Genomic DNA, 57,671 nt, shown 5'->3' with positions numbered 1-57,671 from the left:
CCGCCCGGCTCGCGGCCGAGCGCACCGAACCGGACGATCTCCAGCATCTGCGGCGCACCCTGGAGGAGTTCGCGGCGGCCGGGGACGCGGCGGCGCGCAGTCGCGTCTACGGCCGGTTCCACGTGGAGCTGGCCGCCGCCGCGCAGTCGGCCCGGCTCACCCGGGAGCAGATCGCGCTCCAGACGGAGGTCGGGGCACTGCTGTGTCTCGTCCTCGGGGACGACGCCTATCGCGAGGAGGTGGCCGCCCGCCACCGCTCCCTCGTCCACGCCGTGCAGGACGGGTCCCGGGATGCGGCCAGGGAACTGGCCGAGCGGTGCGTCCAGGAATCGACGGCACGGCTCATCGCACTGCGGGTGACGCTGTAGGGCCTGCCGCCGTGCTGGGCCCTGTCGCCGTGCTGGGCCCTGCCGCCGTGCTGGGCCCTGCCGCCGTGCTGGGCCCTGCCGCCGTGCTGGGCGCTGTCGCGTGCGAACGCTGGGGCTGACGCACGGCAGGAACGAGCCCCGGCGCCGTCGGTGACCTGAACACCGACGGAGCCGGGGCCTCCGCGGCAGCCTTACGCCGGCAGCTCGGGCACCACGCTGAGGTGGTTCGCCGTGCGCCGGGCGCGGCGCGGGCGGTGGGCGGGCGGTGTGGGACGGCGGGCCTCGCGCAGCACCAGGGTCAGCCGGGAGTACCCCATGTCCTGCAGGGTCTTGGGGGTCTCCCCCACCACCCGGCAGTCGGGGCCCCAGCGCGGGTCGGGGTGGAGCAACGGCCGTACCGCCCCGTCGTGCTCCACGGCGTGCGGTCCGGCCGCGCGGATCCAGTGCGGCAGGCCGTCCCGGTAGGCGGCCTCCATGATCGGGTCCTGGGCGATGTCCCGGCGGATGGACTGGAGCCCGTGGTCCTGCCCGTGCCGCTCCACGGCCGCGGCGAAGTGCGCGAGCATCGGCAGGCACCAGCTCGACTCGTGCTCGCCGAGGACCGTGCCCGCGTCCGGATGGAACAGCACGAACCGCAGGAAGTTGTCGCAGGGCATGGCCGTCGGATGGGACGCCACCCCGCTGAACAGTGTCCTGAAAGCGCTGTTGGCGAGCACCACGTCCCAGCGGTGGTCGAAGACGACGGACGGGAAGGGGACGGCCTCGAGGAGCGTGGCATAGTCCTGCAGATACGCCCGTGCTTCCGGACTCTCGGGGAGGGACCGCGGCTGCGACCGCTGCCCTCCTGCCTGAAACGCCATCGGGAGGTCACCCCTCTTGCCATTGCGGCCTTCACGTGGCGCCTTGATCCTGCTGCCCCGCATCCGGCGTGTCAACTATCGTGGCATTTGGCGTCTGTTGACGGCTGAATCTCGCCACAGTTGTGGCGAGACCTGGATGTCTGTTCGAGGGAACGGCTAGTCTCCGGTTGGTTCCGGGCAAGCGAGAACAACGACCTGAGCGAGACGTAGGAGACCTGTCGGTGACGGATGGCTTCGAGGTGCCGGGAGCTGCGGCGCCGGGTCTGCTGCCGGCCGTCGTGGCCCGTGTCACCGCCCTCGCCGACCGGCTGGGCGTGCCGCACGAGCGGATCTTCGACGTCGCGCGGCTGTCGGTCGAGTCCGGCGTCCCGGAGCCGGTGGTGAAGGCCCTGCTGAGCGGAGTGCCCGCCGGGGAGCCGGACCTGCAGGCGCGTTTCCTGCAGCGACTGGACCTGCTGCGCCGCACGCGGCTCAAACCCAACGGGCGCAAGTACACCCAGCAGGAGATCGCCGACGGCGCGGGCATGTCGCGGCAGCAGGCGGGTGCCCTCATCAATGGCGACCGGCGCCCCACCATGGAGCACTGCGACGCCATTCAGCGCTTCTTCGGCGTGCATGCCGGGTTCCTCACGGCCGAGGACCCGGAGGCGCTCGCGAACGCCCTCCAGCGCTCCGAGCAGGAGCTCCTCCAGCAGCTCGCGGACCGCGAGCGCGCGGTGGCCGAGGCCGCCGACGACCCGCTGGAGCGGCTGTTGCAGGACCACGGCGTCCGCGGCATCGCCTGGCGGGCGGCCCAGCTGCCCACCGACCAGCACCGGGACAAGGTCGCCGAGTGGCTGGACATGCTCCTGGAGAGCGTCAAGCGGCCCGAGTCGTGATCCGGGAGAGAACCGTGGGCATCGGAAGGGAAATGCGCCGCCTGTGCGGCGAGTTGGTCGCGGAGCTCTCGCTCCCGGCACCGGCGGAACCCGCCGACCTGTACGCCGCGCTGTGCGACGGCATGAGCAGACGCCGCGGCCGTCCCGTCCAGTTCCGCACCGCTCCCTTCCCGCCGGGCACGGCCAGCGGCCTCTGGCTCGACATGGCCGAACAGGACCTCGTCGTCATCGAGGAACGCACCGCCCCCGACCACCAGTTGGTGATCCTCGGCCACGAGCTGTGGCACATGAACGCCGGGCACCACGGCCACCACGTGGAGGGGGCCGCGGTCGCGGCGCGGCTGCTGAGCGACACGGCGGATCTGCGGGCCACCGTCCACAAGGTCGCCGCGCGTACGCACTTCGACCTCGCCGACGAGAAGGACGCCGAGAGCTTCGGGCTGCTGCTGGCGAGCAAGTGCCGTACCTGGCTCGTCGGTTCGTCCCTGCGCGGGCCCGTCAAACGGGACGACCTGGCGGGGCGGATCGAGGCGTCGCTCGGTTATCGCGGACCGCGGGGCTGAGGGGCGCGGACGCCGATTCCATGGACGGTTCCAGCTATTACATTCCGGCCGCGGCGATGGGGCTGGCGCTCACCTTCAAGGCGCCCGCACTGGCCCGTTCGTGGCGCGATCCGCTGCTCAGGTCGGTGTGCGCGCTGATGGCGCTGGCCGGCCTGGTGTTCTTCTTCGCCGCACCCCCGACCATCGCGAAGGTCAACGACCTCACCGGCGTCACCAATGTCTCGGCGCCCCTGGTGTACTGCCTGCTGAGCGCGTTCAGCGCGTCCTGCCTGGTCCTCGTCGTCAACTGGCGCGGCGGCCCGCCCGAGCGGACCCGGCGCACCACCCGGAGGATCATCACCGGGTACGGGGTGGTCATCGTCGCCCTGGTGGCGCTTTTCGCGCTCGGCGACGCCCCGGTGGAACGGCTGGTCGACTTCGACACGTACTACGCCCGCACCCCGTACATGCGCGAGATGATCGTGCTGTACCTGCTGGCGCTCACCGTGGCGGGCGTCGCGATGAACTTCATGTGCGGACGCTGGGCCCTGCAGGTGCGCGGCTGGCTGCGCGTCGGACTGCTGATCATCGTGACCGGCTATCTGTTCAACCTGGCCTATCTGTCGACCAAGTTCACCGCCGTCGTCGCCCGCTGGTACGGCCACGACCTGGACTACCTCAGCAGTGACGCGGCGCCGGTGCTGGCGTCCGCCGGGGCGCAGATCAGCGCGGTCGGCTTCTGTCTTCCGCTGGCCTGCCAGCGCGTCGGGGACAGCTGGAGCACCTGGGCGACCTATCGCCGGCTCGGGCCGCTGTGGCGCGAGCTGCGACCGGTGTCCGCCCACGCGGACCACGGGGTGCGCATCTCCTGGTGGTCGCCGGTCGAACTCCAGGTCACCCAGCGGGAGTCCGACATCCACGACGGCATGCTCGGCCTGTACCCCTACTTCGACTCCGAGGTGCGCTCCCGCGCCTACGACGCCGCCCTGGCGGCCGGCTCCGACCCCGTCCACGCGCAGGCTGAGGCCGACGCGGCGATGGTGGCCGCGGCCGTGCGGGCGAGGGCCGCCGATCCGGAGGGCAGGGTGATCAGCTCGGCGGGGACGGACAGCGCTCCCGCAGCGTCCCTGGAGGTCCCCCGCGACCTCGTGCGGATGTCGGTCGCCCTGCGTCAGTCACCCGTCGTCGCGGCCGCCCGGGGGCCGGCCGGGACCAGGCCAGGAAGCGACTTCCATGAGCGAACCCGCTAGCACCTCCCCGGACGCGAGACCGCGTCGCGCCGTCGTGATCGGCGGCGGCATGGCCGGCATGCTGGCCGCCGCGGCCCTGCGCCCCCACGCCGACGTCACCGTCGTCGAGCGGGATGTGCTGCCCGAGGGCCCCGAACCGCGCAAGGGGCTCCCACAGGCCCGGCACGTGCACGTGATCTGGTCCGGGGGCGCCCGCGCCATGGAACAGCTGCTGCCGGGGGTGACCGAGGCGTGGCTCGCGGCGGGCGCCCGGCGCGTCCCGCTGCCCACGGGGCTCGTGTCGCTGCAGATGCGGGGCTGGTTCCGGCGCTGGCCCGAGATGCAGTTCATGATCGCGTGCAGCCGTGATCTGCTCGACTGGGCGGTGCGTGAGCGCGTCACCGGGAGCGAGCGCGTGACGGTGTTGCAGCGGACCGAACTGCTGTCCCTGGAGGGCGACGCGTCGCGGGTGACGGGCGTGCGGGTGCGGACGGCCGACGGCGAGGAGCGGGTGCTGGCGGCCGACCTCGTCGTGGACGCCGCGGGGCGCGGTTCGCGCGCGGCGGCCTGGCTGAAGGAACTGGGCGTGCCCGCGGCGCCGCTGGAGGAGGTGGACTCGGGGCTCGTCTACTCCAGCCGGATCTTCCGGGCGCCTGTGGGCACGGAGGAGTTCCCGCTGGTCAACGTGCAGTCGGACGCGACGGTGCCGGTTCCGGGGCGGACCACGACCATCGAGCCGATCGAGGGCGGACGGTGGCTGGTGACGCTGTCGGGCACGCGCGGCGGCGAACCGCCCTCCACCCCCGAGGAGTTCGAGACGTTCGCCCGCGAGAGCGTGCGGCATCCGGTGGTGGGCGAGCTGATCGCGCACGCGGAGCCGCTGACGGACCCGGTCGTCACCCGCAGCACGGTCAACCGCCGGCGGTTCTACGAGAAGGTCGACGGCTGGCCCGAGGGGTTCGTGGCGATCGGCGACTCGGTGGCCACCTACAACCCGGTCTACGGGCACGGGCTCTCGGTCGCCGCTCAGGGTGCCGTGGCGCTGGGCGAGCTGGTGGCCCGGCACGGGACTGCCGCGCCGGGGCTCGCGCGCCGGGTGCAGCGGGCGGTGGCCCGTCCGGTGGCGACGGCCTGGGAGTTCGCTACCAGCACGGACATCCTCTACCCGGGCGCGATCGGCAAGGCACCGAGCCTTGCCAACCGCGTCCTCGGCGCGTACGTCAACCGGCTGATGCTGGCCGCGACCGGCCGTCCGCTCGTCGCCAAGGCGTTCTTCGACGTGGTCACCCTGTCGAAGCCGATGAGCGAACTGGTCCGACCGGCTGTCGTGATCGCCGTCCTGCGCGGCCCTCGCCGTCCGCTCCTGACTGCGCCGCCGCTGACCACGGACGAGTGGAAGGCGGTCACGGGATCGGCGGAAGGCTCACAGGACGGCGAGGGCCGGGAGAGCGCGGCCTAGTGGGGCTTGTCTCTCAGCGGGGCTGCAACGGATCAGCGGCCGGCGATGAGGTGCGGGGCGGACTGTGCGGGGAGGCGCTGACCGGGCCGCCCCCGCAGGTGAGCCGACCGGGTACTCATGCCTGCTCGAGGAGATCCACCAGCAGATCCCCGGCCTGGACACCGTGGTGGTCGCGGTCGGCGGCGGCCTGTTCGCCGGCGTCGCGACCGCCGCCCGGCACCACGGCATCCGCACCGTCGCCGTCGAGCCGGACAACTGCCGTGCGCTGAACGCCGCCCTGGAGGCCGGCCGCCCCGTCGACGTCACCGTCGGCTCCGTCGCCGCCGACTCCTCGGCGCCCGCCGCGCCTCCGCCATGGCCCTGCACGCCGCCCAGCAGGACGGCGTGCACTCCGTACTGGTGCCGGACGCCGAGATCGTCCGCGCCCGCAAGGCACTGTGGGACCACCGCAAGGTGGCCGTCGAACACGGCGCCGCGACCGCCCTCGCCGCACTCACCTCACCCGACGAGCGTCTGTTCCGAGGAGCGTCCGCCCGACGGCGACCTGCCGGTCCGGCCCGACACCCCCCATCGCGGCTACCGGCCCGGAAGGGGAGAGAAGGTCTGCGTCGTGCTGTGCGGCGCCAACACCGACCCCACCGATCTGACCGAACCGCCCACCGGGCAGTGACCAGCGCGACCGAAGTGGTCCCCGGGGCCGAGGCGCCTACTTGAGTTCGATCACCAGGCCGAAGTCGTCGCCCCGGTGCCAGCCCGTGCTGATCTTCGGGCTGTGGTGGGTGTCGTCGGCCCAGCTGTAGAAGTGCGACCAGGTGACGTCGTCGCCGTACCAGTGGTCGTAGTCGGTCTCCGCGTACGCCTGGACGGCCTTGCCGTCACGCTTGGTGTCCCACAGGTAGAAGGCGCCGGAGGCGTACGACTTGCCGTTGACCTTCTTCGTGCACTCCATGTACTTCGCGGCGCCCCCGGTGATGTGGATCTCCTTCCAGCCGGAGCACTTGTTGGCCGCGGCCTCCACGTTCGCGGCGGACTGAGCAGACCGGGCGGACGGTGCGCCGGTCGCTGCCGGGGCGGCGGCGAGGCCGCCCACCAGGGCCAGTCCGGCGGCTGCGAGGGCGATGCTCTTGCGTGACATCACAGTGGATCCCCTTCCGTCGGCCGACGGACGGTCCCCCGGTGGGTCCCTCGTGGTCCGTCGGCACGACACCACCGTGCCCGGCCTCCCCGTCCCGCCCCAGCGATCCCCGGCCACATGACGCCCTTACGGGACCCCACCCCCTGTGACCTGCCGGGACGTCGCCATGGATGGGGGAACGGTGGGACGGTTCCGCGGGATGTTCCTGCGGAACGGCAGCAGCGGGTGGCGGTAGCGGGCGGACGCCAGGCGGACGGTCGTGCGGAATTCCCTGCGCCGCACGGGACCCGCCGCCTACGATGCGGTGCCATGACCTGGCGACATTGATCCCGCAGCCATGCCTCCCGAGGGCCGCCCCGGACGCCCTGCTCCCGGCGTCCGAACTGTCCCTGCGGGAAGGCCTCATGACACTCTCACCTGCACGTGTGCCCGCCACCGGGGTCCGGCGGCTGACCGCGAAGCTGTACTGCTACGCGTTCCTCGACGACTTCGTCCTGCTCTACCCGGTGTACGCGCTGCTGTTCAGCGACACCGGTCTGTCGCTGTGGCAGATCTCCTCTCTCTTCGCCCTCTGGTCGGCCACCGGCGTACTCCTGGAAATTCCTTCGGGGGCTTGGGCCGACGCCCTCTCCCGTCGGCTGCTGCTGTGGCTCGGCCCACTCCTCACCGCCGTCGCCTTCGTCCTGTGGGTGCTCGTCCCGTCGTACGGGGCCTTCGCCCTCGGCTTCGTCCTCTGGGGCGCCGGCGGAGCTCTCCGCTCCGGGGCGCTGGAGGCACTCGTGTACGACGAGTTGGGCCGCCTCGGCGCCGCCGAGCGGTACACCCGCGTCATGGGCCGGGTCCGCGCGGCCGGGCTGGTGGCCGTGATGGCGGCGATGGCGCTGGCCGGCCCGGTATTCGCCCTGGGCGGCTATCCCGCCGTCGGCGCGGCGAGCGCGCTTGCCTGCCTCCTCGCCGCGGCGACGGCGGCCCGGCTGCCGGAACACCGGGCGCCGGCCGCACGGAACGGCGACTGGGTCGTGACGCTGCGGGCGGGGCTCGCCGAGGCCCGAGCCGACCGGTCCGTACGCGGAGCCCTGCTGCTCGTCCCGGCCGTGGGCGCCGTGTGGGGCGCGCTCGACGAGTACACGCCGCTCCTCGTGAAGGGCACCGGCGTGCCCGATGAAGCCGTCCCCTACCTGCTCCTCCTCGTCTGGGCCGGGGCCACGACCGGCGGCCTGTCGGCCGGGGCGTGCGCACGCCTGGGCCGGGCCGGACTCTCCGGACTCCTCGCGGGCGCCGCGCTCGCCCTGGCCGTCGGCGCAGCGCTGCGGACACCGGCCGGCCTCGTCCTCGTGGCCCTCGCCTTCGGTGGCTTCCAACTGGCCACGGTGCTGGCCGACGCCCGGCTCCAGGCACGCATCGACGACGGGCACCGGGCCACGCTGACGTCGGTGGCAGGCCTCGGCACCGACGTGGCCACGATGGCGGTGTACGGCGCGTACGCGGCGGTCAGCTCGGCCACCACGCACAGCACCGCCTTCGTATGGGCCGCGCTGCCGTACCTCGTGACGGCCCTACTGGTGGCGGCCGGCGGCCGCGCTTCAACCAGATGATCGTCACGTGGCGCTGCGCTCGCTCGCCTCCCGTACGTCCCTGTCCGGTGCCCGGTTCCCGGAGTGGCCGGGACGGCCGGCCCGCAGCAGCGCCCGCCAGTGGTCGCGGCTCCACTCCGCCGCGGGTGTGGCACCGGTGAACTCCTCGACCAGAGCCAGGAAGCGCGCGGGGTCGGTGTGGAACGGGAAGTGGCCCGCGCCCTCGAAGATCTCCAGACGGCTGCCGGGCATCGCCTCGTGCGCCCGGTGGGCGTGCCGCACGGGCACCACACCGTCGCGGTCGCCCCAGATCAGCAGGGTGGGCATGCCCTCGGTCAGGTAGCAGCGGTCGAGCATGGTGACCGCCTGGCCCCGCCAGTCGACCACGGCCCGCAGCGTGCGGATGAAGGCGCTGCGGGACGTCGCGTCCGGCAGCGCGTCCACCAGGGTCAGCAACTCGGCCGCGTCCTGGCCCAGATCGGTGTCCAGCAGTCGCATCAGGCGGGCGAACAGGCCGAGGTTGAGCCGCATACCGGGCAGGCGGAGCGCGGCGAGCATCAGGTGCGCACCGGGCAGGGAGGCGGCCCGCAGCACCGGGTTGACCTCCCGGCCCACTCCCCCGGCGCTGACCAGAATCAACCGCTCGGTGCGCTCGGGGAACTGGTACGCGAACTGCATGGCCACGCCGCCGCCCAGCGAATGCCCCACCAGGGTGGCCGACTCGATGCCGAGAGTGGTGAGCAGATCGCGTACCCCGTTCGCGTACGCGGCCACGGAGTAGTCGGCGCGCGGTTTGTCGGATGCTCCGTGGCCGAGCAGGTCCGGCGCGAGCACGGTGTGGGTGCGGGCCAGGTCGGGGATCAGGTCGGCCCAGGTCGCCGAGGAGTCGCCGATGCCGTGGACGAGGACGAGCGCCGGGCCCTGGCCGGCCAGGCGATAGGCGCGCCGGTAACCGTGCACGATCCGGTGGCGCGGGCGCAGTTCGCCCTCGCCCACGGGGCGCCGCCCGGGGGCGCGCCGCGCATGCCCACCCGTGACCTCCTCCACCGCCCGCCTCCCTTCCGCCGGCCCCCGCGAAGGCGTGTGAAAGCCCTTGCCCCCCAGCGTAGGGGGCGTGTTCCCCGCTGGATTTCGGCCAGGTTTCGCCTCGGCTAAGCGGGCGAACCCGCAGGGAGGCGAACGGGATTGTCAGTGGCGGACGGCAAGCTTGGGAGGTGCGTCCGAGGTGCGCGCGGCGGCCGTCCGCGTACCGCCGGCGCGTGCCGTGCACGAACCGCCGTGCGACGCCCCCGTCGCACGGCCGAAACCGGGGAGAGCCGACCGATGCCGACCGCCGTCCTGACCGACCGCCAGCGCGCCGCCGTGCAGGCCTATCTGCGTCTCCTGCACACCGTACGAGCCGCCTTCGACGGCCCGCCGGACACGCACCGACCTCCCGTGGTCCCGACCGCCGCGCTGGCCGAGGCGGACCGGGCCCTGGCGGAGGCGGGGCTCACGGGCACCGAGGAGGAGTTCTTCCGCCTGCTCGGCGACTGGTGCCCCCGATGACCGGGCGGACGACTCGGAGGGCGACTCAGAAGTGGTGCACGGCGACGGCCGTCGCGAGCAGGCCCCCGCGTACGGTCCAGCGACCGTCGAAAGCATCGACGCGGCGGCCGTCGACCAGCGGGCCCGGCACCAGGAGCCGTGCCCGGAAGCCGCCGGAGGCGTCCGAGGCGTCCCGGGAGTCCGACGGCTCCGAAGCGGCCCGGGAGTCCGGCGAATCCGGGGAGTCCGGGGCCTGGAGGGCGGTACCCGGGTCGATCTCCACGTCGGCCTCGAGGAAGTCGAGCCACTTGCCGGTCAGGGGGAACCACGCCTTGTAGACCGACTCCTTGGCGCTGAACAGCAGCCGGTCCCAGTGGACGGATGGACGGCTGCGGGCGAGGCCTCGCAGCCGGGTCCGCTCGGTGGGCAGGGCCACCGCGTCCAGTACGCCGTCCGGCAGCCGGTCGTGGGGTTCGGCGTCGATGCCGAGCGAGGCGAGTTCGCCCGCCCGGGCCAGCGCGGCGGCACAGTAGCCGACACAGTGCGTCATGCTGCCGATCAGCCCGTCCGGCCAGCGCGGTGCGCCGTGCTCGCCGGGCAGGACCGGCTGCGGCAGGACTCCGAGCTTCTCCATGGCGTGGCGTGCGCAGGCCCGTACGGCGGTGAACTCCCGGCGCCGCTTGTCCACCGCCCGCGCTATGACAGCTTCTTCCTCGGGGTGGAGGCTGACGCCGTCGCCGAGCGCGTCACGGCCGTGCGCCTCCACGACCGCGACCGGCCCCGGAAGCAGCTCCTCGATCACCTGCTTGGTCCTCCATCGGCAGAATGCGCCGCAGTTCCCCTGGCGGCTGCGGGCGCGGGCCCCACTCACGGGGGTAGCCCAGGGACACCTCTTCGAAGCGGACGCCCTCGTGGTGGGTGGTCCGCGGAACGTGCAGATGGCCGTAGACCATGCACGCCACCGGAAAGCGGCGGTGCCAGTCGGCGGTGAGGCGGGTACCGCACCACATGGCGAACTCGGGGTAGCGCAGGATGTCCGTCGGATGCCGGTCCAGCGGGTAGTGGTTCACCAGCACCACGGGGAGATCGCCGGGGATCTCCGTCAGCCTGCGCTCGGTCTCGGCCACCCGGGCCCAGCACCACGCCTCGCGGCTGGGATAGGGGTCGGGGTGCAGCAGGTGCTCGTCGGTGCACACGATCCCGGTGCCCTGCGCGTAGTCGAGCCCCTGCTCCTTGGTCGTGCATCCCTTCGGCAGGAACGAGTAGTCGTAGAGGAGGAACAGCGGGGCGACGACCGCCGGACCGCCCGGGCCCTCCCAGACCGGGTAGGGGTCCTCGGGTGTCGTCACGCCCAGCTCCCGGCACACGGCCACCAGGTGCTCGTACCGCTCGACGCCGCGCAGGGTGACGGTGTCCTTCCGGTGGGTCCACAGCTCGTGGTTGCCCGGAGCCCAGACCACCTTGCCGAAGCGGCCGGCGAGCAGTTCCAGGGCCCAGCGGATGTCGGCGACGGTCTCGGCCACGTCACCGGCGACCAGCAGCCAGTCCTCGTCCGACGTGGGCCGCATGCACTCGACGAGGGCGCGGTTCTCGGCGTATCCGACGTGCAGGTCGCTGATGGCGAGCAGGCGTCCACGGCCGTCCGTCGACTCCACTCTCGCCCCTTTCGAGATCCGAATTGGCTCCACAAGACCACATCGGGATGCGGAGGGACAAGAGCGACCCGCGGCAGGTTCCCGGCCGTGGCCGAAACAGCGGGCACCGGGTGCTCGGCCGTCCTGGGCCAGGCCCCTCGCCGCCTGATCGGGAGCCGCGGAAAATCCGTAACCCGCGCGTAGCAGTGGTGGCGCCCGGAAGGCCCTATGATCGCCCCAGCACATCCGTCGCGGACGCCGCAGAAGCGTACGGCGGTTCGGTGCACCTCCCTCTCCCCTGGCCGGGCACGGCCTGCTTCGCCCTGCCCGCACAACCGTGAAAGGCGGCCTGCATGGTCTCTCGCGTACGCGTCTGGCTCAACCGCACGTACGCGGAGAACGTGTTCTTCATGGATCAGCTGCGGAGAAATCCCAGCGACCGGGCCGTCGAGATCCACGCCACGCACGGTGACCCCGACTCGCCCGTCCTGGCCGCCGCGGACACCGCCGATCTGGAGCCGGAGGGCCTGTCCCCGGCCGCGTACGTGGAGTACGCCCTCGACCAGTGCGAACGGCGTGGCATCGATGTCTTCGTGCCCCGCCTGCACCAGTCGGCGATCGTGGCGCACCGAGCCGAGTTCGAGGCGGCGGGTACGGCGCTGCTGGCGCCGCCGCCGGAGGCCGTGGCCGTCTTCGAGGACAAGGTGATCGCGTACGAGGCCGTGCAGGCGATCGGTGTGCCCGTGCCGCCGTGGTTCCGGGTGCGGTCGGCGGACCAACTCGTCGCCGCGGTGGAGGAGTTGGAGGCCGGTGGGTTCAAGGCGTGCCTCAAGCCGGCGTCCGGTGCGGGCGGGGTGGGCTTCCGGGTCGTCACGCGCACCCCGTTCTCGCTCGCGCACCTCACCGGGTTCCCCAGCCCCTATGTGCCGCTGGACCTGGTCGTGGATGCGCTGGAGCAGGCCGAAGAGCCGGTCGACTGGCTGGTGATGCCGCGCCTGGAGCAGCCGGAGGTGTCGGTGGACTGCCTCACCGGGCCGGACAACCGGGTGCGGCTGGCCATCGGCCGCACCAAGGACGGCCGTCGGCGCGGCTTCACGCAGCACGAGCAGTGGCTGGAGCCGGCGCGGCGGATCGCGGAGGGGTTCGGGCTGCACTACCTGTCCAACATCCAGTTCCGGATGTTCGGCGAGCAGCCCGTGCTCATGGATGTCAACACGCGCCCGGCCGGCGGCTTGCACCAGCTCTCCCTGTGCGGGGTCAACGCGCCTTGGGCTGCGGTGCAGTTGGCGCTCGGGGAGGATCCCGGGGAGATCACGCCGCCGTTCCTGGGCCAGGACTACACGGTGGTGTCGGGGCCGCGGCCCCTGCGACCGGTGTCGCTGCCTCAGCAGCGGGTCGAGCAGGCGGAGCCGTTGCTGCCGGCGGTTCCTGCCCCCGTCGAGGCAGTCGAAGCAGCGGCGGAGGCACTGCCGCTCTAGGTCTCTTGCGAAAGTGGCGCCGTCGCCCGAAGGGCGGCGCCCGGGCGTCCGGTGCGTGCTCTGGGGTGCCCCACGCTCGAAGAGCTTGGGGAGTGCCGCCCGGAAGCCCTCGTACTGGGTGTACTCGGGCTCTCGGGCGGTGCGGCGAGCGGGGTCCCCGCTCGAAGAGAGCTTGGGGGAGCGTGCCCGGCGTCGCGCGGCAGGCGTCGCTCTCGCAACAGGCCCTGGGGTCGTCGGCCGGGTGCGGGGCTTTCGCCCCCGGTCACGCCGTCACGTGTACGCGAGCGGTGCCGCGGATGCCTGCGGTGCCGCCGGCGGGAGCGGCGAGTGCGTCCGGGAGCCCCGGAAAGTCTGAATCACCGGCGCGGCGAAGCGCCGGGACGCCGCCGCCCGCGCTGCCGGCGATGTGGCCTGGACGCCCGCGTCGGCCGTGACCATGAGGACCAGGTGGTCCAGGACGAAGTCGGGGCTCGGACGTCCGGCGGCCTTGGCGCGATGGGCGAGCCGGCGGGCTGCGCCACGACCCGCGTCTCTCCGCTCACCGGTATGGACCAATTCCGTCATTCTCCTTGACACGCGGATTGGTCCATACCAACTTGGTTGCGCATCGTTTCGCATGTCCCTGCCACTCCCGAACACCCCACATCCTCCAGGGAGATCGCGTGCGCAACCCACTCAGGCGTTCCAGACGCCGACTCCTTGCTCTGCTCGGTTCCGCCGCCCTTGCGGTCGGTGGAGCCATCGCCCTTCCGGGCACGGCCCAGGCGGCCAACATTCTGACCAACCCCGGCTTCGAATCAGGCTCCCTCTCCCCCTGGTCCTGCACCGGAAACCTCGGCTCGGTCGTCTCCTCGCCCGTGCACGGGGGGTCCAAGGCCCTTCAGGGAGCGGTGAGTTCGAGTGACAACGCCCAGTGCAGCCAGACCGTGGCGGTGAAGCCGAACACGACGTACACGCTTCAAGGCTGGGTGCGGGGCAGCTACGTCTACCTCGGCGTCGACGGCGGCGCCTCCACGTGGACGTCGTCCCCGTCGGCCTACAGCCAGCTGTCCGTGTCCTTCACCACGGGTGCCTCGCAGACCAGTGCCACCATCTACGTCCACGGCTGGTACGCCCAGGGCTCCTACTACGCCGACGACATCAGCCTCGACGGCCCCGGCGGAGGCGGCGGCTCGGACACGCAGGCGCCGACCGCGCCCAGCGGACTGACCTCCACGGGCAAGTCGTCGTCGAGCGTGTCGCTGAAGTGGAACGCCTCGACGGACAACGTCGGTGTGACGGCGTACGACATCTACAGCGGCTCCAGTCAGGTGCTCAGTGTCTCCGGTACGACCGCCACGGTCAGCGGGCTGTCGCCCAGCACCTCCTACGCCTTCACCGTGAAGGCGCGGGACGCGGCCGGGAACACCTCCGCGGCCTCCAACTCCGTGACCGTCACCACGGACGCGGGCACCGGCGGCGGCACCGGCTTCAAGCAGGCCGCGCCCTACCTGTACGAGGGCTGGGGTGACCCACCGAGCCCGACGACGGTGATGAGCGCGACGGGCATCAAGTGGTTCACGATGGCGTTCATGCTGGACTCCGGCGGCTGCAACCCCGCCTGGGACGGCAGCAGGCCGCTGACCGGCGGTGTCGACCAGAGCGCCATCAACGCCGTCCGCTCCGCCGGCGGTGACATCGTCCCGTCGTTCGGCGGCTGGCAGGGCAGCAAGCTCGGCGCCAACTGCTCCTCGGCGAGCGCGCTCGCCGGGGCCCTGCAGAAGGTGATCGACGCCTACTCGCTCAAGGCGATCGACATGGACATCGAGAACACCGACGAGTTCGAGAACGAGGCCGTCCAGGCGAAGATCCTCACCGCCCTGAAGACGGTCAAGGCCAACAACCCCGGCCTGAAGACCATCGTCACCTTCGGGACGTCCACCACCGGCCCGACGTACTACGGCAACCGCCTCATAGAGCAGGCGCAGTCGCTCGGCGCCAACATAGACGTCTTCACCATCATGCCTTTCGACTTCGGCGGCGGCTCCGACATGTACGGCAACACCGTGAACGCGGCCGAGGGCCTGAAGGCCAAGCTGAAGTCGGCCTTTGGCTGGGACGACGCCACCGCGTACTCCCACATCGGCATATCCGGCATGAACGGCCTGTCCGACCAGCAGGAGAACACGACCCCGGCGATCTGGACCCAGATCAAGGACTGGGCCAACTCGCACCACATCGCCCGCCTCGCCTTCTGGTCGGTCAACCGGGACCGACCGTGCCCGGGCGGGGGCGTGGTGAGCAACTGCTCCGGCATCAGTCAGAACAACTGGCAGTTCACCTCGATCACGGCCGGCTTCACCGGCTGAGCGAGGAAGCCGGCAACGGGAAAGGGGGGTGCCCGGCACGTCGGGCACCCCCCCTGACGCCTCAGAAGCGGCCCGAGCCCCGGTACAGCTCCAGCTCGCCGTCCAACTCGACCGCGAGGACGGTGGCGTACGGGTCCAGGTCGGCCTCGGACGGCGGGTCGATCCACAGCACGCCGACCGCCTCGTGCAGTCCGCCGACGACCCGGTGGCCGAGTTCCGTGCCGGTGCCGAGCACGGTGACCTTGCGGACCGGCGTGGCCAGGCCCCGGACGCCGATCTCGGCGCGCGGGACGTCGAACAGGGTCAGGTAAAGGGTGCGGCGGTCGGCGGAGAGGGTGCTGGGGCCGTAGTGGTGACCGGCCGGGAGGCCGCGCACCGTTCCGTACACCGCCTCCGCATGCCTGCGGATCCACTCCCCCAGGCCCTCCAGACGCTCCACCTGGGCCTGCGGGATGGTGCCGTCCTCCATCGGGCCGACGTCCAGGAGCAGGTTGCCGCCTGAGCCAATGGTCTCGGTGAAGTAGCGGATCAGCTGGGACAACGACTTGTGGTTGTGGTCGTGGTGCTGGTAGCCCCACGAGTCGTTGATCGTCAGGCACAGCTCCCAGGGGCCCTCCGGCGGAACGATGGGAGCGCCCTGCTCCGGGGTGGCGTAGTCTCCCTCGCTGAGCATGCGGGCGTTGAAGACGACGTGGGGCACGTAACTGCGGATGAGCGCGGCGAGTTCGGGGATGCGCCACTGCTCCTCGCTGCGGTCCCACTCGCCGTCGAACCACATCAGGTCGGGACGGTAGCGGGAGGCCAACTCCTTGATCTGGCCGTCCCGGTAGGCGATGAACCGCTCCCAGGCCTCAAGGTCCTCGTCCTCGGCCGCCACCTCGGAGTAGCGGTTGTCCTCCAGCTCCGGCGGGCGGCCCGGCTTGCGCGTGGAGGCGTAGTCGGGGTGGTTCCAGTCGGAGTGGGAGTAGTAGAGGCCGACCTTGAGGCCCTTCTCGCGCAGGGCCTCGGCGTACGGGCCGATGTAGTCCTTGCCGAGGTTGAGGTCGCCGTACCGCGTGTCCCACAGGGCCACTCCGTCATGGTGACGGCTCGTCAGCACCGCGTACTTGGCGCCGGCGCGGGCGAACAGGTCCGCCCACGCCTTCGGGTCGTAGTCGGCGCCGGTGAAACGCTCCAGCTGGGACATGTACTGGTCGTGCGGCACGATGTCGTCGTAGAACGACCAGGACTCCTGGACGCCGTCGACGGCATAGATGCCCCAGTGCACGAAGATCCCCAACTTGGCGTCGGTGAACCAGGGTTGCATGGCCACGCGTCAGCCCCTCCGCAGACGGAGCGTCAGGATCTGGAAGGGCCGCAGAGCGACGGGGACACCGCCGCCGACGATCTCCGCGTCCTCCAGCGGGCGCTCCAGCAGGTCCGTCACCTGGGCGCCGGCGAGCGGGAAGCCGGTGCGGAGCACGCCCTCGGCGCGGCCGCCCCGGGACTCGTAGAGCCGTACGACGACGTCACCGGACTCGTCGTCGGCGAGCTTCACCGCCTCCACGGTCACGCCCCCGCCGTCCACGGAGACGACCGGCTCCGGCGCGCCCGCCGCCTCGGCCACCCGGAGCGGGAGGTTGAGGGCGTAGCCCTCGGCGACCGCGTCATCGATGGTCGCACCGGGGAGCAGGGAGTACGTGAAGCGGTGGCGGCCCTGGTCGGCGCCGGGGTCCGGGACGCGCGGGGCGCGGACCAGGCTGAGGCGGACCGTGGTGGTCGTACCGCCGTCCTCGCGGACCGTGCGGGAGACGTCGTGGCCGTAGGTCGAGTCGTTGATGACCGCGACGCCGTAGCCGGGCTCGGCGATGTGCACCCAGCGGTGGCCGGAGACCTCGAACCGGGCCGCCTCCCAGCTGGTGTTGGTGTGGGTGGGCCGCTGGACGTGCCCGAACTGGATCTCCGCGGAGGAGTGCGGGGCGCGGATGTCGACCGGGAAGCCCGCCTTGAGGAACTTCTCCGCCTCGTGCCAGTCGATGTCCGTCTCGAAGTCGATACGGGGGCTGCCGGCGCGGAGCGTGATCGTCTGCGTGATCTTCGAGCCCTTGCCGAAGCTCCGCTCCACCCGGATCGCGCCGAGCAGCGGGTCCTCCTCGACGACCGCCACGGAGTCGGCGTCCAGCAGATCCGTGTAGCGGTTCTTGTAGTGCTTGTCGACGTCCCAGGCGTCCCAGTAGTTCGGGAGGTCGGTGTGCAGGCGCAGCAGATTGCCCTTGTCGGCGAGGACCTCACGGCCACCGGCCCGCAGGTCGCGTACGGAGGCCAGCGTGCCGTCCTCCGCGACCTCGACGCGCACAAGGCCGTTGTCGAGCACGCGACCGCTCACCGTGACCGGCTGCGGCGGGTCGGCTACCGCGACGGGGGCGCTGCCGTTCGCCGGCACCTCGGCGTAGGCCGGGACGCCCGGGGCCGTGCGGACGACCTCGGCGCGGTCGAAGGGGCTGGTGTTGAAGGCACGGGTGCCGCCGGCGCCCAGCGCGGCCACCGCCTCCGCCGTCAGCTCTTCCAGCTCCTGGGCGACGCGGGCGTACTCGGCCTCGGCCTCGCGGTGCACCCAGGCGATCGACGAGCCCGGCAGGATGTCGTGGAACTGGTGCAGCAGGACCGTCTTCCACAGCCGGTCCAGCTTCGCGTACGGGTACGCGTACCCCGGCGCGTGCAGCGCGGCCGTCGTCGCCCACAGCTCCGCCTCGCGCAGCCGGTGTTCGCTGCGCCGGTTGCCCTGCTTGGTGCGGGCCTGGGAGGTGTAGGTGGCCCTGTGCAGCTCCAGGTACAGCTCGCCCACCCACACCGGGGCGTCCGGGTACTCCTCGCGGGCCTTGGCGAAGAACGCGTCGGGGTGTTCGACCTCGACCCTGGCGGAGCCCTCCAGGTTCTTCAGCCGCCGCGCCCGTTCCATGATCTCGCGGGTGGGGCCGCCACCGCCGTCACCCCAGCCGAAGGGGGCCAGCGAGCGCGTCGCGCCGCCCTTCTCCTGGTAGTTGCGCACCGCCCGGGCCATCTCCTCGCCGCTGAAGCGGGCGTTGTAGGTGTCGACCGGCGGGAAGTGGGTGAAGATGCGGGTGCCGTCGATGCCCTCCCACCAGAAGGTGTGGTGGGGGAACTTGTTGGTCTGGTTCCACGAGATCTTCTGGGTGAGGAACCACTCGTTGCCGGCGAGCTTGGCGAGCTGCGGGTAGGCCGCGGTGTAGCCGAAGGAGTCGGGCAGCCACACGCCCTTGGTCTCGATGCCGAAGTGCTCGATGAAGAACCGCTTGCCGTGGATGAGCTGGCGGGCGATGGCCTCGCCGCCGGGCAGGTTGCCGTCGGCCTCCACCCACATGCCGCCGACCGGGGCCCACTGGCCCTTCTTCACCGACTCCTGGATACGGGCCCACACGTGCGGGTAGTTGTCGCGCACCCACTCGTACTGCTGGGCCTGCGAGCAGGCGAAGACGAACTCCTCGTACTCGTCGGCCAGGGACGTGACGTTGGAGAAGGTGCGGGAGGTCTTGCGCTTGGTCTCCCGGATCGGCCACAGCCAGGCGGAGTCGATGTGCGCGTGCCCGACGCCGGAGACGATGTGCGCGCTCGCGTGCGCCGGCTTGGCGAGGACGGGCTTCAGCGCCTCGCGCACGGAGGCGGCCGAGCCGGAGATGTCGTCGAGGTCGAGCAGGTCCATCGCCCGGTCGAGGGCGTGCATGATCTCGTGCCGGCGCGGGTCGTGCTCGCCGAGCTCCAGCATCAGCTCGCGCAGCACCTGGATGTCGAGGTCGAGGTGCCATACGTCCTCGTCCAGGATGGCGATGTCGGCGCGCCGGAAGGTGTAGAGCGGCTTGTCCCCGGCTGTGAGCACGTCGCCGAGCGGGGTGGGGGCCGCGAAGTCGTTCGCGAGGATGTCCGGGTTGGAGGCGGCCTCGACGAGGTAGTGGATCTCCTCGCCGCCGACGGCCGGGTGGGCGATCGGCACGTACTGGTTGAGCGGGTTGACGGCCTTCAGCGGCCGGCCGTCGGTCAGGTGCACCAGGGCCTCGGCCTGGTTGCCGGGCCAGTCGCCCACGAAGCCGAGGTCGATCACGGCCTCGACGCGTCGGCCGGCCCACTCCGAGGGAACCTGCCCGCTCATGCGGAACCAGGTGGTGCCCCAGGGCGGACCCCACGGGGTGCCCATCGCGAAGGGCGCGTACGGCGCGGCGGCGGCCTCGGCGAACGGGACCGGCTCCCCCGGGGCCTGCCAGGCCTCCACCTCGAAGGGAACCGTGGCGGCGTAGATCGCGGTCTTGATGCGCTGGTCGTGGAGGCGCTGGACACGTTCCTCGATCCGGCGGCGTTCGTCGTGCATTCGGTGTCTCCAGGGAGAGCGGGAGGCGAGAGGGGAAAGCGCTTACTGAGAGGTGTTCACCTAAGGTACGCCAGCCCGGGGTGGACGGCCGTGTAGCCCTCGACCAGCCTGCGGGCCACGTTCACGGAGTCGACCAGCGGATGGAGGGCGAACGCCTTCACGGCCGTCGCGCGGTCGCCGGACTCGGCGGCGGCGAGCACCTCGCGCTCCACCGCCTTGACCGCGCAGACCAGTCCGGTGGCGTGGCCCGGCAGCGGGTCGACCGCGACCGGGTGCGCACCGTTCGCGTCGACCAGGCACGGGACCTCGATCACGGCCTCGGTGTCGAGGACGGACAGGGTTCCTCGGTTGCGGACGTTGAGGATCAGGGTCGTGCGCTCGTCCCGCGCGATGGCCCGCATCAGGGCGAGGGCGACCTTCTCGTAGCCGCCGGACAGGTCGTCGGCCTCGCGCTCGCCGGCGCCCGCGGTCTCGCGGTTCTCGGCCATGTAGGTCGCCTCCCGCTCGGCGCGGGTGCGCTCCCAGGCCTGAAGGGCGGAGGCGTCCGGCCGCGCGACCTGTTCGTAGAACTGCGCCTGCTGGTCGCGCAGGAAGGCGCCGCGGGTCTTCTCGGCGTGCTGGTAGGCGCGGACGGCCTCACGGTTGAAGTAGTAGTAGTGCAGATACTCGTTGGGAATCGCGCCCAGCGACTGCAGCCACTCCGTCCCGAAGAGCTTGCCCTCCTCGAAGGAGCCGAGCAGGTCGCGGTCGGCGAGCAGGCGCGGGAGCTCGTCCCGGCCGGCGATGCGCAGGCCGCGGACCCAGCCGAGGTGGTTGAGGCCGACGTAGTCGATCCACGCCTCCTTCGGGTTCGCGCCGAGCACACGGGCGATACGGCGGCCGAGGCCGACCGGTGAGTCGCAGATGCCGATGACGCGGTCGCCGAGGTGGCGGGACATGGCCTCCGTGACGAGGCCCGCCGGGTTGGTGAAGTTGATGACCCAGGCGTCGGGGGCGAGCCGGGCCACCCGCCGGGCGATGTCGACGGCGACCGGGACCGTGCGCAGCCCGTAGGCGATGCCCCCGGCGCCGACCGTCTCCTGACCGAGGACGCCCTCCGCGAGGGCGACGCGCTCGTCGTTCGCCCTGCCCTCGAGGCCGCCGACGCGGATCGCGGAGAAGACGAAGTCGGCACCGCGCAGGGCCTCGTCGAGATCGGTCGTGGCGGTCACCTCGGGCGCGCCGGGCACCCCCGCGGCCTGCTCGGCCAGGACCCGGGTCACGGCCGAGAGCCGGCCCGCGTCCAGGTCGTGCAGCACGACCCGGGTGACGCGGCCCTCGGCGCGGTCCGTCAGGAGCGCCCCGTACACGAGCGGGACGCGGAAGCCGCCACCGCCCAGAATCGTCAGCTTCACGCTTGCACCTTTCCTGCCACGATCACCTCGACGCCCGCCTCGTCCAGCGAGGAGCGGGTCGCCGCGTTCACCGGCGCGTCCGACACCACCACGTCCAGGTCCTCGGGACCGCAGACCTTCGCCATACCCGTGCCCGGGAACTTGGCCGAGTCGGCGAGCAGCACGACCTTGTCGCTCGCCTTGATCATGGCGCGCTTGACCGGCACCTCGACGACCGTCGTGTCCATCACCTGCCCGCCGGGCCGGACCCCGCTGGTGCCGAGGAAGAGCCAGTCCGCGTGGAGCTGGCGCAGGTTGTCCTCGGTGAGGAAGCCGACCAGGGAGCGGTACTCGCGGCGGACCATGCCGCCGAGCAGCACCAGTTCGATGCCCTCGTCGTCGGCGAGCTCCTCGTAGACGACGAGGTTGCTGGTGATCACGGTGAGCCGGCGGCCGTGCAGCTGGCGGGCCAGGCGGTAGGCGGTGGTGCCGATGTCGAGCAGTACCGACTGCCCGTCCGTGATCATCTCGGCGGCGTGCGCGGCTATCGCGTCCTTCTCGGACACGCGCACCTCAGCGACCTCGGCGAAGGGCTGGTCGCCCTCCTCGACGACCGCGCCGCCGTGCACCCGCGTGAGCAGGCCGTCCTCCTCCAGCTTGACGAGGTCGCGCCGGATGGTGGCCGGGCTCACACCGAGCTGCTCGGAGAGATCGGTCACTGACGCGGGCCCGCCGGAGCGCAGGACCCGCAGGATGAGTTGGTGTCGTCGTTCTGCCAGCACGCCGCGAACACTACTCGTCATCTTCAATCATTTCTATGCTCACTTCTGCTTGAGTATTGACCAATCTCGTCGATGAGCGCACGATTCCGTGCACCGAGTTTGAGCAGTTCTGACGAGAGGACCCACGCGTGGACGTCGACCGGCCCGAGGTGCTGTTGACCGGGCTGCTCTTCTACGACCTCGTTCTCACTGGCCTGGGCAAAGCACCGACGCCGGGCGAGGAGATCTGGACGGCGGGCATGGGCTGCGGCCCGGGCGGCATCGCGAACCTCGCCGTGGCCGCCGCCCGTTTCGGCCTGCGGACCTCCCTGGCCACGGTCTTCGGCGACGACTTCTACGGCGCGTACTGCCGGGAGGTCATCGGCGACCAGGAACACGTCGACCTCTCGCTCTCCCGCACCGCGAACGGCTGGCCCACCCCCGTCACCGTCTCGCTCGCGCTCCCCCAAGCTCTCGACTCCGCTCGACCAGGGGGGACCCCCGTCGCCGACCGGGCCCTGGTCACGCACGGCCAGGAGCCCCCGTACTCGCAGGACGAGCTGATGGGTGAGGTGCCCGAGGCGCGCACCGCCCTGGTGCACCTCGAGGCCGAGCCCCGAGCCTGGCTCGCCAAGGCCGCCGCGAACGGCACCCAGATCTACGCCGACGTCGGCTGGGACCCCACCCAGCAGTGGTCCCGGGACCTCCTCGACCAGCTCGCCCTGTGCCACGCCTTCCTCCCCAACGAGACCGAGGCGATGGCCTATACCCGCACCGGCAGCGCGGTCGCGGCACTCGGCAGGCTCTCCGAGCTGGTGCCGGTCGTCGTGGTCACGCGGGGCGGCGACGGCGCCATAGCCGTCGACCAGACGACGGGCGAGTACGCTGAGGCCCCCGCCCTCGACGTCGACGTACTGGACGCGACGGGCGCCGGCGACGTGTTCGGCGCGAGCTTCGTCGCCGCCTCGCTCGGCGGCTGGCCGCTTCAGGAACGGCTGCGGTTCGCCGTGCTCGCCGCCGGCCTGTCCGTACAGCACCACGGCGGGGCCCTCGCCGCCCCCGGCTGGTACGGCGTCGACCGCTGGTGGCGCTCCCTGACCGACCCCGGCCTCAAGCAGGCGTACGGCTTCCTGGCGGACCGCCTCCCGGCGGACGTCGGCCCACCCGTACGCCACGCCCCCGTCACCCCGCCGATCCCTCGCACGCCCGTCGGCCCACGGGCCTCCGCACGGCAGCACTGACTCTCATCACGCCCCTCAGCACCACGAACAGGAACAACAGGAGTGACCCGTGGACCTTTCTCGTAGAGGCTTCCTCCAGGCCGCCGCGCTCACCGCGGCCGCGTCCGGCCTGACCGTCGCATGCGGCAGCGGCTCAGGATCGAGCGGCACCAAGAACGGCAAGAACCTCACCTTGTGGTACTGGGGCGGCGCACTCAGCGACAAGGTGGTCGCGGAGGCCAGGACGCACTTCAGCAGCGAGGCCAAGCTGACCGTCTCGTCCATCGGCGGCGACTTCAAGCAGAAGCTCACCACCACCCTCGCCGCGGGCACCTCCGTGCCCGACATCACCGGCATCAAGGGCGAGGACATGGCGTCCTTCCTGCCCAACGCCGGCCGCTTCCTCGACCTCAACGACCTGGGCTTCAAGAAGATCTCGTCCCAGTACCTGGACTGGAAGACCAAGCTCGCCCAGACCACCGACGGCAAGCAGGTCGGCTTCCCGATCGACATCGGTCCCACCGCGCTCTTCTACCGCGCGGACCTGTTCGCCAAGGCCGGGCTGCCCACCGACCCCGACAAGGTCGCCGCCCAGGCCAAGACGTGGGAGGACTACTTCGCGCTCGGCACCGAGCTGAAGAAGAAGGTCCCCGGCACCTACCTGGTCAACAACATCAGCTCGGTGTTCACCATGACCGTCGGCCAGGGCACCCAGCGGTTCATCGACAAGAACAACCACTTCATCGGCGACCAGGACCACATCCGCACCGCGTGGACGACGGCGGTGCGCCCCTACACCCTCGGCCTCGACGCCAGGATCAACGACAACACCTGGAACGCCGCCATCGGCAAGAGCCTGACCACCGAACTCGGCGCGGCCTGGCACGCGCTGGACATCGAGCAGGCCGCCCCGGGCACCAAGGGCAAGTGGCGGGTCTGCGCCATGCCCGGTGGACCGGCCAACCAGGGCGGCTCCTACCTGGCCCTGCCCAAGCAGTGCCGCAACCCCGAAGAGGCATTCAAGATCATCAGCTGGATCCTCAGCCCGGCCAACGACGCCCGCGGCTTCACCGACGCCGCCATCTTCCCCGCCGCCCCGGCCGCGTACGCCATGCCGGCCATGACGGGCCCCGACGCCTTCTTCGGCGGGCAGAAGATCATCGAGGTCTTCGGCCCGGCCGCCAAGGCCATACCGGACAGCTACGAGGCGCCCGCCGACGCCGCCGTCATGGCCCCCTACATGACGGAACTGACCAACATCGAGGCCAAGGGCAAGAAGCCCGACGACGCCTGGAAGGACGCGGTCAGCCAGGCCAAGCAGATCGCCCGGCGACAGGGGGTGAACTGAGGTGGCGTCACCTCCGGTCACCGGCCCCGCCACGGTGCCCGAGCACCGTGGCGGGCCGGGCCCGGCCCGGTTCCGCCCGCGGCGCGCCACGCCCGCGGGCGCCGCTCGGCCCAGGCGGGGCGGGCTGTTGTCGTACTGGCGGCAGTACCTGGCGATCTCGCCCTTCTACCTGATCTTCATCGCCTTCTCCTTCTTCCCCGTCTTCTACTCGCTGTATCTGGCCTTCCAGCGCTGGGACGGCATGGGCACCATGCAGTTCGTGGGCCTGCAGCAGTTCCGGTTCCTCTGGTCGGACCCGGTCTTCTGGCTGTCGATCCGCAACACGCTGGTGATCTGGGTCCTGTCCACCGTTCCCACGCTCTTCGGCGCCCTGGTGCTGGCGACACTGCTGCACTCGGTGCGCCGCTTCAAGGGCTTCTACCGCATCGCCCTGTACGTCCCGAACGTCACCTCGATCGTCGCGGTGGCGATCTTCTTCGGCGCGGTGTTCAGCAACAACTTCGGTCTGGTCAACGCGATCCTGGGCACGGTCGGCATCTCGCCCGTCCCGTGGCTGAGCAACCCGTGGCTGATCAAAGTGGTCATCGCGCTGCTGATGACCTGGATGTGGACCGGCTACAACATGATCATCTATCTGGCCGGTCTCCAGGCGATCCCGACGTCGATCTACGAGGCCGCGAAGATGGACGGTGCCGGGCCCGTCCGCACCTTCTTCCAGATCACCGTCCCGATCATGCGGCCCATCATCCTGTTCACCGTCATCATCTCGACCATCAACGGCCTGCAGAGCTTCAGCGAACCCCAGGTCCTGTTCGCCAACAACGCCGCCAACGCGAACCTCGGCGGCCCGGGCCAGGCCGGTCTGACCACGTTGCTGTACTTCTACCAGTCGGCCTTCCTGAACAACGACTACGGCTACGGCGCGGCCATCGTGTGGGCCTTCTTCGTACTGATCCTCGTGCTGGTCGCCATCAACTGGCGCATCACCCGAGGAGGGAGGAAGTCATGACGACAGCGGACACGACGCGGCCGGCCACGCGCGCGCGGCGGCTGCGCCGCCCCAAGGGCCTGACCGCGCACATCATCCTCATGCTGGCCGTCCTGATCTCGGTCTTCCCCTTCGCGTGGACGATCGTCATGGCGACCAACACCACCCAGGAGATCTACAAGAGCCCGCCGAAGCTGACGTTCGGCACCCACCTGCTGGAGAACATCCGGCATGTGCTGAACACCATCGACTTCTTCGGGTCGATGCTCAACACGGTGATGGTCGCGTGCGTCACCACCGCCCTGGTGCTGTTCATCGACTCCCTGGCGGCCTTCACCTTCGCCAAGTTCGACTTCCCCGGACGCAAGGTGCTCTTCGGCACTCTGCTGTTGTTCATGATGCTGCCGCTCCAACTGGCCATCCTGCCCCAGTTCATCCTCATGTCGAAGATCGGCTGGGTCGGCATGCTCAAGGCGCTGGCGCTGCCCTCCCTCGCCAACGCCTTCGGCATCTTCTGGCTGCACCAGTACATCCAGAACGGGGTGCCCGACGAACTCCTCGACGCCGCGCGCATCGACGGCGCCGGGTTCTTCCGTCAGTACTGGAACATCGCGCTGCCGATGATCAGGCCCGCGCTGTCCTTCCTCGCCATCTACGCCTTCGTCAACTGCTGGAACGACTACATCTGGCCGCTCGTCGTGCTCACCAACCCCGACCATGTGACGCTCCAGGTGGAGCTCGCCCAGCTCAACGTCGGCCACACCACCGACTACAGCATGGTCATGGCCGGTGTGCTCATGGCGGCCCTCCCGCTGGTCGTGGTCTTCAGCATCTTCGCCCGCGGGTTCATAGCGGGCGCCACCGAAGGAGCGGTACAGGGCAGCTGAACCGGTGTCGCGAGGAAGAGGTGACCAGTGACGTACGACGTCGGCGGAGGGCGGCCGGGGCGCGGGAAGGTGCTCGTGGTGGGCATGGACGGGGTGCGCTTCGACCGGCTGCCCCTCCCCCGGCCCCCGGCCGGGGGAGCCCCCGTCTCGGTCCGCCCGCCGTCCACGGCACCCGTGCTGCACGGCCTCATGGCAGCAGGCGCCTTCGGCAACAGCCTGCTGCCCTACGGCGAGGTGGACGGTCAGGCCGAGAACGGGCCGACGACCAGCATGGCCTACACCGACTCCGGGCCCGGCTGGTCGAGCGTGCTGACCGGGGTGTGGCCCGACCGCCACGGGGTGCGGGGCAACGACTTCGCCGGCGCCGACTACGCCCGCTACCCCGACTTCCTCAGCCGCGCGGTCACCGCCCGGCCCGGTCTGCGCACCGCGGCCGCGGTGTCCTGGCCGGAACTGGTCCACCGCGGCACCCTCGGCCCCGCCATCGGCCGGCGGGTGCACCACGACGGCGAGTCCGACGGTTACGACACCGCCGACCGCCTCGTCGCCCGCACCGCCGCGCGCTGGCTCACCGAGGACGACCCGGACGTCGTGTTCGTGTACTTCGGTGCCACCGACGAGGCCGGCCACGACACAGGCCCCCTCGGCCCCGCCTACGACCGCGCCCTCCTCACGCAGGACACCCACCTCGGGCGGCTGCTGGAGGCCGTCGACGCCCGGCGCTCCGACCCCGCCCGTGCGGACGAGCACTGGACCGTGCTGGTCACCACCGACCACGGACACCTCGACACCGGTGGCCACGGAGGCGACACGCGTGCCGAGCGAGAGGTCTTCGTAGTCCTCGCCGAGCCCGGCGTGCCCGGCGGCACCCGGCTCGCCACGCCCCGCCTCATCGACATCGCGCCCACCGTCCTGGACCGGCTCGGCATCCCCGTCGACCCCGCCTGGGGCCTGCAGGGCCGTGTCCTGCCCGGCTCCACGTCACTCACGTCACCACCGACTTCGGAATGGTCATGACCGACGCACTCTCCGCCCTGCGCCCCTGGCAGGCCCCCGAACTGACCTCCTGGGGACGCCTGCCCATGAACGCCGTCGACCGGCGCTCCGGAGCACTCCCCCTGGACGGCGACTGGCGCTTCCAGTTGCTGCCCACTCCGGACGCGCCGGTCGGCGGTCCCTGGTCCTCGGCCCACGTCCCCGGCGCCTGGACCCTGCAGGGCACGGACGACCTGCCGCAGTACACCAACGTGCGCATGCCGTTCCCCGACTTCCCGCCCGGCTCCCCGGACGCCAACCCCACGGGCGTGTACGAGCGTGAGGTGGACGTGCCCGCCGAGTGGGCCGGGCGGCGGATCGTGCTCCAGGTCGGGGCCGCCGAGAGCGTGCTGCTGGTGCACGTGGACGGACGGCCCGTCGGCATCTCCAAGGACTCCCACCTGGCCGCCGAGTTCGACCTGAGCGGGGTCGTACGGCCCGGGGAGCGCGCCACCGTGCGCCTGACCGTCGTCAAGTGGTCCGACGCCTCGCACATCGAGGACCAGGACCAGTGGTGGCACGGGGGCGTCACGCGGTCGGTACTGCTGTACGCCACGGACCCCCTGCACCTCGACGACGTGACCGTGCGGGCGCGGCAGGACGGCGAGCTGCGCATCGACTGCCGGGTGCGCGACGCGCGCGGGGCGCTGCCCGAAGGGTGGTACGTCAGCGGCGAGCTGGAGGGCCGCCTCCTCGCGCAGGACACGGAGTTCGACCGCCTCAACGCCGAGGACGACCGCGTCTCCGACTTCCTCGGCGAGGCCCGCATCCACACCACCGTCCCCGGCGTGCGGACCTGGAGCGCCGAGACGCCGGAGCTGTACGACCTCACCGTCCGCCTGCACCGCGCCGACGGAACGGTCGCCGACACCTCGCGGCACCGCGTCGGCTTCCGCGACGTCGAGATCGTCGGCCGGGACCTGCTGGTCAACGGCGAGCGCGTGTTCATCCGGGGCGTGAACCGGCACGACTTCCATCCGCTGACCGGCCGCACGGTGTCGTACGACGACATGCGCGCGGACCTGGTGCTGCTGAAGCGGTTCGGCTTCAACGCGATCCGCACCTCCCACTACCCGAACGATCCCACCCTGTACGACCTCACCGACGAGCTCGGCTTCTACGTCGTCGACGAGGCCGACATCGAGTCCCACGACCACGCCCACGAGATCGCCGACGACCCGCGCTATCTCAACGCCTTCGTGGACCGGGTCTCGCGGATGGTGCTGCGCGACAAGAACCACCCGTCGATCATCATCTGGTCGCTGGGCAACGAGTCCGACTACGGCGCGAACCACGACGCGGCGGCCGGCTGGGCGCGGCGGCACGATCCGACCCGGCCGATCCAGTACGAGGGCGCCGCCAAGCTCGACTGGGCGGCGACCGACGACGCCTCCGACATCGCCTGTCCCATGTACGCGCCGCTCGAGGACTGCGTGGCCCACGCCCTGTCCGGCCGGCAGACCCGGCCCCTGATCCAGTGCGAGTACTCGCACGCCATGGGCAACAGCAACGGCACGCTGGCGGACCATTGGGCGGCCATCGAGTCCACGCCGGGTCTTCAGGGCGGGTTCATCTGGGAGTTCTGGGACCACGGGATTCTGCAACGCATGAGCGACGGCAGACCCGCCGGGCGCGCGGGCGCCGGGCTGTACGCGGGCGGCGTCGCCGCGCCCGGCCATCGCTGGGCGTACGGCGGCGACTTCGGCGAGACCATCCACGACGGCGCGTTCATCGCGGACGGTGTCGTCTTCCCGGACCGCACCCCGAAGCCCGCTCTGTACGAGCACCGGGAGATCGCGGCGCCGGTGCGCATCGAGTGCTTCAAGCACGAGGGCATCGTCCTCGGCAACCACCAGCACTTCCGGGACCTGGACTGGCTGGCCGGCGAGTGGCATCTGTCCCTGGCCGACGGCCGCACGCTGACCGCTCCCGCCGAACTGCCCGCGCTGCGGCCCGGCGAGACGGCGGCCGTACCCCTGCCCCTCGAGGTGCCCCGCGACGGCGGCGAGGCCTGGCTGACGCTGCGGGTGACCGTGGCCGAGGACCAGCCGTGGGCGCCGCGCGGCACCGAGGTGTGTGCCGCAGGTCCGGCTGCGGGGGCCCGACGTGGCCGGGGACGCCGCCGTGGACCGGCTCGTGGAGGTCGACGGCGAGGGCCTGCTGGTCCATCCCCTGCTGACGGCCGCCCCGGCGCTGTCGCTGTGGCGGGCGCCCACCGACAACGACGAGCTGGGCGGCATGGCGCTGCGCTGGCGGACCTGGGGGCTCGACTCGCTGGTCCGCAAGGTCGTATCGGTGCGGCAGGACGGCGGCCGGGTGACCGTGGACGCCGAGTACGCCGGCACCGTCGCAGTGGTGCGGCACCGGCAGGTGTTCACGCCGGTCGAGGGCGGCGTCCGGGTCGACGAAGAGGCCGAGCTGCCCGAGGAGTTCGACGACGTGGCGCGGGTGGGGTCGGTGTTCGAGACGACGCCGGGTCTGAATCTGCTGGAGTGGTTCGGGCAGGGGCCCTGGGAGTCGTACCCCGACCGCAGCGCGGGCGCGCCGGTCGGCCATCACTCCGTCCGTGTCGACGACCTGTTCACCCCTTATCTGCGTCCGCAGGAGAGCGGCGGCCGGCACGGCGTACGCCGGTTCACGCTGTCGGCGCCGGACGCGACCGGCCTCGCGGTCGTGCTGGACGAGCCGCGACAGGTCTCCGTCACCCGGCATCGCGCCGAGGACCTGACGGCCGCCACGCACCACGACGAGCTGGCGCCGCGTCCCGGGTGCGTGGTGCACATCGACGCGGCGCACCGGGGGCTGGGCACGGCGTCGTGCGGCCCCGACACCTTCCCCGAGTACCGCATCCCACCGGGCGTCCACCGCTGGAGCTGGACCCTGCGAATTCTTTGACCCCCCGCCTTTCCTGTCACGTCACCTGTCACGGAGCACGCGTGTGTACGTCGCATGACCACCATCAGGGCGAGGCCGCGCAGGCCGGTGCCGGAAGACGCGGCTTTCTCAGAGCCACCGCGCTGCTGGGCGCCGCCGCCACGGCCGCGGTCGCGCTTCCGGCCGTCGCCGAGGCGGCCGAGAGGAGCAGCCGGCGGCCCGACGCCGAGAGCCGGCGCTTCACCCTCGTGGTGATGCCCGACACCCAGTACCTCTTCGACGGGCCGAGCATCGACCCCGCACCCGTCGAGGCGTCCCTGCGCTATCTGCTGGAACACGGCAAGGACGAGAACATCGTCTTCCTGTCCCACCTCGGCGACCTCACCCAGAACGGCGCCGAGGAGGAGTTCGCCGCCATCAGCGAGGCGTTCGAGCTTCTCGACCGGCGGGGCGTCGGCTACAGCGTCCTGGCCGGCAACCACGACATCAAGTCGTCGACGGACGACCAGCGCGGCTCGACGCCGTACCTGGACGCGTTCGGCCCGCAGCGCTTCAGGAGCAAGTCGACGTTCGGGGGCGCCTCCCCGGACGGCTACAACACCTACCACCTGTTCCGGGCGGCCGGACGCGAGTGGCTGGTGCTGGCGCTGGACTGGCGGCTGTCGGCGAAGGGGTACGCCTGGGTGAAGGACGTGCTCGCCCGGCACCCGAGGACGCCGGTCATCCTCACCACGCACGAACTGGTCGTCGAGGACGACCAGTTGTCGGCGTACGGTGGGCAGTTGTGGGACCGGCTGATCGAGGACCACGACCAGATCTTCCTGACCCTGAACGGCCACTACTGGCCCGCGGGCCGCGCCACCCGCAAGAACGCGGCGGGCAACGAGGTGCATCTGCACCTGACGAACTACCAGAACCGCTACTTCGGTGGGGCGGCGATGATCCGCCTGTACCACTTCGACCTCGACCGGAACGTCATCGACGTGGAGACGGTCTCCCCGTGGATCCTCGGGCGGGCCGCGAAGGGCCTCAACGAGCTGGAGCGGCAGGAGATCGAGCTGAGCGGTGACGCCGACCGGTTCTCGGTGGAGATCGACTTCGCGGAGCGCTTCTCCGGCTTCGACGCCGTCCCGGCCCGCCCCGCGCGGCCCGTGTCGCAGATGCTGATACCGGGCACGGTCGCCTACTGGCGCTTCGAGTCGCCCGTCTCCGGCACCGTCCGCGACCTGTCCGGCCGCGGCAACGACCTCACCGTGGTCTCGGTGGGCGGCGACTCGCTCGGCTGGTCGCCGGACCACCACCCCGACCAACCGGGCCACGGCAGCCTGGAGCTCCAGGGCTTCAAGTCGCCACTGAAGGGCGCGTACCTGCGCACGGTGGACGGAGCTCCGCTCAACTCGGCCACCTTCGAAGACGGCTACACCATCGAGGCCTTCTACCGGCTGCCAGCCGACTGGGACCCCGACCACAACGCCTGGTCGGGCATCGTCAGCCGTACGGGCACGGGCGGCGCGGCAGGGAAGACCGCCGACGACCCCGACGAGCCGCTGGCCACCCTCTCGTTGTCCGACGACCGCGAGCCGCAGTGGGCGATGCGCCCGCTGAACCAGGAGGGCATCGCCACCAACTGGGGCCAGGAGACCCCGCTGGAGACCTGGTGGCACCTCGCGGTCGTCAACGACGGCCGGCACACCACGCTGTACGTCGAGGGCTGCCCGGTCGTCCGCAACCCGAAGGCCGCCGCGGTCGGGATCACCTCCGTCGGACTGCCGTGGCTGCTCGGCGGCTACGAGTACGCCGGGAAGATCGACCAGATCCTGCACGGCCGCCTCGGCGACGTACGGATCGTCGAACGGGCACTGCCTGTCACGTCGTTCATGAACCGGCCGACTGATCGCCGTCAGGACGTGCGGCTTGCAGGCTGATGGCGGAACAGGCCCTATCGGGTGACGGGGCCGACGGTCACGGTGTGGTCGTCGGGGCCGTCGCCCTTGGCGGGCAGGTTCACCCTGAGTCGCAGGATGTGCGGGTGGATCTCACCGGGCAGGATGATCACCGCGCGGGTGAAGGTCACTCCGCTGCCGCCACCGTAGTTCTGCGGCACGACCAGCACGAAGGTCGCGCTCCGGCCCGGGGGGAGGACGACGGTGTGCGGGGCCTCGACGCTTCGCCGGGCACGGACGTGTCCGTCCTTGCCGGCCAGGTCCACGCCCGGGAAGCCGTGCAGGGAGCAGGGGGCGGGGCCGGAGTTGGTCAGTCGCACGGGAATGTTCGAGTACGGGCCCTTGCCGTACGCGTCGCCCTTGGCGAAGGTCAGATGCCCGGTCCTGCACCGGGCAGCGGCTCTCGCGGTGGTCCGCGGTCCCGCGGACCCCGTGGCCGAGCCGGACCCCGTGGCCGAACCGGACGCCGTGGCCGAACCGGACGCCGTGGCCGAACCGGACGCGCTGCCCGTGCTGCCGGTCGCGGTCCCGGAGGTGGCCGTCGCCGGGGTGCCGCCGCCTGCCGGACCGCTGCCGGAGCCCTGAGTGGCGCCTGACGTGGACGCCGTGGCGGACGGAGCGGAGCTCGCTCCGTTGTGCTTGCCCTCGTCGCCGTTGCAGGCGGTGAGCGCGAGTCCCGCCGCGAGCACCACGGCGGCGGCCGGAACCTTGCGGAACTGCTGGACGCGCATGGGCTTCCCCCTGGTCTGGATGCGGGACCCGCCACGCGGGCCCTGCATGTCAGTTAGACGGGGGAAGGGGAGACGAGGTTGCGGCGGGCGCGGTGAGGACTCCCGTGCGCATTGTCACCCGACGCCGGAGCAACCGGGGCAGGGCTTCCAACGTGCGTCCCGCGCCCCTGCCCCGGACCGAACGCGTCTGCCTCAGAACCCGTGCCCGAGGCAGACTGCCCTGCCCGAGGCAGACTGCCCTGCCCGAGGCAGACTGCCCTGTCCGATGCAGACTTCCCTGCCTCAGGCAGAAAGCCCGGCCTCAGGCGTAGAACCGCGACAGGCTCTGCAGGACGGCCGCGGGCTTCCCGCCGCCGTCGATCTCTATCGTGCCGTCGACGGCGATCTGCACCCCGCCCGGCACGTCCTCCACCGAGGCGAGCTTCGCGACCAGCCGGATACGGGATCCGACCTTCACCGGTGCCGGGAAACGCACCTTGTTCAGGCCGTAGTTGACCTTCGTGGACACGCCCTCGACCTCCAGCAGCTCGGTGAAGAGCGGGATGAAGAGAGACAGGGTCAGATAGCCGTGTGCGATGGGCGCGCCGAACGGGCCGTCCTTCGCCTTCTCCGGGTCGACGTGGATCCACTGGTGGTCGCCCGTGGCGTCGGCGAAGGTGTTGATCCGCTCCTGGGTGACCTCGATCCACTCGCTGGTGCCGAGGTCGCTGCCGGCCAGCTTCTTGAGTTCGTCGAGGCCGTTGACGGTGATGCTCATCTGTGGTCCTTTGCCTGGGAGTCGGTGCCGTACCGGGAGCGGACCCGGGACTTGAGGAGCTTTCCGGAGGCGGTGCGCGGGAGGGCGTCCGCGACCACCACCGACTTGGGGATCTTGTACTTGGCCAGCCGCCCGGAGAGCGAGGCGATCACCTCGTCCGGGTCGAGCGTGGCGCCCTCGCGGGGGACGACGACCGCGCGCGGCACCTCGCCCCACTTCTCGTCGGGCACGCCGATGACGGCGCACTCGACGACGTCGGGGTGGGCGAGGAGCTGGTCCTCGATCTCGGCGGGGTAGATGTTCTCGCCCCCCGAGATGATCATGTCCTTGATGCGGTCGACGATGTAGACGTACCCGTCCTCGTCCACGCGGGCCGCGTCCCCGCTGCGGAACCAGCCGTCGGCGAACACGGCCGCGGTCTCCTCCGGCAGCCCCCAGTAGCCGGGCATGACGTGCGGTCCGCGCACCACGACCTCGCCGGTCTCGCCGACGTCGACCGGGGCGAGGTCGGGCCGCACCACCCGTACGTCGCTGAAGAAGTGCGGCACACCGGCCGAACCCGCCTTGCCGACCGCGTGCTCGGCGTCCAGGAAGAGCGTGCCGGGCGCGGCCTCCGTCATGCCGTAGCCCTGGAGGAAGGTGAGCCCGCGCTCCTGGTACTTCGCGATCAGCGGGGTCGGCACCGGGGAGCCGCCGCAGGTGAGGATGCGGAGGCTGGACAGGTCGGCCCGGTCCCAGCGCGGATGCCGGGCCACCTGGTCGAACATGGTCGGCACCCCGAACATGAAGGTGATCCGGTGGCGTTCGATCAGGTCGAAGGTGGCCTCCGGGTCGAAGGACTCGACCAGGACGCAGGTGCCGCCCTTGAGCAGGACGGGCAGGGTGAGCATGTTCAGCCCGGCCGTGTGGAACAACGGCGCGGAGACCAGGGCGCGTTCGTCGGCGATCAGGTCGTGGTCGACGAGGACGTTGAAGGCGTTCCAGACCAGGTTGCCGTGCGTGAGCATGGCGCCCTTGGGCCGGCCCGTGGTCCCCGAGGTGTACATGATGATGCAGGTGTCGTCGAGGGGGACGGGCTGGTCGATCGGTTCGTCACTCGCGCCGGCCAGCAACTCCTCGTACTCGGCACCCACTTCGACGTACGCGCGGACATCGGTGCTGCCAGGCAGTCCGGCCACCAGCGCGGCCAGCGAGGGCGCGTAGACGAGGGCCTTGGCGCCCGAGTCGGCGAGCTGGTAGGCGATCTCGGGGCCGGCGAGGCGGATGTTGAGCGGGACGAAGACCGCGCCGAGGGTGCCCGCCGCGAACAGTGTCTCCAGGTAGGCGGGGTGGTTGGGGCCGAGATAGGCGATCCGGTCGCCGCGGCGGACGCCACGTGCGCGCAGGGTGTGGGCGAGGCGGGTGGTGCGTTCGTACAGTTCCGCGTAGGTGACGCTCCGGTCGCCGTGGATCAGGGCCGTGCGGTGCGGGGTCTTGCGGGCCCGGCGTGCGGGCCACGACCCCAGTCCCTCGTTGCGCATCTCACGGCCCCTTTACGCTTTCGTCAACCCGAGCAGACGGGCGGCGTTCTCCTTGAGGATCTTCGGCCGGACCTCGTCCTTGATCGACAGCTTCTCGAAGTCGGCGAGCCAGCGGTCGGGGGTGAGGACGGGGAAGTCGGAGCCGAAGAGCACCTTGTCCTTGAGCAAGGTGTTGGCGTACTGCACGAGCTGCGGCGGGAAGTACTTCGGCGACCAGCCCGACAGGTCGATGTGCACGCCGGGTTTGTGCGTGGCGACCGCGAGGGCCTCGTCCTGCCAGGGGAACGACGGGTGCGCCAGGACGATCTTCAGATGGGGGAAGTCGGCGGCGACGTCGTCCACGTGCAGCGGATTGGAGTACTTGAGCCTGATCCCGCCCCCGCCGGGCACGCCCGCGCCGATGCCGGTCTGGCCCGTGTGGAACAGGGCGATGGCGCCGGTCTCCTCGATGACCTCGTACAGGTCGTACGCCACCGAGCGGTCGTTGGGGAAGAAGCCCTGGATGCTGGGGTGGAACTTGAAGCCCTTCACCCCGTACTCCTCGACCAGACGGCGGGCCTGCTTGACGCCGGCCTTGCCTCGGAAGGGGTCGATGGAGGCGAACGGGATGAGCACGTCCGGGTTGGCGGCGGCGGCCTCGGCGACCTCCTCGTTGGGGACCGGCTCGGTGCCGGTGGCGGACTCGGCGTCGACCGTGAAGATCACGGCGGCCATCTTCCGCTCGCGGTAGTACGCGGCGGTCTCCTCGAGGGTCGGCTTCCGCTTGCCCTCCACCTTGAAGTAGGCGGAGGAGGCGTCGTGCAGGTCGTCGTCCAGGGAGGAGTGCCCCTTGGAGGACACCTCCGCGTGGGTGTGGACGTCGATCGCGACGAGTTCGTTCAGGTCCATCACGCCTCCGGGAACTTCGGCGCGGGGATGCCGACGGTCTGCGGTTCGGCGCCGACCGAGGTGGCCCACACGTCGGCGAGGGTGTCCGGGGACCAGCCGCCGTCCGCGTACGCCGTCCTGATCTCCTGCGGATGCGACCAGAGTGCCACCTTGTCGCCGCCGATGCCGACGCACTGGCCGGTCACCCCGCGCGCCGCCTCGGAGGCGAGGAAGGGCACGAGGGCGGCGCAGTCCTCGGGGGTACCGAAGCCCTCGCCCCTGCGGAGGAAGTCCGGCAGCGGCTCGCCGTTCTTCATCGCCTCGATGTAGGGGGCGAAGGCCGGGATGGTCTCGGTCATGGCGGTGGCGGCGACCGGCACGATCGCGTTGACGGTGATGTTCGCGCGGGCCAGCTCCATCGACCAGGTGCGGGCCATGGCGGCGATGCCGGCCTTCGCGGCGGCGTAGTTGGTCTGGCCGAAGTTGCCGCGCTGGCCGGCCGGGGAGCCGACCAGGATCAGGGTGCCGCCCTCGCCCTGTTCGCGCATGCGGACGGCGGCGGCGCGGGCGCAGGTGAAGGTGCCGCGCAGATGGGTGGTGAGCACCGCGTCGAAGTCGTCGTCGGTCATCTTCCACAGCACCTTGTCGCGCAGGATGCCGGCGTTGGTGACCAGGACGTCCAGTCGGCCGAACTCCTCCACGGCACGGGCCACCAGCCGGTCGGCGGCTTCGCTGGTGCCGACCGCGACGACCTCGGCCACGGCCTTGCCGCCCGCCTCGGTGATGGACTTCACGGCCTGCTCGGCCACGGCCTCGTCGACGTCGTTCACGACCACGGCGGCGCCGTGGGCGGCCAGGGCGTGGGCGTAGGCCAGGCCGAGGCCACGGCCGCTTCCGGTGACGACGGCCACCTTGCCGGTGAGATCGATGCTGGGCACGAGCGGGTCCCTTCCAGACGGGTCGGCCACCGGGCGCGCTGCGGCGAGGCGCCTGCTGCTCCGGCGGCGGTGCGGCTTCGAGATCGAAGCTAAGGACAATCATTGTTGTCGTCAATAGTTGTTGCCGACCGGTCCGTGCGGCATGCTGTGGGCAGCAGTCCGTACCGCCTCCCTCCGGAGGCCCGGCCCAGGGAGCCCGCCATCACCGGCCAGCAGCACGCCCCGACCTCCGCCGACCCCATCGACGCCCGGGAGCCGTGGATGCGCGGGCTGCACGCGGACACCGGCTATCTGCTGTACCGGCTCGGGCTGCGCTCGGGTCAGCTGTTCAACTCCTTCCTCCAGGAGTCCGGCCTGCGGTTGCGCCACTACGCCCTGCTGCGCTTCCTCGCCACCTCCGAGGGCGCCCTCCAGCGGGAGCTGAGCACCTCCCTCGGCTACGACCCGAGCGCGATCGTCGGCCTGGTCGACGACCTGGAGAAACTGGGGTTCGCCGAGCGCCGCCCCTCCCCGGACGACCGGCGCAGCCGTATCGTCGTGCTGACCGAGACCGGCCGGGCCTTCCTGCGCGACACCGACGAGGCCGGACTGCGGGTCACGGGCGAACTGCTCGGGCCGCTCGACGCCGCCGAGCGGGAGGTCCTGCACGCGCTGCTGCTCAGAGTCGCCGAGACCGGGCTCGGGTGACCCGATACCGATGACCGCCGACGCCCTGCCCCCGCAGACGGTGCGCTCCGCGCCGGACCGGCTGCTCGCCGTGCTCGCGGCCTTCGACCACGCACATCCGGCGCTCTGCCTCACGGACATCAGCCGCCGGGCCGGGCTCACCCTCACCACCACGCACCGGCTGGTGGGGGCGCTGACCGAATGGGGCGCGCTGGAGCGGGACGCGGACGGTGTCTACCACGTGGGCCTGAGGCTGTGGGAGGTCGCGGCGCTCGCCCCGCGAGGGCTCGCGCTGCGGCAGGTGGCGCTGCCGTACCTGGAGGACCTGTACGAGGCGACGCACGAGAACGTGCAGCTGGCGGTGCGCGACGGCGCTGAGGTCGTGTACATCGAGTGGCTCTCCGGGCGCTCCGCCGTCGGCGTGCACATCCGGGTGGGCGCCCGCTGGCCGCTGCACGCCACCGGGGTGGGGCTGGCGCTGCTGGCCCACAGCGAGCAGGCGTTCCAGGACCAGTACTGCGAGGGACCGCTGGCCGCGTTCACCCCGTACACCCTCACGGATCCGGTGCGGCTGCGCCGGGAACTGGCCGAGGTGCGGCGCTCGGGAGCGGCAGTGAGCAGCCGTCAGGTCACGGACGACGCCCTGTCGGTGGCGGCCCCGGTACGCGGCCGCGACGGCAGGGTCACCGCCGCGGTGTCGGTCGTGGTTCCCCACGCGACGGCCCAGGTACCGGCCCTCGTCCCGGCGGTGCGGCTCGCCGCGCGGGGTATCTCACGAGCGCTGGGGTGGCAGCCGGAGGCGCGGTGAGACCTGGGGCGCGGCTTCAGGCCTTGGGGCAGGACCCTGATGCGTCGGCACCCTTGGGCAGGAGCTGACGTTCGCCGGTGGTCAGCGGACGGTGGAAGGCCCGGCACAGCCCTCGGTACCAGACGTCGGGGTCGAGCGGGAGCGTCAGGGCGCCCCAGGTGGTCGCACCCACGACGGTGTCGCCTCGCAGGCTCCACTGGGCGTACGCCTGCTCCACGGGGAGGCTCGCGATCTCGAGTGTGCTTCCCTGCTGCCACACCTCGAGGTTCCGGAAATCGGTGGAGAGGAGATGTCCGTCCGGGGTGAAGCCGATCAGGTGGCTGGTGGCGCCTGCGGAGATCGCGGGTGACTGCAGACGGAACTCGGGCACGCTGCGGAACTCGATCCGCGCGGCGTCCATGGTCTTGACGTTGCTGAGCGTGGCGAGGGCGTTCCCAGACGGGTCGAAGACCTCCGTCTCCGAGGTGCTGATCGCGTCGGGGTTGGCCTGGAACTCCCCGACCGGCCGGCGTTCTCCGAGATCCCACAGGCTCATCTCTCCGTCGCGGCCCCGGACCAGGACCTGCTGCGGGTGCCCTGGCCGCGGCCACAGCGACTCGCCGTTGTCCGCGAACCATTGCTGCGTCGTGTCGTGCGTGTGCAGCGGAAGCGGTGCGCCGATGGCCCGTCCGGTGGAGGCGTTCCAGCGTGCGAGGACGCCCGCGTAGAGGGTGATGACACTGCCGTCACCGGCGGCGGCTACGGCCCCGCCGGCGTCCTCGCGCACCTTCGCGGGGCCCGGCAATGGTAGTAGATGCTCCAGCGACAGACCGGGCAGGGAGTAGACGGCGAGCCGGTTCCCGATCCGGGCGACCAGATGGCGGCCGTCGGAGGTGACGGCGTTCTGGCGCACGTCCATGAACGTGGGCAGGAGTTGCTGACGTGCCGCCGTCCCGGCCTGGTACCTCCGGCCGGTACGGGTGTCGAGGACCGCGAGTGCCTCGTCGCCCGCGTTGAAGTTCTCCAGGATGCGGAACCGTCCGTCCGGCGTGAACAACGGGAGAGGCCCGTTTCCCGGCGTGGGCAGGTCCGGGTTGGCGCCCGGCCGCGGCAGCGTGAAGCGCAGCACCGTTCCGCCCCTGACGCCGAGCACGGTCAACTGCCCGTCGTTCCGGGGCAGTACGACGTAGTCGGCGTCCTTGGCACCATCGGTGACCGGGACGGGGCCGTGGGACACTCCGCCCGTCCGGAGGTCGATCGCCACCACCGACTTCACCCCGTCGTCCCCGGTCGGCATCACGGCGTAACGGCCGGTGGCGTCCAGGGGCGCACCTCCACAGTTGATCCCGCCGACCTCGTACCGCGGTGCCCGCCCGGTCAGCGGCCGCACCCGGAAGGAGTCGTCAGGGCAGTCGACGACCGCCTGGGCGTCGAGCCCGATGGCGTCCAGGCCTTCGACCGGGACCTTGCCGAGTTGGGCACCGGTGCGCAGGTCGAACCGCTCGTAGCTCCCCGTCTCCTTGAGGGCGACGGTCCCGGAGGGCTGGGAGAAGCGCGCGGTGTAGAAGGCGCGGCCCGCGGGCAGCAGCGTGGTGGACACGAGCGCCCGGCGCTCCAGGTCCCAGACACCGAGCCGTTCCCTGGCGTTGTCACCGTCGGTCGCGAACAGGGCCAGCACCCGGGAGCCGTCGGAGGAGAAGTCGATGTCCCGGGTGTTCTCGGCCGCGTTCCACGAAGCGGGCACGGGCAGCCGCACGGGACGATCCGGGTGCGCGACGTCCCACACCGACAGCCCCTCCCTGTCGTCGAGCACACCGACCTTCCGGCCGTCACGGCTGAGCCGCACGATCGGCTCATGGGCGGTGACCGACCTGATGCGGCGCAAGGGGTGCACGGCCACCCGGCCGGTGAGGTTCGTGAGGACCTGAACCGCCCCCACCTGGTCGACCACCGCGGCGGCCCGGCCGTCGGGTGTGGCCGTCAGCAACTGCACGTGGTCGGTGCCGGGGAGATCCAGGGCGTACTCGGTGTTGCGCAGTTGCGAGTACATCGTCAGCAAGGCGCCGTACGCCTCCGGCTGACTGGAGTCGGTGCGCCAGGCCGTCAGGGCCAGCAGAGCCGCGGTGCTCGGGCTGTCGGCGGCCCTGCGCACCGCGTCCGGGCCGAGCAGACGCGCCGCCTGGGCGCGCAACTGCTGGTTCAGGGCCTGGGAACGCTGATAGAACAGCCCGGCCATGGTCGCGGCCAGCAGCGCGAGCACGGTGATCACCGCGGTGATCACCCGCCACCGCCGCACCTCCCAGCTCTGACGGGCCTGGGACGCCTGGATGTACGCGTGTTCCTCGGCCGTGATCTCCTGTGGCCGCTGCTCCCGCCACCGGACGGCCTCCGCCAGCGGGGCTCCCCGTAACAGTGCTCCTCTGCTTCCGCCGTCGAGCTGCCGCCACTGGCGCAGGCTCTGTCTGAGCCGCTCCTGCCAGTCCCGGAAGTCACGGTCCGCCGCCAGCCAGGACAGCAGCCGGTCCCAGTGGTGGATCAGCGCCTCGTGGGCGACGTCGATCATCTCGGCCCCGTCCACCGCCTGGGTGGAGACCAGCAGTTTGCGGTCCGTCAGCAGGCTCGCCACCCGCCTCTGGTCCTCGGGAAGGGAGTCGACGCGCACGGTGCGCCGGACGAAACCGCCGTCGTCCTCCGGCCGGGCGAGCTGGACGAGCAGGCGTCTGGCGGCGTCCCGTTCCGCGTCCCGCAGGTGGCGGTGGTACACCTCCTCGGCGTATCCGGCGACCGCACCCGAGACGCCGCCCATGGCGTCGTAGGCCTCATGGGTGAGCGTCCCGCCGCGGCGCCGGTTCCACAGCCGGGTCAGCGTGAACTCCACCAGTGGAAGCCGTCCGGGGCCGTCGCCCGCGTCGTCGAGGATCCGCTCGACCAGGCCCGCCTCGTGAGCGACGCCGGGAGCGGCGGCGAGTGGCCCGGTGATCGCCGCCCGCAGCTGGTCCCGGTCCATGGGAGCCAGCAACATGATGCCTTCCTGGAGCCCGCTCTGGTTGTCGTGGGTCAGCAGTCGGTCGAGGGAGCCGGAGCGCACCGTGAGCAGTGCCCGCACCGGCCGGGAACGCGGACCACCCTCGGCCAGTGCGGTGACGAGCCTGAGCAGTTCCCGGCCGGCGACCGGATCGACGGTGACGATTTCCTCGAACTGGTCGACGAACAGCAGGACACCATCGGGGTGACGGCGTGCCAGGCGTGCGGCCACCTCGGCGGTGTCCCCGGCGGACAGCCTCTGGGCCAGCTCGGCGCTGCTCAGTTCGCCGTCCAGCAGCGGCTGCACCGCGCCGGCCAGCGTCTCCTCGGGGCCGAGCCCCGGAGTGGGCCGGAAGTCCGCCGTCACCTGTCCGGCCCGTCTCAGCCCGGGCAGCAGTCCGGCCCGGACGAGTGAGGACTTGCCGCTGCCCGACGGCCCGGACAGCACGACGACCGGCTGCCGGGTGACCAGCTCCTCCAGGTGCAGGGCGTCCTTCTCACGGCCGCAGAAGACCGGTTCGTCCTCCTCCGTGAACGGTCGCAGACCGCGGTAGGGAGAGGAGGGCTGCGCGTGCTCCGCGAGCTCCGGCCAGGCCCGCAGGATCGACGAGGCGGGGTGCAGATAGGCCGTGCCGACGGTGCTTCCCTGCCCGGCGGCGACCGCCATACCGACGACTCCGCCGAGGTCGACGTCCCACACCGGCGTACCGCTGAACCCCGGCTCCACCTGTGGTCCGGCCTCGCCCTGCATCTGCAGCCAGCCGGCTCCCTGCACGGCTCTCAGCCGGCCCCCGACCCACACCCCGTGGTCGCTGCCGGAGGGGAAACCGAAAAGGCGGACGCTGTGGTCCCACAGCTCGTCAGCCTCCACCAGCCACGGTGTCACCGTGCCGCAGGGCACATCCCCCTCGATGCGCAACAGCGCCATGTCCCCGGTCTCGTCGGGGAGTACGGGGTGCCAGCCCGCCACGGTGGCCCGGACGACCCGCGGACCGTCGCCCGTGCCCTTCGCCGCCGCCAGCGGGAAGTCGAGTCCGACGCGACCGGGCGGCGGGGCGGGGTCCCGCGCGTCCGTGCCCAGCGCACGCGCCACGACATGGGCGCAGGTGCAGAGCAGGCCCGGGGCCACGAGAAAGGCGGCGCCGACGATGCCGCCCCGGCCGTGCACCCGGGCGACGGCATCGGCGAGTACGGACTCCCCGGCGGTCACCGTTCGGCGGGGCGTTCGGCCGTGCGGTTCCACTCCACCGTCACGGTGAAGTTCGCCTCGGTCGCCGTTCGCGCGACCACCACGCCCGCGTCGGCGGAGAACTTGATCCCGAACTCCAGACTGATTTTGTCCGGCGGCGCGACGCCCGCGCGCAGCTGACTGACCACCGCCTGCATGGCCGGCCGTATGGGGGCGAGCACCTCCTGCAGGCTCCTGCCGGCCGCAAGGGCGGCGTCCTGCGCCCGGCCGGCCCGGGCCCAGCCGTTCTCGTCCCGCTGTTCGACCTCGACGTTCAGCTGCTCCCCGCCGTCGAGCGGAATGGTCAGGACGTTCGGCATCGTTCCCCCAACTCCGGTGGCGCCTGGCTCGATTGAGGATAGTAGTCAGCCCCGGGGTCCGAGGGACCGACGGGACCGGTTACCCCCGGACCGTCCTCCCTTCGTCCATCCCGTCATCCATCCCTCCATCCCTTTCTTCCTCCCTCCCTTCACGCCCTGAACTCCGTTCCATCCGAGGGACTTTCTCTGCTTCACCTCTTGACGACCGGAGTGACGGAGAGCACATTGAGCGCGCAACCATCGCTTGAGAGCGCTCTCAAAGAGCCGCGAGCGCTCTCCGGCAGGCACCCGCGCATCGACTCCCCGTACCCGAGAGGCACCCCCCATGAGCGATTCCCCGGGCATACCCCGCAGACGGCGCAGTGTGAGGCGGGCGTTCGTCGCCGCCCTCGGCACGACGGCGCTGGCCGTGGCCGCCGCCACGTTCGCCACGCCGTCCGCCAACGCCTCCGCTCCCGCTCCCCCGTCGGGCTGGAGCCAGGTCTTCCTCGACGACTTCAACGGCGCGGCCGGCTCCGGCGTCAACACGTCCAACTGGCAGTACGACACCGGGACGTCGTATCCGGGCGGTCCCGCCAACTGGGGCACCGGCGAGGTCGAGACGATGACGTCCAGCACCGGCAACGTCTCACTGGACGGCAACGGCAACCTGCTCATCACCCCGCGCCGCGACGCCTCCGGCCACTGGACCTCGGGCCGCATCGAGACCACCCGCACCGACTTCCAGCCGCCGGCCGGCGGCAAGCTGCGCGTCGAGGCCCGGCTGCAGATGCCGAACGTGACCGGCACCGCCGCCGAGGGTTACTGGCCCGCCTTCTGGATGCTGGGCGCGCCCTACCGGGGGAACTACCAGAACTGGCCCGGTGTCGGCGAGCTGGACATCATGGAGAACGTCCAGGGCCTGAACAAGACGTGGGCCACGATGCACTGCGGCACCAACCCGGGCGGCCCGTGCAACGAGACCAGCGGCATCGGCAACTCCACCGCCTGCCCGAACACGACGTGCCAGTCCGGCTTCCACACCTACACCATGGAGTGGGACCGCTCGGCGAGCCCGGAAGCGATCCGCTTCTACGTGGACGGCGTCAACTACCACACGGTCACCGCGAACCAGGTCGACGCGACGACCTGGACCAACGCCACGAACCACGGGTTCTTCGTCATCCTGAACGTGGCGATGGGCGGCGCCTTCCCGGACGCGCTCGGCGGCGGCCTGGACAACGACACGCAGCCCGGGCACCCGATGGTGGTCGACTATGTGCAGGTCCTCCAGTCCTCGGGTGGTGGGAGCGGTACCACGCCTCCGCCGCCGGGCAACCGGGACGCCTACAGCGCGATCCAGGCCGAGTCGTACGACAGCCAGTCCGGCGTGGCCACCGAGACGACCTCGGACACGGGCGGAGGCCAGGACATCGGCTCGCTGGCGAACGGCGACTGGGCCCTGTACAAGGGCGTCGACTTCGGCTCCACGGCAGCGAAGCAGTTCTACGGCCGGGTCGCGAGCGGCGCGGCGAGCGGGGTGAGCGGACTGGTCGAGGTGCGCCTCGACAGCCGGAGCAACGCACCGATCGGCAGTTTCGCGGTGGCCAACACGGGCGGATGGCAGAGCTGGAGGACGGTACCTGCCAACATCGCTTCCGTGACCGGCACGCATGACGTCTATCTGACCTTCACCAGCGGCCAGCCGGGCGACTTCGTGAACGTGAACTGGTTCGACTTCGGGCACTGACCACGTCCCTCCCCCATGGGAAAGGGGCCCCACGCGCGCGTGGGGCCCCTTTCCCGCGCACGGAACTCAGCGCAGCTCCGCCCGGAACGCCGCCGGTGTCGTGTCCGTGTGCTGATGGAAGAACTTGGAGAAGTTCGCCGCGTCGGGAAAGCCGACGGCGGCGCCGACGCGGCCTATCGGCAGGTCCGTGTGCGCCAGCAGGCGTTTGGCCTCGAGGATCACGCGCTTGTCGATGAAGCCCTTGGGGGTCTGACCGGTGGCGGCGCGGACGGCGCGGACCAGGGTGCGGCGGGAGTAGCCGAGGGCGTCGGCGTAGGCACTGACGCTGTGGTTGGTGGCGAAGTCCTTCTCGACCGCGTCGCGGAAACGGGTGAAGGTGGTGTCGATCTGGCCGCGGGCCGCCTCGGCGGAGCTGGTCGCGAGGTGCGCGAGACGTACCAGGAACGCGGTCAACGAGTGCCGCAGCACCTCGGTGTGCAGACCGAGCGGCAGCGTGGTGGTGTCCTCGTACTCGCGCCGGAGCTGGGCGAGGGCCGCCCGGAGCGCGGCGAGCTGGGCCGGGTCGGGGTGCAGCAGGGGCGGCAAATCGTAGCGGTACAGGCCCGTGGCCTCCACCGTGGCACGGGGCAGGAAGCCGGGTTGCATGGTGAGCACGGTGCCGCGGTACTCGCTCGCCCGGGAGAAGCGGTGGACCTGCCCGGGGCGGATCCACAGAAGGTCGCCGTCGGTCATCTCGTACTCGGCGAAATCCACCATGTGTGTCACGGGGCCGCCAGTGAAGAGCATCAGGACATGGAAATCGATGCGGTGGACACGGTCCAGCGGCGCGTCCTCGTGCCAGGTGCGCCCGGGCTCCATGGGGCCCACCTGCATACCGACGCCGCAGACGCTTCGGTCGACCGGGAACGCGTATGTCCTGATCCCGTCGTCGTCTTGCATGGTTCTGTCCGCCATGTCCTTCTTATGCCGCCTCGGTACCGCTGTCGATGTCCCACTTTCACCGAAGGCTGACACAGGCGCACCTTCCCCGGCAAAAGTCAGACTTTTAGTTTTGAACGCGTTCCACCAGCGATTCCGCATCCAGTGAGGACTCTTGAAGATGAGTGCGCAGAGCACCGACGGATTCGAATGGACCGAGCTCGACCGGCGTGCCGTCGACACCGCCCGCGTCCTGGCGGCCGACGCCGTGCAGAAGGTCGGCAACGGCCACCCGGGCACCGCGATGAGCCTGGCCCCGGCCGCGTACACGATCTTTCACAAGGTGATGCGCCATGATCCGGCGGATCCGGAGTGGACGGGCCGTGACCGCTTCGTGCTCTCTCCCGGCCACACCTCGCTGACCCTCTACACGCAGCTCTTCCTGGCCGGCTACGAACTGGAGCTGGACGACCTCAAGGCGTTCCGGACCCACGGTTCGAAGACGCCCGGTCACCCGGAGTACGGGCACACGGCCGGTGTCGAGACCACCACGGGCCCGCTCGGCCAGGGTGCCGCAAACGCGGTGGGCATGGCGATGGCCGCCCGCTACGAGCGCGGTCTGTTCGACCCGGAGGCCCCCGCGGGCGAGTCCCCCTTCGACCACACGATCTGGGCCATCGTCTCCGACGGCGACCTGGAGGAGGGCGTCTCCGCCGAGGCCTCCTCGATGGCCGGCCACCAGAAGCTCGGCAACCTCGTCTTCCTGTACGACGACAACCACATCTCCATCGAGGGCGACACCGCGACGGCCTTCTCCGAGGACGTCCTGAAGCGTTACGAGGCCTACGGCTGGCACACCCAGCGCATCGAGCCCGCCGAGAACGGCGACATCGACGTCCACGCGCTGTACGCGGCGCTGAAGGCGGCACAGGCCGAGACCGAGCGCCCCTCGATCATCGCGATGCGCACGATCATCGCCTGGCCGGCTCCGAACGCGCAGAACACCGAGGCCGCCCACGGCTCGGCGCTCGGCGCGGACGAGGTCGCCGCCACCAAGCGCGTCCTCGGCTTCGACCCGGAGAAGTCCTTCGAGGTGGCCCCCGAGGTCCTCGCCCACACCCGTCAGGCCCTGGACCGGGGTGCCGAGGCGCACGCCGCCTGGGACAAGCGGATCGCCGAGTGGCGCGGCGCCCAGCCCGAGCGCGCGAAGCTGTACGACCGTGTAGTGGCCGGGCAGCTCCCCGACGGCTGGGAGCAGACGCTTCCGGAGTTCGAGGAGGGCGCGTCCGTCGCCACGCGTGCCGCCTCCGGCAAGGTGCTCCAGGCCCTCGGTGCGGTCATCCCCGAGCTGTGGGGCGGCTCCGCCGACCTCGCCGGGTCGAACAACACGACCATCGACAAGACCTCGTCCTTCCTGCCGAAGGGCAACCCGCTGCCGGAGGCGAGCCCGTACGGCCGCACCGTCCACTTCGGCATCCGCGAGTTCTCCATGGCCGCGGAGATGAACGGCATCGCCCTGCACGGCAACACCCGTATCTACGGCGGCACGTTCCTCGTGTTCTCGGACTACATGCGCAACGCGGTCCGCATGTCCGCCCTGATGCAGCTGCCGGTGACGTACGTGTGGACGCACGACTCCGTCGGTCTCGGTGAGGACGGCCCCACCCACCAGCCGGTCGAGCACCTCGCATCCCTGCGCGCGATCCCGGGCCTGAACGTCGTCCGCCCGGCCGACGCCAACGAGACCGCCGTCGCCTGGGCCGAGATCCTCAAGCGGCATTCCACCAACCCCGCCCCGCACGGGCTCGCGCTCACCCGCCAGGGCGTGCCGACGTACGCCCCGAACCCCGAGGCGGCCAAGGGCGGTTACGTCCTGAAGGAGTCCTCCACCGGGACGCCGGACGTCATCCTGATCGCCACCGGTTCCGAGGTGCATCTCGCCGTGGCCGCCCGGGAGCAGCTGGAGGCCGAGGGCGTGGGCACCCGGGTGGTGTCGATGCCGTCCGTGGAGTGGTTCGAGGAGCAGCCCGCGGAGTACCGCGAGCGTGTCCTCCCGCCGTCCGTGAAGGCCCGGGTGGCCGTCGAGGCCGGTATCGGCCTGACCTGGTACCGGTACGTCGGCGACGCAGGGCGCATCGTGTCCCTGGAGCACTTCGGCGCCTCCGCCGACGCCAAGACCCTCTTCGCCGAGTTCGGCTTCACCCCCGAGAACGTGGCCGCCGCCGCCCGGGAATCCCTTGCCGCCCTCCGCGGTTGATCCGATCGCCAGAAGGAAGATGATCACAGTGACCGAAGCAACCGCAGCAGCGGAGCCCCTGAAGCGCCTGTCCGAGGCGGGCGTGTCGATCTGGCTGGACGACCTGTCCCGCAAGCGGATCGCGTCCGGCAACCTCGCCGAACTCATCGAGACCCGGCACGTGGTGGGCGTCACCACCAACCCGTCCATCTTCCAGGCCGCCATCGGCTCCGGAGAGGGCTACGAGGAGCAGCTGGCCGACCTGGCCGTGCGCGGGGTGACGGTCGAGGAGGCCGTCCGCATGATGACCACCGCCGACGTCCGGGCCGCCGCCGACATCCTGCGGCCCGTGTACGACGCCACGGACGGCCGGGACGGCCGGGTCTCCATCGAGGTCGACCCGCGCCTCGCCCACAACACGGCGGCGACCATCGCCGAGGCCAAGCAGCTCGCCTGGCTCGTCGACCGCCCCAACGTGATGATCAAGATTCCGGCGACCGAGGCGGGCCTGCCGGCCATCACCGAGGTCATCGGCCAGGGCATCAGCGTCAACGTGACGCTGATCTTCTCCCTGGAGCGCTACCGCGAGGTCATGGACGCCTACCTCGGCGGCCTGGAGAAGGCCCGGGCGGCCGGCCTCGACCTGTCGGCCATCCACTCCGTCGCCTCCTTCTTCGTCTCCCGCGTCGACACCGAGATCGACAAGCGCCTGACGAAGCTCGGCACCGACGAGGCCCTGGCTCTCAAGGGCCGGGCCGCGCTCGCGAACGCACGGCTCGCGTACGAGGCTTATGAGAAGACGTTCGCCTCCGAGCGGTGGAGCGCGCTGGAGAGCGGGGGCGCAAACAGGCAGCGCCCGCTGTGGGCCTCCACCGGCGTGAAGGACCCGGCGTACAAGGACACCCTGTACGTCGACGAACTGGTCGCGCCGGGCACGGTCAACACCATGCCGGAGGCCACCCTGAAGGCCACCGCCGACCACGGCGACATCCAGGGCGACACCGTGACCGGCGGCTACGAGCAGGCCCGCGCCGACCTCGCGGCCGTGGAGCGGCTCGGGATCTCCTACGACGAGGTCGTGAAGCAGCTCGAGGACGAGGGCGTCGCGAAGTTCGAGACGGCCTGGCAGGACCTGCTGGACGCCGTGACGAAGTCCCTGAACAGCAAGGGAGTTGACGCGGAATGAGCGACGAGACCATGGCACAGGGCGTGGCTCCGGCCGAGAGCACGCTGGTGCTCGAAGCCGCCCTCACCCCTCCGGACAGCGGTTCGTCCGCCTGGGACAACCCGCTCCGCGACCCCCGGGACCGCCGTCTGCCCCGTATCGCGGGCCCTTCCGGACTGGTCATCTTCGGTGTCACCGGCGACCTGTCCCGCAAGAAGCTGATGCCGGCGGTCTACGACCTGGCCAACCGCGGTCTGCTGCCGCCGGGCTTCTCGCTCGTCGGGTTCGCCCGGCGTGACTGGGCCGACCAGGACTTCGCGCAGGTGGTGCACGACGCGGTGCGCGAGCACGCCCGTACGCCCTTCCGCGAGGAGGTCTGGCAGCAGCTCGCCGAGGGCATGCGGTTCATCCCGGGCGACTTCGACGACGACACCGCGTTCAAGCAGCTGAAGTCCGCCGTCGACGAGTTGGACGCCTCCCGGGGCACCAGCGGCAACTACGCGTTCTACCTGTCGGTGCCGCCGAAGTTCTTCCCGAAGGTCGTCCAGCAGCTGAAGAAGCACGGCCTCGCCGACGCCCCCGAGGGTTCCTGGCGGCGCGCGGTCATCGAGAAGCCGTTCGGCCACGACCTGGCGAGCGCCCGCGAGCTGAACCGGATCGTGCACGGGGTGTTCGAGCCGGACCAGGTGTTCCGCATCGACCACTACCTGGGCAAGGAGACGGTCCAGAACATTCTGGCGCTGCGCTTCGCGAACCAGATGTACGAGCCGATCTGGAACCGGTCCTTCGTGGACCATGTGCAGATCACCATGGCCGAGGACATCGGCATCGGCGGCCGCGCCGGCTACTACGACGGCATCGGCGCCGCCCGCGACGTGATCCAGAACCACCTGCTCCAGCTGATGGCCCTGACGGCCATGGAGGAGCCCATCGCCTTCGACGCCGGGTCGCTGGTCACCGAGAAGATGAAGGTCCTGAAGTCGGTGAAGCTGCCGGAGGACCTCGGGGCGCACACCGTGCGCGGCCAGTACGCGGCCGCGTGGCAGGGCGGCGAGAAGGTGCACGGCTATCTCCAGGAGGAGGGCATCGACCCCGCGTCCACCACGGACACCTACGCGGCGATCAAGCTGGAGGTCGACAACCGCCGCTGGGCGGGCGTGCCTTTCTACCTCAGGACGGGCAAGCGGCTGGGCCGCCGGGTGACCGAGATCGCGGTCGTCTTCCAGCGGGCCCCGCACTCCCCCTTCGACACCACGGCCACCGAGGAACTGGGCCAGAACGCGATCGTCATCCGGGTGCAGCCCGATGAGGGGATGACCGTTCGCTTCGGTTCCAAGGTGCCGGGTACGTCGATGGAGATCCGGGACGTCTCGATGGACTTCGCCTACGGCGAGTCGTTCACCGAGTCCAGCCCGGAGGCGTACGAACGGCTGATCCTGGACGTACTGCTCGGCGACGCCAACCTGTTCCCCCGTACGGAGGAAGTGGAGGAGTCCTGGAGGATCCTCGACCCGATCGAGGAGTACTGGGCGACGCACGGCAAGCCCGCGCAGTACGCCTCGGGCAGCTGGGGTCCCGGGGAAGCCGACGAGATGCTCGCACGAGACGGACGGAGCTGGCGCAGGCCATGAAGATCGACCTGACCGACACCACGGCAAGCAAGATCAACAAGGCGCTGGTGCAGGGCCGCCGCGCCCTCGGCACCCCCGCCGTGGGCATGGTACTGACCATGGTCATCGTGACCGACGAGGAGAACGCCTACGACTCGATGAAGGCGGCCGAGGACGCCTCGCACGAGCACCCCTCGCGGACCCTGGTGGTCATCAAGCGTCAGGCCCGCACCCCGCGCGACCGCACCCGGTCGCACCTGGACGCCGAGGTCCGGGTGGGCGCCGACGCCGGCACCGGCGAGACGGTCGTGCTGCGGCTGTACGGCGAGGTGTCCGACCACGCCGACTCGGTGGTCCTGCCGCTCCTGCTGCCCGACGCGCCCGTCGTCGTCTGGTGGCCGGTGGACGCGCCGGACAACCCCGCCAAGGACCCGCTGGGCGCCCTCGCCCAGCGCCGCATCACCGACCTGTACGCCGTCGAGGACCCGCAGCGCGTGCTGCAGGCCCGGGTCGCCTCCTACGCGCCGGGCGACACCGACCTCGCCTGGACCCGGCTGACGCCGTGGCGGTCGATGCTGGCCGCCGCGCTCGACCAGGCCCGCACGAAGATCATCTCCGCGGCCGTGGAGGCCGAGGCGGAGAACCCGGCCGCCGAGCTGCTGGCCCGCTGGCTGGAGGCCCGCCTGAAGGTGTCCGTGGACCGGGTCGTCACCGCGGGACCGGTCGTCACGGCCGTCCGGCTGGGCACCGACAAGGGCGAGATCGTCATCGACCGCCCCGAGGGCCCGCTGGCCACGCTCACCCTCCCGGGTCAGCCCTCGCGCACCCTGGCGCTGAAGGTGCGCGCGACCTCCGAACTGATCGCCGAGGAGCTGCGCCGCCTCGACGCGGACGAGATGTACGCCATCGCCCTGCGCGGCGGCGACGGTGCCGAGGAGGGTGCCGCTCATGTCTGACAGCCCGAGGCTCACCCGGCGGCCCGAGTGGGCCGAACTGGAGGACCACCGTGCCCAGTGGCACGCGCACCTGCGGGACCTGTTCGACCAGGACCCCGGGCGTGCGGAACGCTACGTCGTGCGCGTCGGTGATCTGCGCATCGACTACTCCAAGCACCTGATCACCGACGAGACCCTGGCGCTGCTCCAGGAACTGGCCACCGCCACCGACGTGTTCGGGCTGCGCGACGCCATGTTCCGCGGCGAGAAGATCAACACCACGGAGCGCCGGGCCGTGCTGCACACCGCGCTGCGCGCTCCGCGTGACGCGGTGATCGAGGTCGACGGCGAGAACGTGGTGCCCAAGGTGCACGCGGTGCTCGACAAGATGACCGACTTCGCCGACCGGGTCCGCTCCGGCGAGTGGACAGGTCACACCGGCAAGCGCATCAAGAACGTCGTCAACATCGGCATCGGCGGTTCCGATCTGGGCCCCGCGATGGCGTACGAGGCGCTGCGCGCCTACACCGCGCGGGAGATGACGTTCCGGTTCGTGTCGAACGTGGACGGTGCCGACCTGCACGAGGCTGTGCGGGACCTGGACCCGGCGGAGACGCTGTTCATCGTCGCGTCGAAGACGTTCACCACGATCGAGACGATCACGAACGCGACCTCGGCCCGGTCCTGGCTGCTCGCGGCGTTCGAGGACGACGAAAAGGCGGTCGCCAAGCACTTCGTCGCCCTGTCGACGAACGCCGGGAAGGTCACCGAGTTCGGTATCGACCCTGACAACATGTTCGAGTTCTGGGACTGGGTCGGCGGCCGCTACTCGTACGACTCGGCCATCGGACTGTCGCTGATGATCGCGATCGGTCCCGAGCGGTTCCGGGAGATGCTGGACGGTTTCCGCATCGTCGACGAGCACTTCCGCAACGCGCCGGCTGAGGCCAACGCACCGCTGCTGCTCGGTCTGCTGGGCGTCTGGTACGGCAACTTCTTCGACGCCCAGTCGCACGCGGTGCTGCCGTACTCGCACTACCTGTCCAAGTTCACCGCCTATCTCCAGCAGCTGGACATGGAGTCCAACGGCAAGTCGGTGGACCGCGACGGGCACCCGGTGCAGTGGCAGACCGGCCCCGTGGTGTGGGGCACCCCGGGCACCAACGGGCAGCACGCCTACTACCAGCTCATCCACCAGGGCACCAAGCTGATCCCGGCCGACCTCATCGGCTTCGCGAACCCGGTCGCCGAGCTGAGCGACGAGCTCAAGGCTCAGCACGACCTGCTGATGGCCAACCTGTTCGCGCAGGGCCAGGCGCTCGCCTTCGGCAAGACGGAGGAGGAGGTGCGCGCGGAGGGCGTGCCCGAGGAGCAGGTGCCGCACCGCACCTTCAAGGGCAACCACCCCACCACCACGATCCTGGCCACCGAGCCGACCCCGTCGGTCCTCGGCCAGCTCATCGCCCTCTACGAGCACAAGGTGTTCGTGCAGGGCGCGATCTGGAACATCGACTCCTTCGACCAGTGGGGTGTCGAACTCGGCAAGGTGCTCGCCAAGCGCGTCGAGCCCGCCCTCACCCGGGGCGCCGACGTCCCCGGCCTCGACCCGTCCACCGCCGCCCTCGTGGCCGCCTACCGCACGCTCAAGAACGCTCAGGAAGAAGTGAACTGACATGCAGCTCGGACTCATCGGTCTCGGCAAGATGGGCGGCAACATGCGCGAGCGGATCCGCCGCGCCGGCCACACCGTCGTCGGCTACGACCGCAACCCCGAGGTCTCCGACGTCAAGAGCCTGGGCGAGCTCGTCGAGAAGCTCGAGGCCCCGCGCGTGATCTGGGTGATGGTCCCGGCCGGCGCCGCCACCCAGTCCGTCATCGACGAACTCGCCGCCCTGCTCTCCCCCGGCGACATCGTGGTGGACGGCGGCAACTCCCGCTGGACGGACGACGAGAAGCACGCCACCGAACTCGGCATCAAGGGCATCGGCTTCATCGACGCGGGCGTCTCCGGCGGTGTGTGGGGCCTGGAGAACGGCTACGCGCTGATGGTCGGGGGCGACAAGGAGCACGTCGACCGGCTCCAGCCGATCTTCGACGCGCTCAAGCCGGAGGGGCCGTACGGCTACGTCCACGCGGGCAGGGTCGGCGCCGGCCACTTCTCGAAGATGGTCCACAACGGCATCGAGTACGCCATGATGCAGGCCTACGCCGAGGGCTGGGAGCTGCTGGAGAAGATCAAGTCCGTGGACAACGTCCGCGAGGTCTTCCGCTCCTGGCAGGAGGGCACCGTCATCCGCTCCTGGCTGCTCGACCTCGCGGTCAACGCCCTGGACGAGGACGAGCACCTGGACAAGCTGCGCGGCTACGCCGAGGACTCCGGCGAGGGCCGCTGGACCGTCGAGGCCGCCATCGACAACGCCGTCCCGCTCCCGGCGATCACGGCGTCCCTGTTCGCCCGGTTCGCCTCGCGGCAGGACGACTCCCCCCAGATGAAGATGATCGCGGCGCTGCGCAACCAGTTCGGCGGCCACGCGGTCGAGTCCGCGAAGGAGTAACGAGCCGTGGGCGACCTCCTGCTGGTCCGCCACGGCGAAACCGAGTGGAGCGTCTCGGGGCAGCACACCAGCTTCACCGACCTCCCGCTCACCCAGCGGGGCGAGGAACAGGCCAAGTCCCTCGCCCCGCTGCTCGCCGGACGCACCTTCGCGCGCATCCTCACCAGCCCCCTCGGCCGCGCGATACGCACGGCCGAACTCGCCGGACTCTCCGGCGCCGTCCCCGACCCGGACCTGCACGAATGGGACTACGGCGGCTACGAGGGCATCACCACCGTCGAGATCCACCGCACCCGCCCCGACTGGTACCTGTGGACCGACGGCGTCCCCCAGGGCCCGCCCGGTCACCCCGGTGAGTCGCCGGACGAGGTCGGGGCACGTGCGGACCGGGTACTGGCCCGCATCGCGCCCGACCTCGCCGAGGGCGACGTGATCCTCGTGGCCCACGCCCACTTCCTGCGCGTCCTCACCGCGCGGCACCTCGGCCTCTCGGCGGCCGAGGGGCGGCTGTTCCAACTCGCCACGGGCACGCTCAGCCGGCTCTCCACCGAGCACGGCCGGCCCGTGATCGCGGAGTGGAACACGACCGGGGCGTCCGCGACCCCAGGTCCGTTCTAGTCAGCACGGTCTCTCAACGCACCGGCCGGCTCGCGTGCTGCGCCGCCAGCCGAACCGGTGCGTTCCTGGCGCCGTACCCCCGGTAGCCGCCGTCCCGTTGGACCAGTTCGAAGAAGACGCGGCCTACGGTGTGCGTGTAGCAGTGCAGGAAGGCGCCGTCCGCGTCGCGGTCGTAGAGGATGCCGAGGTCGCGGTACGTCTCCAGCTCGCCGTCGGTCAAGTCGTACTGGGCCGCCAGGTCGTCGTAGTAGTTGGCGGGCACCTCGAGGAGCCGGCCGCCCGCCTGGCGGAAGCGGCGGGCCGCCGTGACCACGTCTTCGGTGGCGAGCGCGATGTGCTGGGCTCGGGCGCCGTCGTCGTTCGGGGCGGGCCCGATGCTCAGGGCGATGCGCACGCTGCCGTCGGCGTTGGTGACCGCGCGGCTGCGGTGCAGTCCGTAGGGGTCGGCGACGTCGACGCTTTCCTGGGCGGCCAGCCCGAGCACGCTGCGGTGGAAGAGGGCCGCCTCGTCGAACTGGTGCCAGGGCTGGGTGAGGGCGAGATGGTCGACGCGGTCGATGCCGGAGGCCGGGGCCTCGTGCGGGACGTCCTCGAAGTCCTCACGCCAGTCGGGGAGTCGGGATCGTCCGGCGGCGCAGAAGAACAGCTCCGTGCCGTCGGGCGCGGACACCGCCTCCAGCGGCGCGTCCTGCGGGGCGCGGCGGCGTGGCAGGACCGGGGCGAGCAGTGCTTCGGCGCGCCGGGCGGCTCCTTCCGGGTCCGGGGACTCCAGGCCGATGGCGGCGAGGGCGGTGCCGTCACGGCGTGCGGCCGGGCCGGTGTTGACGAGGACGCGGGCGGCGCCCTGCTCCCACAGGTCGACGGGTTTCGTCCGGTGCCGGGCCGTGCGGGCGAACCCTAGCGCGCCGAGGACCGCGGAGACCGGGTCGACGTCCGGGGTGACGAGTTCCGCGAAGGCGACACCGGTCGGCACCACGGGCGGGGGCGGGGCCGCGAGTCCGGTCGCCTCCTGGAGGACGAGCAGCGAACGGCGGGCGTCCACGGCGGTGGGGGCGGCCTCGGCCTGGCGGAAGACGTCGTTGAAGACCTCCAGGGACAGCGGGCCGGTGTAGCCGGCGCGCACCACATGGGTGAGGAGCCCGGCGAGGTCGAAGCCCCCCTGGCCGGGGAAGCAGCGGTAGTGGCGGCTCCACTGCAGGACGTCCATCGCCATCAGCGGGGCGTCCGCCAGTTGCAGGAAGAAGATCTTCTCGCCGGGGATGTCCTCGATGCCCTTCGGGTCACTGCCCCGGGCGAGGATGTGGAAGCTGTCCAGGCAGACGCCGAGCGCCGGGTGGTCCGCGGCCTCGACGACGCGCCACGCGTGGTCGTATGTGCTCACGTGCCGGCCCCAGGCCAGTGCCTCGTAGGCGACTCGGATCCCGAACTCCTGGGCGAGATCGGCGAGTCGGCGCAGATGCCAGGCGGCGAGAGCGTCGTCGTCCTCGGCGTGCGGACAGACGCTGGAGCAGACCAGGACCGTGTCCGCGCCGAGCCGGTTCATGAGCTGGAACTTGTGGCGGGCCCGGCGCAGATTGCGCTCGAACTCCTCGGCCTGCACGGCCTCGATGTCCCGCATGGGCTGGTAGAGGTCGATGCTCAGGCCGAGGTCGGCGCAGCGGGCCCGGATCTCCTCGGGGCTCAGCGGGCTGGCGAGCAGGTCGTTCTCGAAGATCTCGATCCCGTCGAACCCGGCGCGGGCCGCGGCGGTGAGCTTCTCGGTGAGGGATCCGCCGATCGAGACGGTGGCGATGGAGGTACGCACCAGGGGTCCTTCCCTACTGACGGGCGGCCGTGGCCCCGGCCAGTTCGGTGATGTCCGTGAGCATGCGCGTGCTGTCCGGTTCCCGCCCGGTGAACAGGCGGAACGCGTCGGCCGCCTGGAAGACGGCCATGCCGCCGCCGTCGAGCGTGGCGCAGCCGAGCGCGCGGGCGGTGCGCAGCAGTTCGGTCTCCAGCGGGCGGTAGACCACCTCGGCGACCCACAGCCCGGGGTGGAGCAGCCGGGCCGGGAGCGGCAGCCCGGGGTGGGCGGCCATGCCGGTGGGCGTCGCGTGCACGAGGCCGTCGGCGCCCGTCAGGGCCACCGGCAGCGCGTCGAGGCCGGCTCCGGCCGCGCGCTCGGCGCCGAAGTGCCGGCCCAGGGAGGCGGCGAGGTCGGCGGCGCGCTCGGGCAGGGCGTCGACGACGGTGACGTGACCGGCGCCGAGCGTCAGCAGGGCGTGCGCGACGGCCGCGCCCGCGCCGCCCGCGCCGAGCTGCACCACGCGGTCCAGTGAGGCGTCGCGCAGCCCTCGGGCGAAGGACGCGGCGAAGCCGGTGATGTCCGTGTTGTGGCCGACGGCCCGACCGTCCTCGAAGACGACGGTGTTCACGGCGCCGAGTGCCTCGGCCTGCGGGGCGAGCGCGTCGAGGTTCGGGATGACCAGCTGCTTGCACGGATGGGTGATGTTGAGCCCGTCGAAGCCCAGGTCTCGGGCGGCCCCGACGAGCTCGCCCACGGCTGCCGGACCGGCTCCGAGACGGTCGAGGTCGATCAGTCGGTACAGGTAGCGCAGGCCCTGCCGGTCGGCCTCCCTCTCGTGCAGGGCGGGGCTGAGCGAGGGACCGATGCCCGAACCGATGAGACCGACGAGATACGAGTCCTTGGGCACCGGCGTCCTCCTGGCAGTAATGTACGAACTAGTACGTTAGTCATAGCAGCCGCCACCGGGCCGGCGGAAGCCCTGCGGGGAACGGAGGGCGACCGGAACGGAGGGCGACCGGGCTTCTACAATCGCGGGCACGCGAACGAGTCAGACTGCCCTTCCCTCGCCCCAAGGAACTCCATGACCAGCGTCGACGAACCGGCACGACCGAACGGCCGCATCCGCGACGCCGCCCGCACGAGGGCCGAGATCCTCGACGTGGCCACCCAGGAGTTCGCCCGCGCCGGGTACGACGGGGCGCGCGTCGACGAGATCGCCGCCCGCACCCGTACCACCAAGCGGATGATCTACTACTACTTCGGCGGCAAGGAGCAGCTGTTCACGGCCGTCCTGGAGCGGGCCTACGGGGTGATCCGCCAGGCCGAGCAGGAGCTGGACGTCGAGCACCTGGACCCGGTCGCGGCCATCCGCCGGCTCGCCGAGGTCACCTTCGACCACCACGAGCAGCACCCCGACTTCATCCGCCTGGTCAGCATCGAGAACATCCACGGCGCCGAGC

Annotated in this window: 46 protein-coding genes and 2 pseudogenes (2 of these 48 running past the window's edge); 28 read left to right on the top strand and 20 right to left on the bottom strand. The window is 71.2% G+C overall.

The features are described from left to right. Positions 1–368, top strand: the 3' portion of a protein-coding gene (locus tag N8I84_RS33855; protein ID WP_263233283.1) for a FadR/GntR family transcriptional regulator. 388 nt of this gene lie to the left of the window's left edge; 368 of the gene's 756 nt are visible here — the last part of the coding sequence; the start codon falls outside the window, past its left edge; it ends in the stop codon at positions 366–368. Between the two features lie 191 nt (positions 369–559). Here the strand turns inward: N8I84_RS33855 and N8I84_RS33850 are convergent, their stop codons facing one another. Next, positions 560–1,228 carry an MmyB family transcriptional regulator gene (locus N8I84_RS33850; RefSeq protein ID WP_263233282.1) on the bottom strand — a complete coding sequence of 223 codons (669 nt, stop codon included), beginning with the start codon at positions 1,226–1,228 and terminating at the stop codon, positions 560–562. Between the two features lie 221 nt (positions 1,229–1,449). On the opposite strand from N8I84_RS33850, the gene N8I84_RS33845 reads away from it, so the two are divergent. The 5 genes and pseudogenes from N8I84_RS33845 to N8I84_RS33825 all read left to right on the top strand — a co-directional run. Continuing rightward, entirely contained in the window at positions 1,450–2,106 is a 657-nt protein-coding gene (locus tag N8I84_RS33845) for a helix-turn-helix domain-containing protein (RefSeq protein WP_263233280.1), read from the top strand. Positions 2,107–2,138: 32 nt separating this feature from the next. Continuing rightward, the gene (locus N8I84_RS33840) at positions 2,139–2,669 is read left to right on the top strand and encodes a toxin-antitoxin system, toxin component (RefSeq protein ID WP_263234971.1); all 531 of its coding nucleotides are present in this window, start codon (positions 2,139–2,141) and stop codon (positions 2,667–2,669) included. Between the two features lie 20 nt (positions 2,670–2,689). Beyond that, positions 2,690–3,898 (top strand): MAB_1171c family putative transporter, encoded by a 1,209-nt coding sequence (locus tag N8I84_RS33835; protein WP_263233278.1) that lies wholly within the window; start codon positions 2,690–2,692, stop codon positions 3,896–3,898. Further along, positions 3,882–5,336 (top strand): FAD-dependent oxidoreductase, encoded by a 1,455-nt coding sequence (locus N8I84_RS33830; RefSeq protein ID WP_263233276.1) that lies wholly within the window; start codon positions 3,882–3,884, stop codon positions 5,334–5,336. Before N8I84_RS33835 ends, N8I84_RS33830 begins: the two co-directional genes overlap by 17 nt. 109 nt (positions 5,337–5,445) lie before the next feature. Further along, positions 5,446–6,006: pseudogene (locus tag N8I84_RS33825) on the top strand (pyridoxal-phosphate dependent enzyme); the annotation flags it as partial. Positions 6,007–6,042: 36 nt separating this feature from the next. On the opposite strand, the gene N8I84_RS33820 reads toward N8I84_RS33825, so the two are convergent. Beyond that, the gene (locus N8I84_RS33820) at positions 6,043–6,471 is read right to left on the bottom strand and encodes a hypothetical protein (protein ID WP_263233275.1); all 429 of its coding nucleotides are present in this window, start codon (positions 6,469–6,471) and stop codon (positions 6,043–6,045) included. 404 nt (positions 6,472–6,875) lie between these two features. Between N8I84_RS33820 and N8I84_RS33815 the strand changes: the two genes are divergently transcribed. Next, on the top strand, positions 6,876–8,066 hold the full coding sequence (locus N8I84_RS33815) for an MFS transporter (protein ID WP_263233273.1): 1,191 nt from the start codon (positions 6,876–6,878) through the stop codon (positions 8,064–8,066). 3 nt (positions 8,067–8,069) lie between these two features. Here the strand turns inward: N8I84_RS33815 and N8I84_RS33810 are convergent, their stop codons facing one another. Beyond that, positions 8,070–9,092 carry an alpha/beta fold hydrolase gene (locus N8I84_RS33810; RefSeq protein ID WP_263233271.1) on the bottom strand — a complete coding sequence of 341 codons (1,023 nt, stop codon included), beginning with the start codon at positions 9,090–9,092 and terminating at the stop codon, positions 8,070–8,072. 276 nt (positions 9,093–9,368) lie between these two features. On the opposite strand from N8I84_RS33810, the gene N8I84_RS33805 reads away from it, so the two are divergent. Then, the gene (locus N8I84_RS33805) at positions 9,369–9,593 is read left to right on the top strand and encodes a hypothetical protein (protein ID WP_263233269.1); all 225 of its coding nucleotides are present in this window, start codon (positions 9,369–9,371) and stop codon (positions 9,591–9,593) included. Positions 9,594–9,618: 25 nt separating this feature from the next. Here the strand turns inward: N8I84_RS33805 and N8I84_RS33800 are convergent, their stop codons facing one another. Both N8I84_RS33800 and N8I84_RS33795 read right to left on the bottom strand, forming a co-directional pair. Continuing rightward, positions 9,619–10,374, bottom strand: a complete 756-nt coding sequence (locus tag N8I84_RS33800; protein ID WP_263233268.1) for a 4'-phosphopantetheinyl transferase family protein — start codon at positions 10,372–10,374, stop codon at positions 9,619–9,621. Continuing rightward, positions 10,319–11,227: a metallophosphoesterase family protein gene (locus N8I84_RS33795; protein WP_263233266.1), complete on the bottom strand. Its 909-nt coding sequence runs from the start codon at positions 11,225–11,227 to the stop codon at positions 10,319–10,321. Before N8I84_RS33795 ends, N8I84_RS33800 begins: the two co-directional genes overlap by 56 nt. 332 nt (positions 11,228–11,559) lie before the next feature. Here N8I84_RS33795 and N8I84_RS33790 point away from each other — a divergent pair, with 332 nt between their 5' ends. Beyond that, complete coding sequence (locus N8I84_RS33790; protein WP_263233265.1) at positions 11,560–12,684, top strand: ATP-grasp domain-containing protein; 1,125 nt, start codon at positions 11,560–11,562, stop codon at positions 12,682–12,684. 270 nt (positions 12,685–12,954) lie between these two features. On the opposite strand, the gene N8I84_RS33785 is transcribed toward N8I84_RS33790, so the two are convergent. Beyond that, entirely contained in the window at positions 12,955–13,248 is a 294-nt protein-coding gene (locus N8I84_RS33785; protein WP_263233264.1) for a hypothetical protein, read from the bottom strand. Positions 13,249–13,346: 98 nt separating this feature from the next. Between N8I84_RS33785 and N8I84_RS33780 the strand changes: the two genes are divergently transcribed. Further along, positions 13,347–15,032: a carbohydrate binding domain-containing protein gene (locus tag N8I84_RS33780; protein ID WP_263233262.1), complete on the top strand. Its 1,686-nt coding sequence runs from the start codon at positions 13,347–13,349 to the stop codon at positions 15,030–15,032. 61 nt (positions 15,033–15,093) lie between these two features. Here the strand turns inward: N8I84_RS33780 and N8I84_RS33775 are convergent, their stop codons facing one another. The 4 genes from N8I84_RS33775 to N8I84_RS33760 are packed head-to-tail and all read right to left on the bottom strand — an operon-like array spanning position 15,094 to position 21,547. Continuing rightward, on the bottom strand, positions 15,094–16,344 hold the full coding sequence (locus N8I84_RS33775; protein ID WP_263233260.1) for an alpha-L-fucosidase: 1,251 nt from the start codon (positions 16,342–16,344) through the stop codon (positions 15,094–15,096). A gap of 3 nt (positions 16,345–16,347) precedes the next feature. Then, a complete protein-coding gene (locus N8I84_RS33770) occupies positions 16,348–19,392 on the bottom strand; it encodes an alpha-mannosidase (RefSeq protein ID WP_263233258.1) in 3,045 nt (1,014 codons plus the stop codon). A gap of 56 nt (positions 19,393–19,448) precedes the next feature. After that, on the bottom strand, positions 19,449–20,786 hold the full coding sequence (locus N8I84_RS33765; protein ID WP_263233256.1) for a 6-phospho-beta-glucosidase: 1,338 nt from the start codon (positions 20,784–20,786) through the stop codon (positions 19,449–19,451). Beyond that, positions 20,783–21,547: a DeoR/GlpR family DNA-binding transcription regulator gene (locus N8I84_RS33760; RefSeq protein ID WP_263234970.1), complete on the bottom strand. Its 765-nt coding sequence runs from the start codon at positions 21,545–21,547 to the stop codon at positions 20,783–20,785. Before N8I84_RS33760 ends, N8I84_RS33765 begins: the two co-directional genes overlap by 4 nt. A 128-nt stretch (positions 21,548–21,675) precedes the next feature. Here N8I84_RS33760 and N8I84_RS33755 point away from each other — a divergent pair, with 128 nt between their 5' ends. The 7 genes and pseudogenes from N8I84_RS33755 to N8I84_RS33725 all read left to right on the top strand — a co-directional run bounded on the left by N8I84_RS33755 (position 21,676) and on the right by N8I84_RS33725 (position 31,803). After that, positions 21,676–22,767, top strand: a complete 1,092-nt coding sequence (locus N8I84_RS33755; protein WP_263233255.1) for a carbohydrate kinase family protein — start codon at positions 21,676–21,678, stop codon at positions 22,765–22,767. Positions 22,768–22,816: 49 nt separating this feature from the next. Then, positions 22,817–24,094, top strand: a complete 1,278-nt coding sequence (locus tag N8I84_RS33750; protein ID WP_263233254.1) for an ABC transporter substrate-binding protein — start codon at positions 22,817–22,819, stop codon at positions 24,092–24,094. Between the two features lie 124 nt (positions 24,095–24,218). Continuing rightward, complete coding sequence (locus tag N8I84_RS33745) at positions 24,219–25,103, top strand: carbohydrate ABC transporter permease (protein WP_263234969.1); 885 nt, start codon at positions 24,219–24,221, stop codon at positions 25,101–25,103. Beyond that, positions 25,100–25,969 carry a carbohydrate ABC transporter permease gene (locus N8I84_RS33740; RefSeq protein WP_263233253.1) on the top strand — a complete coding sequence of 290 codons (870 nt, stop codon included), beginning with the start codon at positions 25,100–25,102 and terminating at the stop codon, positions 25,967–25,969. The genes N8I84_RS33745 and N8I84_RS33740 overlap by 4 nt, the downstream gene beginning before the upstream one ends. Before the next feature lie 84 nt (positions 25,970–26,053). Beyond that, positions 26,054–26,986, top strand: a complete 933-nt coding sequence (locus N8I84_RS33735; RefSeq protein ID WP_263234968.1) for an alkaline phosphatase family protein — start codon at positions 26,054–26,056, stop codon at positions 26,984–26,986. Next, positions 26,983–29,899: pseudogene (locus N8I84_RS33730) on the top strand (glycoside hydrolase family 2 TIM barrel-domain containing protein). Before N8I84_RS33735 ends, N8I84_RS33730 begins: the two are co-directional and overlap by 4 nt. Positions 29,900–29,940: 41 nt before the next feature. Beyond that, positions 29,941–31,803 carry a LamG-like jellyroll fold domain-containing protein gene (locus N8I84_RS33725; protein ID WP_263233252.1) on the top strand — a complete coding sequence of 621 codons (1,863 nt, stop codon included), beginning with the start codon at positions 29,941–29,943 and terminating at the stop codon, positions 31,801–31,803. Between the two features lie 14 nt (positions 31,804–31,817). Here N8I84_RS33725 and N8I84_RS33720 read toward each other — a convergent pair whose 3' ends face one another. The 5 genes from N8I84_RS33720 to N8I84_RS33700 all read right to left on the bottom strand — a co-directional run bounded on the left by N8I84_RS33720 (position 31,818) and on the right by N8I84_RS33700 (position 36,634). After that, positions 31,818–32,552, bottom strand: coding sequence for a DUF4232 domain-containing protein (locus N8I84_RS33720; RefSeq protein ID WP_263233250.1), 735 nt, complete (start codon positions 32,550–32,552; stop codon positions 31,818–31,820). Positions 32,553–32,853: 301 nt separating this feature from the next. Then, positions 32,854–33,309 (bottom strand): MaoC family dehydratase, encoded by a 456-nt coding sequence (locus N8I84_RS33715; protein WP_263233248.1) that lies wholly within the window; start codon positions 33,307–33,309, stop codon positions 32,854–32,856. After that, positions 33,306–34,829 carry an o-succinylbenzoate--CoA ligase gene (gene menE, locus N8I84_RS33710; RefSeq protein ID WP_263233247.1) on the bottom strand — a complete coding sequence of 508 codons (1,524 nt, stop codon included), beginning with the start codon at positions 34,827–34,829 and terminating at the stop codon, positions 33,306–33,308. The genes N8I84_RS33715 and menE overlap by 4 nt, the downstream gene beginning before the upstream one ends. Before the next feature lie 12 nt (positions 34,830–34,841). Beyond that, on the bottom strand, positions 34,842–35,717 hold the full coding sequence (locus N8I84_RS33705; protein WP_263233245.1) for an amidohydrolase family protein: 876 nt from the start codon (positions 35,715–35,717) through the stop codon (positions 34,842–34,844). Then, positions 35,717–36,634, bottom strand: coding sequence for an SDR family NAD(P)-dependent oxidoreductase (locus N8I84_RS33700; protein ID WP_313884311.1), 918 nt, complete (start codon positions 36,632–36,634; stop codon positions 35,717–35,719). The genes N8I84_RS33705 and N8I84_RS33700 overlap by 1 nt, the downstream gene beginning before the upstream one ends. A gap of 261 nt (positions 36,635–36,895) precedes the next feature. On the opposite strand from N8I84_RS33700, the gene N8I84_RS33695 reads away from it, so the two are divergent. Together N8I84_RS33695 and N8I84_RS33690 are read left to right on the top strand one after the other, a co-directional pair. Next, positions 36,896–37,321, top strand: coding sequence for a MarR family winged helix-turn-helix transcriptional regulator (locus N8I84_RS33695; RefSeq protein ID WP_263234966.1), 426 nt, complete (start codon positions 36,896–36,898; stop codon positions 37,319–37,321). A 10-nt stretch (positions 37,322–37,331) separates the two neighbouring features. Beyond that, positions 37,332–38,108 (top strand): IclR family transcriptional regulator, encoded by a 777-nt coding sequence (locus tag N8I84_RS33690; RefSeq protein ID WP_263233244.1) that lies wholly within the window; start codon positions 37,332–37,334, stop codon positions 38,106–38,108. A 16-nt stretch (positions 38,109–38,124) separates the two neighbouring features. Here N8I84_RS33690 and N8I84_RS33685 read toward each other — a convergent pair whose 3' ends face one another. Then, positions 38,125–42,321: a S1 family peptidase gene (locus tag N8I84_RS33685; RefSeq protein WP_263233242.1), complete on the bottom strand. Its 4,197-nt coding sequence runs from the start codon at positions 42,319–42,321 to the stop codon at positions 38,125–38,127. Then, a complete protein-coding gene (locus N8I84_RS33680; RefSeq protein ID WP_263233241.1) occupies positions 42,318–42,659 on the bottom strand; it encodes a CU044_2847 family protein in 342 nt (113 codons plus the stop codon). The genes N8I84_RS33685 and N8I84_RS33680 overlap by 4 nt, the downstream gene beginning before the upstream one ends. Positions 42,660–42,984: 325 nt before the next feature. Here N8I84_RS33680 and N8I84_RS33675 point away from each other — a divergent pair, with 325 nt between their 5' ends. Next, positions 42,985–44,388: a glycoside hydrolase family 16 protein gene (locus tag N8I84_RS33675; protein ID WP_263233239.1), complete on the top strand. Its 1,404-nt coding sequence runs from the start codon at positions 42,985–42,987 to the stop codon at positions 44,386–44,388. Between the two features lie 66 nt (positions 44,389–44,454). Here N8I84_RS33675 and N8I84_RS33670 read toward each other — a convergent pair whose 3' ends face one another. Next, a complete protein-coding gene (locus N8I84_RS33670; RefSeq protein WP_263233238.1) occupies positions 44,455–45,342 on the bottom strand; it encodes a helix-turn-helix domain-containing protein in 888 nt (295 codons plus the stop codon). Between the two features lie 145 nt (positions 45,343–45,487). On the opposite strand from N8I84_RS33670, the gene tkt reads away from it, so the two are divergent. The 7 genes from tkt to N8I84_RS33635 are packed head-to-tail and all read left to right on the top strand — an operon-like array spanning position 45,488 to position 54,425. After that, positions 45,488–47,563 (top strand): transketolase, encoded by a 2,076-nt coding sequence (tkt, locus tag N8I84_RS33665; RefSeq protein ID WP_263233237.1) that lies wholly within the window; start codon positions 45,488–45,490, stop codon positions 47,561–47,563. A gap of 19 nt (positions 47,564–47,582) precedes the next feature. Next, positions 47,583–48,728, top strand: a complete 1,146-nt coding sequence (gene tal / locus N8I84_RS33660; RefSeq protein ID WP_263233236.1) for a transaldolase — start codon at positions 47,583–47,585, stop codon at positions 48,726–48,728. Then, positions 48,725–50,338 carry a glucose-6-phosphate dehydrogenase gene (gene zwf / locus N8I84_RS33655; RefSeq protein ID WP_263233235.1) on the top strand — a complete coding sequence of 538 codons (1,614 nt, stop codon included), beginning with the start codon at positions 48,725–48,727 and terminating at the stop codon, positions 50,336–50,338. The genes tal and zwf overlap by 4 nt, the downstream gene beginning before the upstream one ends. Then, positions 50,335–51,273, top strand: coding sequence for a glucose-6-phosphate dehydrogenase assembly protein OpcA (opcA, locus tag N8I84_RS33650; RefSeq protein WP_263233233.1), 939 nt, complete (start codon positions 50,335–50,337; stop codon positions 51,271–51,273). Before zwf ends, opcA begins: the two co-directional genes overlap by 4 nt. Continuing rightward, positions 51,266–52,924 (top strand): glucose-6-phosphate isomerase, encoded by a 1,659-nt coding sequence (pgi, locus tag N8I84_RS33645; RefSeq protein WP_263233231.1) that lies wholly within the window; start codon positions 51,266–51,268, stop codon positions 52,922–52,924. The genes opcA and pgi overlap by 8 nt, the downstream gene beginning before the upstream one ends. Before the next feature lies 1 nt (position 52,925). Next, positions 52,926–53,807: a phosphogluconate dehydrogenase (NAD(+)-dependent, decarboxylating) gene (gene gnd / locus N8I84_RS33640; RefSeq protein WP_263233230.1), complete on the top strand. Its 882-nt coding sequence runs from the start codon at positions 52,926–52,928 to the stop codon at positions 53,805–53,807. A 6-nt stretch (positions 53,808–53,813) separates the two neighbouring features. Further along, positions 53,814–54,425, top strand: coding sequence for a histidine phosphatase family protein (locus N8I84_RS33635; protein ID WP_263233228.1), 612 nt, complete (start codon positions 53,814–53,816; stop codon positions 54,423–54,425). A 13-nt stretch (positions 54,426–54,438) separates the two neighbouring features. On the opposite strand, the gene N8I84_RS33630 is transcribed toward N8I84_RS33635, so the two are convergent. Together N8I84_RS33630 and N8I84_RS33625 are read right to left on the bottom strand one after the other, a co-directional pair. After that, positions 54,439–56,229: a bifunctional sugar phosphate isomerase/epimerase/4-hydroxyphenylpyruvate dioxygenase family protein gene (locus N8I84_RS33630; protein ID WP_263233227.1), complete on the bottom strand. Its 1,791-nt coding sequence runs from the start codon at positions 56,227–56,229 to the stop codon at positions 54,439–54,441. 13 nt (positions 56,230–56,242) lie between these two features. Beyond that, a complete protein-coding gene (locus N8I84_RS33625; protein WP_263233226.1) occupies positions 56,243–57,118 on the bottom strand; it encodes a shikimate dehydrogenase in 876 nt (291 codons plus the stop codon). 174 nt (positions 57,119–57,292) lie between these two features. Between N8I84_RS33625 and N8I84_RS33620 the strand changes: the two genes are divergently transcribed. Further along, positions 57,293–57,671, top strand: partial view of a TetR/AcrR family transcriptional regulator gene (locus N8I84_RS33620; RefSeq protein WP_263233224.1) — the 5' portion only. Its footprint extends 287 nt past the window's final position; only the first 379 of its 666 coding nucleotides appear in the window; its start codon is at positions 57,293–57,295; the stop codon falls past the right edge of the window.

Source organism: Streptomyces cynarae (genome assembly GCF_025642135.1).
GTDB classification, from domain to species: Bacteria; Actinomycetota; Actinomycetes; order Streptomycetales; family Streptomycetaceae; genus Streptomyces; species Streptomyces cynarae.
Note: the sequence above shows the minus strand (reverse complement) of the source record. Positions and strands in the feature narration are given on the sequence as shown.

Excerpts from the sequence above, each read along its gene's own strand:
- N8I84_RS33850 (WP_263233282.1), bottom strand. The coding sequence starts at position 1,228 with ATGGCGTTTCAGGCAGGAGGGCAGCGGTCGCAGCCGCGGTCCCTCCCC.
- N8I84_RS33840 (WP_263234971.1), top strand. The coding sequence starts at position 2,139 with ATGCGCCGCCTGTGCGGCGAGTTGGTCGCGGAGCTCTCGCTCCCGGCA.
- N8I84_RS33835 (WP_263233278.1), top strand. The coding sequence starts at position 2,690 with ATGGACGGTTCCAGCTATTACATTCCGGCCGCGGCGATGGGGCTGGCG.
- N8I84_RS33830 (WP_263233276.1), top strand. The coding sequence starts at position 3,882 with ATGAGCGAACCCGCTAGCACCTCCCCGGACGCGAGACCGCGTCGCGCC.
- N8I84_RS33820 (WP_263233275.1), bottom strand. The coding sequence starts at position 6,471 with ATGTCACGCAAGAGCATCGCCCTCGCAGCCGCCGGACTGGCCCTGGTG.
- N8I84_RS33815 (WP_263233273.1), top strand. The coding sequence starts at position 6,876 with ATGACACTCTCACCTGCACGTGTGCCCGCCACCGGGGTCCGGCGGCTG.
- N8I84_RS33805 (WP_263233269.1), top strand. The coding sequence starts at position 9,369 with ATGCCGACCGCCGTCCTGACCGACCGCCAGCGCGCCGCCGTGCAGGCC.
- N8I84_RS33790 (WP_263233265.1), top strand. The coding sequence starts at position 11,560 with ATGGTCTCTCGCGTACGCGTCTGGCTCAACCGCACGTACGCGGAGAAC.
- N8I84_RS33785 (WP_263233264.1), bottom strand. The coding sequence starts at position 13,248 with ATGACGGAATTGGTCCATACCGGTGAGCGGAGAGACGCGGGTCGTGGC.
- N8I84_RS33770 (WP_263233258.1), bottom strand. The coding sequence starts at position 19,392 with ATGCACGACGAACGCCGCCGGATCGAGGAACGTGTCCAGCGCCTCCAC.
- N8I84_RS33740 (WP_263233253.1), top strand. The coding sequence starts at position 25,100 with ATGACGACAGCGGACACGACGCGGCCGGCCACGCGCGCGCGGCGGCTG.
- N8I84_RS33735 (WP_263234968.1), top strand. The coding sequence starts at position 26,054 with ATGGACGGGGTGCGCTTCGACCGGCTGCCCCTCCCCCGGCCCCCGGCC.
- N8I84_RS33720 (WP_263233250.1), bottom strand. The coding sequence starts at position 32,552 with ATGCGCGTCCAGCAGTTCCGCAAGGTTCCGGCCGCCGCCGTGGTGCTC.
- N8I84_RS33715 (WP_263233248.1), bottom strand. The coding sequence starts at position 33,309 with ATGAGCATCACCGTCAACGGCCTCGACGAACTCAAGAAGCTGGCCGGC.
- menE (WP_263233247.1), bottom strand. The coding sequence starts at position 34,829 with ATGCGCAACGAGGGACTGGGGTCGTGGCCCGCACGCCGGGCCCGCAAG.
- N8I84_RS33705 (WP_263233245.1), bottom strand. The coding sequence starts at position 35,717 with ATGGACCTGAACGAACTCGTCGCGATCGACGTCCACACCCACGCGGAG.
- N8I84_RS33695 (WP_263234966.1), top strand. The coding sequence starts at position 36,896 with ATGCGCGGGCTGCACGCGGACACCGGCTATCTGCTGTACCGGCTCGGG.
- N8I84_RS33690 (WP_263233244.1), top strand. The coding sequence starts at position 37,332 with ATGACCGCCGACGCCCTGCCCCCGCAGACGGTGCGCTCCGCGCCGGAC.
- N8I84_RS33680 (WP_263233241.1), bottom strand. The coding sequence starts at position 42,659 with ATGCCGAACGTCCTGACCATTCCGCTCGACGGCGGGGAGCAGCTGAAC.
- N8I84_RS33675 (WP_263233239.1), top strand. The coding sequence starts at position 42,985 with ATGAGCGATTCCCCGGGCATACCCCGCAGACGGCGCAGTGTGAGGCGG.
- N8I84_RS33670 (WP_263233238.1), bottom strand. The coding sequence starts at position 45,342 with ATGGCGGACAGAACCATGCAAGACGACGACGGGATCAGGACATACGCG.
- tkt (WP_263233237.1), top strand. The coding sequence starts at position 45,488 with ATGAGTGCGCAGAGCACCGACGGATTCGAATGGACCGAGCTCGACCGG.
- tal (WP_263233236.1), top strand. The coding sequence starts at position 47,583 with ATGATCACAGTGACCGAAGCAACCGCAGCAGCGGAGCCCCTGAAGCGC.
- zwf (WP_263233235.1), top strand. The coding sequence starts at position 48,725 with ATGAGCGACGAGACCATGGCACAGGGCGTGGCTCCGGCCGAGAGCACG.
- opcA (WP_263233233.1), top strand. The coding sequence starts at position 50,335 with ATGAAGATCGACCTGACCGACACCACGGCAAGCAAGATCAACAAGGCG.
- pgi (WP_263233231.1), top strand. The coding sequence starts at position 51,266 with ATGTCTGACAGCCCGAGGCTCACCCGGCGGCCCGAGTGGGCCGAACTG.
- gnd (WP_263233230.1), top strand. The coding sequence starts at position 52,926 with ATGCAGCTCGGACTCATCGGTCTCGGCAAGATGGGCGGCAACATGCGC.